This window comes from Methylobacillus rhizosphaerae (assembly GCF_900187985.1).
GTDB lineage: Bacteria > Pseudomonadota > Gammaproteobacteria > Burkholderiales > Methylophilaceae > Methylobacillus > Methylobacillus rhizosphaerae.
The window spans coordinates 57672-115342 of the sequence record NZ_FZOA01000001.1 but is presented as its reverse complement, the minus strand read 5'-3'; the positions used below and the strand labels follow the sequence as shown (position 1 = coordinate 115342).

The window sequence follows — 57671 nt, the reverse complement described above, 5'->3', positions numbered from 1 at the left end:
TACCAACCCGGTCTGTTGCTGCCAGGTCTGCAATGGTGCGAGCAACCTTCAGTATCCGCTGGTAAGAGCGCGCTGAAAGATCAAGTCGACTGATGGCTTGCTTCAGCAATGCCTTGCCCGCCTCATCCGGCTGACATAACGCATCAACCTGATCACTGCTCAGTGCGTGATTATGCATCTGCTGACGTTGTTGCTGGATATCACGCGCCTTTGTCACCCGCATGCGTATGGTTTCACTGGCTTCGCCACTGGCTGCCGTCATCAGTTCATCCTCTGTCAATGCAGGCACCTCGACATGTAGATCTATCCGATCAAGCAATGGCCCCGAGAGACGCCCACGATAACGTGCAATCTGGTCGGGGGTACAGCGGCACTTACCATTGAAATGGCCAAAATATCCGCAAGGACAAGGATTCATCGCTGCAATCAATTGAAACTGCGCCGGGTAATCGGCCTGCCTTGCTGCGCGTGAAATGGTCACATGCCCGCTCTCCAAAGGTTCCCGCAAGACTTCCAGCACTTTGCGGTCAAACTCCGGTAGCTCATCGAGGAACAGGACACCATGATGTGCCAGTGAAATTTCTCCCGGACGAGGCATGCTTCCGCCACCTACCAGCGCTACACTGGATGCAGTATGATGCGGCGCCCGATAGGGACGTTTTCCCCATTCGCTGGCTTCAAATGTCTTGCTCAACGACTGGATGGCAGCCGCTTCCAATGCTTCTGCCTCACTCATTGCCGGCAGCAAGCCCGCAAACCGTGAAGCCAGCATGGACTTGCCTGTCCCGGGCGGCCCGGACAACAGCACACTGTGCCCACCGGCTGCCGCCACCTCCAGCGCGCGCTTGGCCTGCAGCTGCCCCTTGACCTCGGCAAAATCTGCATACGCAGTATACGCACGCTCAACAGTATTAACCTGGGGCAACAAGCGCTCACGACCTGCCAGGTGTGCACAAACCTGCAGCAGGCTATCTGCAGGAAACACTGTCGCACCACGCACCAATGCCGCTTCAACCGCACTCTTATGGGGCAGGATAAATGCACGCCCACTATCCCGTACCTGATGCGTCATGGCCAATGCACCGCGAATCGGGCGCAACTCGCCTGTCAGGGCAAGTTCACCAGCCACTTCATACTGATCCAGCTCCTGCGCTGGAATCTGGCCTGAAGCTGCCAGTATCCCCAGTGCGATCGGCAAGTCGTAACGACCACTCTCCTTGGGCAGGTCCGCAGGTGCCAGGTTGACCGTGATACGGCGCGCCGGAAATTCAAACTGTGCCGTTTGCAATGCGGCGCGCACCCTGTCTTTGCTTTCCTTGACCTCCGCCTCCGGCAGCCCCACTATCGTAAAGCTGGGCAACCCATTGGCCAGATGCACCTCCACAACGACCTCAGGCGCATCCATGCCTGCAAGAGCGCGACTATGCAATACTGCAAGTGCCATCGCTACTCGCTTTTTTCCAAACTTGCCTCCAGTACTGCCACCTGCGCTTCCAGTTCAACCAGGCGCTCGCGAGTCTTGCGCAGGATTTCTGCCTGCACATCAAACTCCTCTCGCGAAACAAGCTCCAGTTTGGTGAACGCGCCCTGCAACAGTGCATGCAAATTCCCGTCCATTTCACCAGTGGGCAGAGAAGAATACATCTCTTTGATTTTATTTGATAATTCATCAATCAATTGAGTGCTCATCATTTAACCTCTCTTCAAAACAATGGCAGTTTATCAGGTTTCCCCACGCAAAAATCCTGATTAAACATAGTTAACTCAGTGACTTATACCAACAATCCATAGAAAAACTTGTTTTACAGGCCCAATCCAGAAACAAATATTACATAACCCATTGTTTTATATTGATGTTGCATTGATGGCACAGGTGTTGCTTATTACCCAGTGAAGCATCTCTGTTGCTGTTTTTTATTTTTACATATTGAAAGGGTACAACATCATGCGTCACTCTCTGCTACTTGCATCCATCCTTGGCACATTCGCAGTACCCGCCGCTGTCATGGCTGAAGAAGAGACCTCTACCGCTGACTCAACTTCTCCGCATACTGTCACTTACAATATCGGACTGACCAGCAACTATATTTTCCGCGGCACCAGTCAATCCGGCGATCGTCCTGCTGTGCAAGGAGGTGTGGATTATTCACACGCCAGCGGTTTCTACATTGGCACATGGGCGTCCAGCATCAGCTGGCTGGCTGATACCGGCGCATCAGGTGCAGGTGGTGACCGTGCCTATAACAGTTCCAGCATGGAATGGGATATCTACGGTGGGTTCACTTCCGAAATTGGCGAAACCGGCATTACTTATGATGTGGGTGTTAACCAATATATTTACCCAGGCCGCCGTAACTCTGTCAGTGGCAGCTACAATGCAGATACTACCGAAATCTACGGCGGTCTTTCCTATAAATGGGTATCTGCCAAGTATTCCTGGTCTCCAAGCAAGTCTGCCTTCGGTTTTGAAGGTCGCGGTGCCAGCTATGTTGACCTGACACTGGAAGTTCCATTCGGCGAGAGTGGCTATAGCGCTATCGCGCACGTGGGTCGTCAGGAGTTTGGCAACGGCCCTAACGAGTTTGACTACACCGACTGGAAACTTGGCCTGAGCAAAGCCTGGGATAACGGTATCGTAGTAGGTGGTTACTACACCGATACCGATGCTGATCGCGGCGCATTTACTTATGGCCCAGTGTTCTCCGGCAAGGAAAACTGGACTTTCTTCGTTCAAAAGACTTTCTAATTCAATCATCATTATGAGGCAAGGCTTACCGTCTTGCCTTGATGTTTCATCAAGAGGAGACAATCATGAAACTTGTATCCGCGATCATCAAGCCATTCAAGCTTGACGAAGTCCGCGAAGCACTTTCCTCCATTGGAGTGCAGGGCATTACCGTCACAGAAGTCAAAGGCTTTGGTCGCCAGAAGGGCCATACTGAGCTCTATCGTGGCGCCGAGTACGTCGTTGACTTTCTTCCCAAGGTCAAACTGGAAGTAGCCATTACGGATGAATTACTTGACCAGGTCATAGAAGTTATCGAAAAATCTGCGACTACTGGCAAAATCGGTGATGGCAAGATTTTTGTCTTCGAACTAGAGCAGGTCTATCGTATCCGCACCGGTGAAACCGGGGCCGATGCGCTTTAAGGGGGTGATGCTATGAAAAAGATTCTTTCCATGATTGCACTAGTTGGCGCACTCGGCTTTGCCGGTTTCGCGCTGGCTGAAGAAAATGCTGTAGAAGCCGTAATTGATGCAGCGCCTGTGGCTGCAGAAGTCGCAGCTGATGCAGCACAAGCCGTCCCTACATTAAGTGCAGGTGATACCGCATGGATGGTTGTCGCGACTGTGCTGGTGCTGGCCATGATCATTCCTGGCGTAGCCCTGTTCTACGGCGGCCTGGTGCGTACCAAGAATATGGTATCCGTCCTGACCCAGGTCTTTGTATCCACGGCACTCATGTCTGTCATCTGGGTGGTGTACGGTTACAGCCTGGCCTTTACTGACGGCGGCAGCCTGAATGCCTATATTGGCGGATTCAGCAAGGCATTCCTCGCGGGTATCACACCAGATTCCCTGCTTGATGGCGGCACGATTCCCGAGTATGTATTCGTAACATTCCAGCTGACCTTTGCAGCTATTACGCCTGCACTGATCGTAGGTGGTTTCGCGGAGCGCATGAAATTTCCGGCAGTATTGGCTTTCCTGGCTCTCTGGGTAACTTTCGTCTATATCCCGATTGCGCACATGGTATGGGGTGGTGGCTTCCTGGGTGAACTGGGTGCTGCTGACTTTGCAGGTGGTACCGTCGTTCACATGAATGCAGGTATTGCCGCACTGGTAGGTGCCATCGTGGTTGGCAAGCGCCTGGGTTATGGCCGTGAAGCCATGCCTCCACACAGCATCACACTGACCATGGTCGGGGCTTGCATGCTGTGGGTAGGCTGGTTTGGCTTCAACGTCGGCAGCGAATTGGCAGCAGATGGTATTGCCGGCCTGGCAATGATCAATACACAAGTCGCCACAGGTGCCGCAGTACTGGGCTGGATCTTTGCGGAATGGCTGTTCAAGGGTAAGCCTTCCCTGTTGGGTGCCGTATCCGGCGCGGTCGCAGGCCTGGTTGCCATTACTCCGGCATGTGGCTTCCTTGGCCCTATGGGTTCCATCGTGCTCGGTTTTGTAGCCAGCATCATTGCTTTCTGGGCAGTCACCAGCCTTAAGGCCAAGCTTGGTTACGATGACTCCCTGGACGTTTTTGGCATACACGGCGTAGCTGGCTTGATCGGTGCAATCGGTACCGGCATCCTGATGAGTGCTGATTTCGGAGGTGTTGGTTACGAAGAAGGCACTACCATGGCCAGCCAGTTATATGCACAAGCTGTCGCCATCGGCGTCACCATTGTCTGGGGTGGCATCGGCAGCTACATCCTGTTCAAGATCGTAGACCTGTTCATCGGCCTGCGTGCCAGCGAAGAAGCTGAACGTGAAGGTCTGGACACTGCGGAACATGGCGAACGAGCCTACCACTATTAACACTGACCAGCGTTAAGTAAACAACGGGCACTTTACGTGCCCGTTTTTTTGCCTCCCACTCCCCCATAACAATACGGCCTTGCGCACTCAATCAGGGCAAGATTGCACCACTTCATCACAATATTGGCAGTACTTCTTCCCAAAACCCCAGCAACAGCCCTCATCCCCACCTGGCACGCCTATTGCTTACCATACAAGCAAGCGTAATGTGAACTTTACGTCGCAAGACTGGAACATCTTACTGCCTAGTTTTATGCATTATCTCCTCCTCCTTGGGGCGCTTATGGCGCCCCTTTTTTTCACCTTCACGCATGCTTTAGGCTAAAATCAGCGGCTACTCTTTATGGCTTAACAGGTGCCTTCATGATGGTTCCCCACCTTACCACGGCTCTTACCGGCCCATTGCTTACACTGGAAAAGCGCATGCTGGAAAGCATGCCGCGTATAGAACACTGGTTTCGCAGCCAATGGCAGGAATACGGTGCTCCTTTCTATGCATCCGTGGATCTGCGTAATGCCGGTTTCAAGCTGGCACCTGTGGATACCAATTTATTTCCTGGCGGATTCAATAATCTCAACCCGGACTTCCTGCCCTTGTGCATCCAGGCAACGATGGTCGCTGTAGAAAAAATCTGCCCTGATGCCCGCCGGCTATTATTGATTCCCGAGAATCACACCCGCAATACTTTCTACCTGCGCAATATTTACGCACTCACCCACATCCTGCGCCAGGCAGGCCTGGAGGTACGCATAGGCAGTATCTCGCCAGAAATTACCGAGCCCACATTCCTGGAAACCCATGATGGGCATTCCATCCTGCTGGAACCGGTGCAGCGCAAGGGCAACCGTCTGGTGCTGGATAACTTTGACAGTTGTGCCATTCTGCTCAATAACGATCTCTCAGGTGGCATTCCCGACATATTGCAGAATCTGGAACAGGCATTAATCCCGCCTTTACACGCGGGCTGGGCCACGCGCCGGAAATCACATCATTTCAGTGCCTATAATCGCGTGGTAGAAGAATTCTCGCAGATCCTGGATATTGATCCCTGGCTACTCAATCCATATTTCGATACCTGCGACCAGCTGGATTTTCATGCCCGTGTTGGTGAGGACCAACTGGCGGAAAAAGTAGATGCCTTACTGGAAAAAATCCGCATCAAATATGCCGAATATGGCGTGACCCAGGAACCATTTGTCATTATCAAGGCCGATGCCGGCACTTATGGCATGGGCATCATGACCGTCAAGCATGCAGATGACGTGCGTGACCTCAATCGCAAACAACGCAATAAAATGTCTGTGGTAAAAGAAGGCCTGAAAGTCAGCGAGGTCATCCTGCAGGAGGGCGTCTATACATTTGAAATGTTGCACGACGGTGTGGCAGAGCCTGTGGTCTATATGATGGACCACTTCGTGGTCGGCGGTTTCTATCGTGTGCATACCTCGCGCGGCATTGATGAAAACCTCAATGCGCCAGGCATGCACTTTGAACCCCTGGCGTTTGAAACGCCATGTTCCACCCCTGATTGCGCAGGCGCGCCAGACGCGCCCCCCAACCGCTTCTATGCCTATGGCGTTGTCGCGCGGCTGGCATTGCTTGCCGCCACAATCGAGTTACAGGAAACCGATCCTGACTATCAGGAATAACCCATGCGCATTGTCTTCATCATTGACCCTCTGGACAGCCTCAAGCCCTATAAGGACACCAGCCTTGCCATCATGCGCGAGGCAGCAGCCCGAGGAGACGAGTTGTTTGTGGCAGGCCAGCACGACCTGTTCCTGCGCCATCATGAAGCCAGGCTGAAAGTGCAATCCTTCCAATTCAGCAATGGCAACACATCGTGGTACACGCTGGGCGATGCATTCGAGGCGGCGCCTCATGCTTTCGACGCCATTCTGATGCGCAAGGACCCGCCTTTCGATAACGAGTACCTGTACAGCACTTACCTGCTGGAACAAGCTGCCAGGCAAGGTGCGCGCATTTACAATAACCCGGCTGCCATCCGCGACTGGAACGAAAAACTGGCAGTACTCAATTTTCCCCAGTTTGCACCCACTTTCCTGGTCAGTAGTGAGCAATCACTGATACGCGCTTTCCTGGCCGAACACCGGGATATTGTAGTCAAACCCCTGGACGGCATGGGCGGCAGTGGCGTATTCCGCCTCAGGCATGATGACCCGAATCTAGGCGTCATCCTGGAAACCGTCACCAGCCATGGCCAACAGACCATCATGGCACAACGCTATCTTCCTGCCATTGTGCATGGTGACAAACGCATCATCATCATTGATGGAGAGCCCCTGCCTTATGCCCTGGCCCGAATTCCACAACATGGGGAAACACGCGGCAACCTGGCTGCAGGTGGCAAGGGTGTGGCACAGCCACTCACAGCGCGTGATGTTGAGATTGCAAGCATCGTGGGGCCTGTCCTCAAGCAAAAAGGGTTGTTTCTGGTGGGCCTGGATGTCATTGGCGACTACCTCACGGAGATCAATGTCACCAGCCCGACCGGCATGGTGGAAATAGCTGCACAAACTGATTGCAGTCCAGCTTCCATCCTGGTGTCGAAACTGCATCACAGCATCTCCCACTCCTAGCACTGTCACAAACTCTTGCTCCTGCATATCCATGCATGCTTAAGGTTTGACCGGGCCAGGCTGCTTGGGTAGACTCAGGGGTTGTTCGTTTACCATATGTTCAAAGGATATTTTGATGTCAAAAATCATTTTCAAGGCTGGTGAAGCCACGATTTTCAGTGAAGGCAAGGATGTAACCGCTGCCATGCCGGAGATTCTGATCGGTGCTGTTGATGGCCCGGTTGGCCAGGCATTTGCCAACATGATGGCACAGAGCAAGGGGCACTCCGCCATGTTCGCCGTGCGTGACATCAACCAATTGGTACGTCCAGCGACCATGATGGTGCCAAAGGTAACCCTGAAAGACTCCATCAACATCGAACTGTTCGGTGGCGTAGTACAGGCTGCGACTGCTGATGCGATTCTGGACTGTGTCATTGAGGGCATCATCCCCAAGGATCAGGTCAATGACCTGGCCATCATCTCCCTGGTCTGGATCGATCCAGGCTGTGGCCCGCTGGCCAAGGAAGGCAAGCTGGACAAGGCTGACATGTACAAGAACAACTATGAAGCCACCAAGCTGGCGATCAAACGCGCGCTGAACGATGAGCCATCCATTGACGAGCTCATCGCCAACCGTCACAAGATCAAGCACTGCATGTGGGAAGAAAGCTGGGGCGACATCTAAACTAGCCCATAGATCTAGAAATAAAAAGCCCGCATCAGCGGGCTTTTTATTTCACTGATTACACAATGTCAGATTCATAGAGAGCAGCAGATGCTTACCAATAGTATGTGGCACTCGCAATGACCTGCCTTCTTGGACCCAACCAGCAATCGCCGCGGGAAATACAAGTGGAGACATACTCTTTATCGAACAGATTGCTGGCATTGAGGGTATAACGCCACGATCCATGATCCAGTCCCAGCATTGCATCAACCAATGTCACATCAGGGGCCTTGATCTGCTCGTAAGTATCCTGCGAACTGCCAATATAACGCACCCCAAGCCCAGCGCGGAACCCTTGCACATCCCCCAGGGAAAACTGCTGCACTGCCCATGCAGAAGCCAGATGCTTGGGAATGGTTTCAACCTGGTTACCGCTTTCGGCTGGATTATTGGTCTTGCTGTAACGCGCATCCAGATAGCTATAACTTGCGATCAGGTTCAGATGGCTGGTCAGAGAGCTGGTCGCTTCCAATTCAACACCTCTTGAATGAACCTCTCCCCTTTGTATTGAATAATTGGGGTTAACCGGATCCGGCGTTTGCCGATTCTGATCCCGGATATCGAATACCGCGACAGTAAAGCGTGTGCGTGAACCAGGTGGTTCATATTTCACGCCTAACTCCCATTGCTTGCCACGTTGTGGTTTGAACATACCACCCAGCCTGTCTGTTCCGGCAACAGGCAAAAAGGATTCTGCATAACTGATATAAGGCGCCCAGCCATTCTCTGCCACATAGGTCAGACCATAGCGCTCAGTAGTTGCATAATCCCGCTGGGTCTCCATGCCCTGAACCTCGTTCTTGGCCTCATCACGGCGTACGCCTGCTGTCAGCACCCATTGTTTATAGCGCACCTGATCCTGCAGGTATATGCCAGTTTGCAGGAGGCGCGAGAATGATGAAGACCACATCACACCAGAAGTATCTACGGGAGCATAGACTGGATCATAAACATCAATCGGGTTATTGGTGCCATCATCGTATCCCGCTATCTTGGCCTGGCGGAAACGTCCATAATCCAGCCCTAGCAAAAGCGTATGTGAGAAATCTCCAGTCTTGAAACTTGCTTCCAGATGGTTATCAAGATTCACGGTCTTGGAATTCGTCTTTGACACATCCACATAACGGTTCAACACCCGCTGGTTGATATCAATATAAGGGTTGGCACTGAAACTGTCAGGATAGAGGCTGCGATAATCATTCGTGCTGCTGGTGTAACGAGCGTTCTGCCTGAGTTTCAGGTGATCATTGAATGCATGCTCCAGCGACCATCCCAGATGAATCGATTCCGAGACATAGCGGTCGAAGCCAGGATCACCAAGATAAGTATCAAAGGGGATCTTACCGTTCGGATTAGGCCTCAGCACACCCGACCAAGGCAGGAATTGTGGCGTAGGGCGGCCATCATTGCGCTGGTATTGGGCTAACAGGGTGACACTGGTGCGTTCACTCGGTTTCCAGGTTAGCGAGGGCGCAATCAGGGTACGTTCATCACCCGCATATTTGACCTGGCTTTCACTGTCACGCCCCAGCAGTACCAAACGATAGAATAAATTATCGGTATCTGCGACCGGCCCGGTGAAATCAGCCTGTAATTGCTTGCGCTGGTAGTTGCCCAGAAGAATGCTCATCTCGCGTTTGGTTTCCGTTTGTGGGCGCTTGGATACCAGGTTGACCACACCTCCGACACCGCCCGCACCATACAGCATGGAAGAAGGTCCCCGCAACACTTCGATACGCTCCATGGCATAGGGGTCTGGGCGTATGGTCTCGGAATAAAAAGTGTTGATCTGACGCAAGCCATTCAGGTACTGCGTGGCATCCATGCCGCGGATAGCATAGGAGTCCGACCGCGAATCCAGCCCATACTGGTCAGAGACAACCCCGGCACTATAGCGCAAGACTTCCTGTATTGATTGCGCGCGCTGTTCTTCAATCTGGTCTGCCGTAATCACAGAAATGGATTGAGGAGTTTCCAGGATACTGCTGTCCGTTTTGGTCGCAGTCGCGCTTCGCTTTGCGGTATAGCCGCGAACCACACTTGTAGGTGTTTCTTTTTCCAGTTGGCTGTTGACCTGGACTTCGTCCAATATCTCTTCCGCCGCATGGGCCTGAAGAGCCATCAAACATAACAACCAACCATATAAACGAGAATTCAAGAAATTCATGGTATTCCTATGTTGACTCAATAACCCCGGACAAATGCCGACCTGCCCCAGGCTATAAAGGGAGTTAACTGGTTGCATACCTGATAGTCAGGTAGGATGATGCCAGCGCAGCCAAGTAGAGTTTCGATCAAAATATCACGCGCAAAACTATTACACCCGAATATTTCAAATGCAAATCATTCTCCTTATTATATAAAATATCACTTACTTTCTCTACCCTCACAATATTATTTGATTTCCAATGCGCAAATACCTGGTTCTCACCCATCGCTGGTTTGGCCTGTTGATGGCTACTTTCCTCTTCATCGCCGGACTGACTGGTGCCGTCATTTCGTGGGATCATGAGCTGGATGAATGGTTGAACCCGCAACTATTCCATGCAGCCGGCACTGGCAATACCCAAACACCATTGGCGCTTGCCAACCAGCTGGAGCAGCAATATCCGCAGCTGATGGTGACTTATCTACCATTGCATATTGAATCAGGACACACCCTGAATGCCGGCGTCGCCGCCAGACTGGATGAAAAATCTGGCAAGGCATATGAGCTGGATTTCAACCAGGTGGCACTGAACCCGGTGAGTGGCGAGATACAGGGCCAGCGCGAATGGGGGGCTGTGTCTCTCAGCCGTGAGAACCTGCTACCCTTTCTTTACAAGCTGCACTACAGCATGCATATTCCCGACGCCTGGGGCCTGGAGCTGGGTGTGTTATTCATGGGTATCATTGCCATGATCTGGGTTGTCGATAATTTCATTGCCCTCTGGCTTTCCTTTCCCAATCGCAAATCATGGAAAAAGTCTTTTATATTCCGCTGGCAGCAGGGAGGGTACAAACTGAACTTCGACCTGCATCGTTCCGGGGGCGTGTGGGTCTGGTTACTGCTATTGCTCCTGGCAGTGACATCCGTATCCATGAATCTCAATTTCCAGGTAATGCGTCCCATCGTGGAAACTTTTTCCACCCTGACACCCAGTCCGTTTGCTTCACGCATACCACAACCTGAGGACCAGCCATTAATCCCTGGCATCAGCCGTGAACAGGTGCTAGACATTGCTCGCGTCGAGGCAACAAAGCATGGCTGGCATGCTCAGGCAGGCGCTGTATTCTATTCACCTTCCTTCGGATTATATGGGGTCGGTTTCTTTGAACCCGGCAATGATCATGGCGACGGAGGCCTGGGCAATCCCTGGCTGTATTTTGACGGTCAAGATGGCAGATCTGTGGGCACATCCATTCCTGGTACAGGCAGTGCTGGTGATATCTTCATGCAAGCCCAGTTCCCGCTACATTCAGGCCGCATCCTGGGGATCCCTGGACGTATCCTGATCTCACTCATGGGCGCAGTAGTCGCCATGCTCAGCCTGACAGGCATCATCATCTGGCTACGCAAGCGTCAAGCGCGCCTGGCGCCAGCCAGAACAAGCTGACTTGCTATATCAAGGCCAACTGCCCTTGATGCGCGTTGGATACAACGTGGTGCTGCTTTGCCAGCACCTGCAATATCTTGCGTACCGGCACCGGCAAGGCAGCATGGATAGCCTCATCCAGCGACATCCACTGCCATCTCGGCTCCTGCGCTTGCAACGGTAAGACTGGTACGGTTAAGCGCTGTGCGGAGATATGCAACCTGAAGTGAGTAAATACATGCGTCAGCTGTACCAATGGCTCCGCCCCACTGGACGGCATACTCAATGCCTGCATGGCCCATGCCGCACCATCCTGCTCCAGTCCCAGCTCAGGCAGACTCCACAAACCACCCCAGATACCACTCTCAGGCCGTTTCTCCAGCAACACCTTGTCTGCATGGCACAGCACCAGCATTTGCACCGTTCTTTCCGGTACCGCCTTGCGGGGCTTGGATGCAGGCAGCTCTTTCACCCTATTTGCTGCCCAGGCACCGCAATCCTCCTGTAATGGACAAATATCACAGCGTGGACGGGTACGCGTGCACAAGGTAGCGCCCATATCCATCAGCCCCTGAGCATACACGCCCATTTCACTCTCCGGCTGCATGGCCTCAGCCAGTTGCCACAGGGTTTTTTCCACACGAGGCAAGCCGGGCCAATCCTCAATCAGGAAATACCGGGCAAACACGCGTTTGACGTTGCCGTCCAGGATAGGTTGCGACAACCCAAAGGCAAAGGATGAAATCGCTGCCGCCGTGGAACGGCCTATGCCAGGCAATGCCTGTATCGCCTCGAAATCCTGCGGAAAATTACCACCATGTTGCTGCATGATGATTTGTGCAGCCTTGTGTAAATTACGTGCCCGTGAGTAATATCCAAGCCCGCTCCAGTATTGCAACACATCCTCCTGGCTCGCTGACGCCAGGCTGGCAATATCGGGAAAACGTTGCATGAATTTGAGATAGTAAGTGATTACTGCGGCCACCTGGGTCTGCTGCAACATGATCTCGGATACCCAGATGGCATAAGGATCTGTTGTATTCTGCCAGGGCAGGTCATGTCGACCATGCTGTTTCTGCCAGGCGATCAACCGCTCGGCGATAGGAGCAAACGGCTTGGGTTCCATTTAACGCCCGAGCAGATTCTGCAATTTCTGCTTGGCCTTGTCTTTCGAGGTAGCTGCCGGAGCTTCACCTTCTGTTGCCTTTTTATCACTGGATTTGTTTAGCAGGGATTTGACGGCATCTTCGCGGTTACCTTCCAGCAGATTCTTCACCGCCTCTCCTTTCGCTCCGCCTGCACCTTCCAGCAATTTATTCTTGGCAACTGCTGCAGCCAGGCCGGCAAAATCAATCGCGTATGCAGGCTTGCTGAAAGTGCCACTCAACTTGATAGGAACAGTCAGGCCGTTGAGTTCCTGCAAGTCAGCACCGCCCTGACCCTTGAGCGAGGCGACAACGGTAGGCTGCGCGAGATAATCAAGAGATTCATTGGCAATATCGATATCGCCTTTACCGGTGATACGGAACAATGGCGCCTTCATATCCAGGTCATCATTGTGCGCCACGCCGTTCTTGATATTGAAGCTGGCAGACATTTCGCTGAAATCTGTCTGCTTAGTCTTGTCCCCTGCCACACTGGTACTGCCTTTGAGCGCATTAAGCTTGTCCTTGGCACCACGCAAGGTACCGGCAATATCGATACCCTTGACCGCACCATCCTTGAGATTGAGTGCAGCCTTGCCGTTCAACCCTTTTTTCAGGGTATTCACGGTATTGCCGCTGGTAGTGATATCCAGGTTCAAGCTGCCCTTGCCATTCAGCATGTCATTGTTGATGGCATCCGTCAGTAAAGGCCCGATGGCAATACCCTTCATATCCTGCTTGATGGCAATATTCGGCGTGGTACGGGCGTCAACCTTCAGGGCGCCATTCATGGAGCCCTCATAAAGGTTCGCGGAAAAAGGGGAAAGTTCGGCCACCCCCGAGTCCGCTTTTAACTTAATACGCACGTTAGTACTTTTGACATTGGCCACCTTGAGCGCGCCGATACGCAACTCACCGTCTGCATTCAACTGGCGCAACGCGCTCAGGTCAATGGGAGCATCATCTGCAGGTTTGCTGGCAGGCGTTGCCGCAGGCTGTGACTTCGCCTCGGAATCCGTGATGTAGCGATCAGCATCAAGTTTGTCGATGTCGACATCAAAATGATAAATCGGCTTTTCGAAGCGGCTGATACCAAACTTGCCCTTGACGCTGGTTTCATCCAGCTTGACATTGAATGGGCTGACATTCAGCGTCTTGCCATCCGCCTTGATCCCCAGAGCCAGTCCCGTCAGCCGGAACTTGTCATAGATAATACTGCCGATATTGATATTACCCTGCAGTAACAAGTCCTTCAATGCCGACAAATCCTGCGCACCGGAATCGGTTGCAGGTTTGGCCGCTGCCTTCTCTGCCGGTTTGCTCTGGGCTGTGTTGCTGCCCAGTAATTTGTTCAGGTCCAGCTTATCTCCGCTGAGATTGAAGCGAATATCCGGCTTGCCGAACCCTGCGACCGCAACATCTCCCTTGAGTTTAGTGTCTTCAACATCCAGGTTGAAATCACTGTTGACCTTCTCCTGCTTGGCATCGGCAAACAGTTTGAAAGTGAACTCACCCTGCGCTGCGCCTTTGGGCAGGGCTTTATCCTTGATATCAATCTTGCCAGCCAACTTGGGCAATTCGAATATCAATGCTTCCAGGTTGCCCTTGAAAGGAGAAGAAAACTTGCTCTCCACACTCCTGTCCTGCTGTTTCAGGCTGAACTGGCCACTGACACCGCTGCTCTCAATTTCTCTTGGCGATCCTTTGACATCAGCCAGCACCAGTTGGGCCTTGATATCCGCACCTGCTTTCTCCTGGCTGAAAGCCAGCTCTGCCTTATCTCCCGATACCTCATCGTTTTTCACGGTCAATTTGGGAGCCACTATATCCGCAGTCAATTTGGCATCATTAAGCTTGCCACTCATCGCCAGTTTGAGGCTATCCACCAGAAATTCCATTGTTTCCGGCCTGGCATCGACATCACCACTGAGCCGGACATCGGCATCCTGCAGGTCTGCCAACTGCCCCTGCACTGCTGCATCCAGTTTGCTGACCGCAAAATGACCGGCATCCAGGTCGGCCATAAAGTTACCTTGCAGCCTGACTGCTGCTTCCACCTTGGGAGCCGTCGCACTGACTGCGAAATTACTTTCCAGGTCAAATGGCGTGCCAAGTGCCACCCGGCCGGTCTTGAGATTGAACTGCTTGATTGCATAAGTACTATTGGCGGCTTCATCCGTAAAGCTGACGGCAGAGTTGCTGACATTGATGCTGGAAATATCAAATACAATTTCCTGCGATGACTCTTCCTTATCCTCGCTCAACAGATCATCAAAATTGGTACTGCCATCCGCATGCCGCACAATATTGGCGCGTGCGCCATCAACATACACGGCATCCACCACCAGCTCTTTTTTCAATAAGGGCAATAAGGCTACAGATACCTTGAGCCCATCAACGGCCGCAAATTCCTTGTCATTATTGTGCTCAGACAGGGAAATTCTGCCCAGGTCCGCACCCAGTTTGGGCCAGAAAGCCAGCTTGATATCGCCATCAATATTCAAGGTGCGCTGCTTTTTATCCTTGACCAGCTGCACGATCATGGGCTTGTAATCATTCGGGTTGAACGTCGCGGCAAATATCGCCACGATAATGATCAGCACAAGAATGATACCGCTTAGGCCGAACAAGGAATATTTGAGTATCTTATTCATTCATCTATCCTGTTTTTTTGATTGGGCGCCATGCCGGAAAGTGTAGCGTCAGCAGTCGGACCATTACGTCTACTGCCATTACCAGTAGTACACCAGTACGATGATACCAAGCACAATGCGATAGTATGCAAATCCCTTGAAATCATGATTGGCAACATAACGGATCAGGGTCTTGATCGCAACCAGTGCGGCAAGAAACGCCGTGATGAACCCGACAGCAAACATGCCCAGATCCTCCAGCACAAACAAGCCGAAATTCTTGTAGACATCATAAAACGTCGCTGCCAACATCACCGGGATTGCCAGAAAAAATGAAAACTCAGTCGCCGTCTTGCGATCCAGCCCGAATATCATGCCACCGAGTATGGTAGCTCCAGAACGTGACACTCCGGGCATGATGGCCAAGGACTGCGCGCACCCGACTTTCAACGCCTGCCATGGGCTAATCTCATTGAGACTGGCTGTTTTCCTAACGTCTGACGTTTTATGAGGAGCATAGAAGTGCTCTACCAGCAGGATCACCAGGCCACCAATAATCAGCGCACAAGCCACGGTAACAGAGGAGAACAGGTGGGCCTTGATGAACCCGTGCAACAACAAACCCAGCACCGCTGCCGGCAGGAAGGCAATAAACAAGTTGAGGATAAAACGCTGCGATGTTGCCGTGTGCAGAGTGCTTGCCACTGAGGTCAGGCGTGCACGGTATTCCCAGCATACGGCAAGAATCGCTCCCAGCTGAATGACGATCTCAAATACCTTACCTTTTTCATCATTAAAGTTGAGTAAATCGCCAATGATGATCAGGTGTCCCGTGCTGCTGATGGGAAGAAATTCCGTGGCACCTTCCACAATACCGAGCAGCAACGCTTTGAGTAACAATAAAAAATCCATGCCTGTGCAATCTTGGATATTGATGAAGACGGCAATCACCCGCCAGATGTAAGGTGCTCCGGAATGACAGCTTCCCGGCAGGGAAGATAACTACTCCTTGAGCAGGGAAAAGGCACGTGCCATCAACTCGGCCTGGCTGGATGGCAACTCGCCTTCAGGACTCAGTTTATCAATAGCTTGTGGCAAATACTCCGCCAGCTTAGCAGCAAGGTCTTCAGGAGAAAGCGAGAGCTTCGCTGCCAGAGGTTGGAGAAGCGCAGAGCCAAACACTTGCAAGACCTGAGACAAAGACAATGGCAGATTGCTTCCGGAACCCAGCCACGACTCCACTTCCGCACCCAGTCCGCTTTCCCGCAATTTTTCCAAGATGCCCTGAGGGCCGCCACATTTGTTCATGAGCTCCAGTCCGGCCTGCAGCATCGGGTTATCACTATTTCCCGCGATTTTTCCTATGACTGAACCTGCAATACTGTCAAACAATCCCATCATCAACCTCCTTCAATTTATTCTTGTATTCATGCAGTTGCCATGATTGCAATGCGCAAACATGGCAACATACACACCCTAGAAACGCTCTCCTTGACGCAAATAGCGCCAGGTTCCCACTGGCAACTTGCCCAGCGTCACACTGCCGATACGCACGCGCTTGAGGCCAACTACCGTCAGGCCAACCAATTCACACATGCGACGAATCTGGCGTTTGCGCCCTTCACGCAATACAAAGCGCAACTGATCCTCATTCTGCCATGAAACCTTGGCAGGCTTGAGCTTGACCCCATCCAGGCTCAGCCCATGGTTGAGTTTCTTCAATCCATCATCACTGAGCGTGCCGGTAACCCTTACCAGATATTCTTTTTCTGTTGTCGAATCTTCCCCGATCAACTGACGCGCCACGCGACCATCCTGGGTCAATACCAGCAAACCTGTGGAATCGATATCCAGACGCCCGGCCGGTGCCAGGCCACGCAGATGTCCCCGCTTGAATATTGTCTGGCTGGGGTCTTCGCCCCACTGGTTATCTGGGTGCACCAGCACCACAGCAGGTTGATATCCATCCTCGGCCTGCCCCGACACATAACCCACTGGCTTATGCAGCAAGATAGTCACGATTTCTGTCTGGTGCTTCTGCGCTTCCTTGCTCACCTTGATATCAGCATCAAGAGACACCCGCGTGCCAAGAACATCCACCACCTGGCCGTTGACTGTCACCCAGCCATTAGCAATGAACTCATCTGCTTCTCGGCGTGAGCATAAACCCAGTTCGGCCATACGCTTGGAAAGTCGCGGCAGTTCCGGCTGACTGGCAACCGGTTTGGGCGTAAACCTGGGGTTGGTATTTCTGTCCTGGTTGAAATCGCCTGGCTCAAATCCATCACGCAACTTGCCGCCACGACGGGGCGTATCCCTGTCCGCAAACTTGCCTCCTGTCCTCTGCGTATCCCGGCCAGAGGCAACGGGCCTTTCGCGTGACGGCCTCGCAGCCTTGCCGGTTGCACGTGCCTCTACCTCATCCTTGGTTGTACGATTCTCCATCTGAGGCTTCTGTGCCAGATGCGCTGGTACAGATGTGCGGGAACGTTTGGCAGGGTCTGCCCGGCGCAACGGGGCCTTCTCCGGATTGGCAGCAGCTGCAGCACCGGGTTTCAGTTTAAGCGTAGTCATGCCGCGATTCTAACATAGCGCTCGTATATCATTCTCAACCACATCAGCACTCACAAAACCAGGATCAACGCACCGCATGACACTGATCCCGCACTTCTCCTGCCTGGCCTTGATCATCTGCGAACAAGGTCGCCTCACTGCCTTTCGTCCACCACTCCAGCGCCTCATCACGATAACGTGCACCGCTGGCAGAGATCACCCGTTGCATGTGATGAGTTGCCCCCTGGTATTGCAGCACGGCCTGCTCCCCGTCATAAGTGACCTGCGCCTTGCCCCCGCTATCACAGTCATAATGCCAGGTTTCCGCATGGCTGCATGCGACGAGCAAGACAAATAACACCCAGGCAATGCTGACCTTCATCCCTGACTCCTTCAAAGCCTGTCGAATACCGAACCAATGTCCGGACTGAATAAGCGGTGATACAAGCGTGTCGCATACACATCCGTCATGCTGGCAAGATAATCGCAGATCACGCGTTGCGGCTGTGGACTAGCGTGTAGCTGATTGAGATAGGCGGAAGGTAGCAAGCGCTGCGGGTTTTCCCGCAAAGTGGCGAACAGGCGTACTACCATTTGCTGCCCCTTGAACTCCAGAGCTTGCACCTGTGGCCGGCGAATCACTTCTTCCAGAACAAATTTCTTGAGTATGTCCAGCAATTGCCGCGCTTCATGCTGCATTTCTGCCTGCAGACGCAGCAATGGTGCCGCAAATTCCGGTTGCTCGCTAATCCGGATATTGCTGACCAGATAATGCACGAGCTTGCTGATTGCATGTTTACGATCCCGGTCACTGCCGGAGAAGAGTTTGTTGTGATAAAAATCTGCTTCCCGGCACAGGGGACTGTCCGGCATGGCCTCAACCTGGGCCATGACCAGGCTTTTCCACTGCCGCTCAGTAATCAATTCCAGTGCCAGCGCATCTTCAAGGTCGTGTACCCCATAGGCAATATCATCTGCCAGTTCCATGATGGAGGTATCAAACCCCTTGAATAATGCCTTGGAATGCCGGCCGGTAACGGCTTTTACCGTGCGAAAGCGCGACCTGTCCTCTGCAGTGAATGGTTCCAGTACCCAGTCCAGGATTTCTGCCTCGTCGTCATGAAGACACTTGGGCGGTCGTGCATAATCAATATTGGATGATGTGCCCGCCGCCTCAAGCTCATAATGTGCAACCTCCCGGTGCAGCACAGGGTATTTCAGCAAGCCCAGCATTGTGCGCCGCGTCAGGTCCAGGCCGTGCTCCGGAGAGTATTCCCCCAACCTGCCTATGATGCGCATGGTCTGCCCATTGCCCTCGAAACCGCCATGCGCATGCATGACCGTGTTGAGTGCGACTTCTCCCCCATGTCCAAATGGAGGATGACCGAGGTCATGCCCGAGGCAGACAGCTTCTATCAGGCTGAGGGAAGGTATCCATGCAGAATACTCCGCATTATCCAGATAGCGCTGACGCAGCTGCTCACAGATACCCGATCCGATTTGCGCCACCTCAAGGGAATGGGTCAGGCGCGTACGGTAGAAATCACTGTCACCTATGCTGAAAATCTGGGTCTTGGACTGCAGCCGGCGAAATGAAGCTGAATGAATGATGCGCGCACGATCACGCTGGTATTCACTATCTGCGGCATCTGAATTGAAAGAGTTCCCGGTGTAGCCGGCTGCGTAGCGCCGTCTATCCATGCAGACGGAATTCCACTGTTCTTGATTAATTTCCATGGCGCCATATTGCCATGAAAACATGGATGCAGCCTATTTGTAAGTAATTACTCCACAATTTGCTCAAGCTGCCATTGCTTGTGGCCATAGATATCCATCAATGTCCTGCCTGCCAGCGTGTAGTGGATTTCGGTCCCGGCAGGCACCAGCAATGTTTCCAGTACCGGCCTTAGAGTGGTGCGTACCTGGTCCAGGTTGGTCGTGATAATGTCGATGCGTTGATATCTCACATACTGCGCGCCATCCGGGTCAGCATCGCTGAAAGACTGCCCCCAACCGATGACATCCCCAATGCGATTCTCCTGCAACAGCCGTGACAATTCATTCTCACGTTGATGGAATGGATCAGGTTTAGCATGCAGCTTGACCGGGATCTTGACATAGACGAACTGAGACTGGGCCTTGTGATCAAACAAGGTACTGTTATCATCATTATTAGAATGAGTACTCATGATTGCAATTCCCATACTGAGGCCATGGTGTATTAACGGCAGCCAACCCATACGCGTTGACACCAGGCATGTCCACACGCAGTCACGGACAACATTTACTCGGGCATGGCCGACTTCCACAACTGGGCATATTCCTGCCACACCGCGCGCGGCGCGGTATTTTTTCCAGGATTGACCGGTGTTCCCAGATTCAACAACCCTATCATCCTGTCTTGCGGATCAAAGGCCATGACCTGGTGCAGCAAGGCATCCAATGGAGCTGGTGTGCTGCTCCAAAAACCGCTGTATCCCAGCACATGAGCGGCATTCAGCATATTCATCACCGCAGCGCCGGCCGCCAGTAACTGTTCAAACTCCGGGGCCTTGGGGTGAGGCGTTATCCGCGCGGCCAATACAATAACCACGGGCGCAGTGGTGAGCTTGAGGGCATATTTTCCATGCAGGGCGCGCACCTGCTCCGTCTGCGCATCCGCATGCTGCAATACCTGTTGCAACAGAGCCTGGCGATCCTCCCCCTGCACCACCTTAAAATGCCATGGACGCAAACCCGCATGGTCAGGTGCCACTGCTGCCGCCTGCAAGATAGTTTCCAGCTCTCCTGCACTTGGCGCTGGGGCAGCAAGCGGCCAGGCTGAACGACGTGCCAGCATAGTTTCCAGAATCTGGGGGATAGCAACAGACATTATTACCTTTCAATCATCATCAATTCACATTGCTTTATACAACCAACGCCGGTTCGCCTGGCTTACTCCAGCTCAAGCACAACCGGCGTGTGATCAGAAGGCCGCTCCAGCTTGCGCGGCCCCTGGTCTATCCAGCAACGCCGGCATTGTGATTTCAGCGCATCACTGACCAGGATATGGTCAATACGCAGGCCAAGGTTACGGCGGAAACCTGCCATGCGGTAATCCCACCAGCTGAAACTGGCTTCTTCCTGCTCAAACAAGCGGAAACTGTCATGCAGGCCCAGGCTAGTGAATGCATTGAATGCCTTGCGTTCAGGCTCGCTCACCAGCACCTGCCCTACCCAGGCAGCAGGATCGTGCACATCCCGGTCTTCCGGTGCGATATTGTAATCACCGAGCAACGCCAACTTAGGATGTTGCTGCAACTCTTGCTGCAAGTAGCCAATGAGCGCTTCCAGCCAACGCAATTTGTATTGGTACTTATCGCAATCCAGGCTTTGTCCGTTTGGAATGTAAGCGCACACTATTCTTACACCATTAATAGTCGCAGTCACCAAACGCTTCTGCTCATCATCCAACCCTGGAATGCCAAATGTGACGTTTTCAATCGCGTGCGGGCTGAGAATCGCGACACCGTTATAGGTTTTCTGCCCGCTATGCACGGCGTTATAGCCAGCCTCCTGCAAGGCAGCATAAGGAAACTTGCTGTCTTCCTGCTTGGTTTCCTGCAGGCACAGCACATCCGGCTTTTCCGCGGCAATCCAGTCGAGGACATGCGGCAGGCGGACGTTAAGGGAGTTGACGTTCCAGGTAGCGAGTTTCATGCATCCAGCTTTTCTGTTTCAGGAAACAGCAGTGTATCACTCCTGCAGCGGTGATTTCCCGGCATATGTCTCCATGGGCCTGCGTTTACACCATGCCTGTTGCTGGCGATCATTCATGAATGTCCAGGCGACAAACCGGCTCTTTTTCTGGCCCTGCGCCATTTCCACCGTCCTGACCTGCACAGCAGGTACTCTTTTCAAGGCTCGATATACTGCTGGCAGGCTGGCCTCGCGCGAAACCAGCGAGGTGAACCATAAACATTGCCCGCTGATTGCCTGGCTTTCCTCCACCATCCGGCTGATGAAGGCAACTTCGCCACCTTCGCAATACAGCTCAGCAGCCTGACCGCCAAAATTTAACTTACCCTTGTCCGACAACGCTTTCGATGCCGCTTGTCGGCCTCGTGCCAGCCCATGCCATTTCCGGCGGGTTCCAGCCTCCGCATCTTCCTGCGAAGCATGGAATGGCGGATTGCACATGGTCAGGTCAAAGCGGTCTGCATCATGTACCACATGGCGGAAAATTGCAGCTGCATCCTTTTGCTGGCGCAAGGTGATTGCAGCGTCCAATCCATTGGCCTTGATAATCTGCTGCGCATTCTCCAGCGCCTGCGTACTGACATCTGCACCAACAAAATGCCAGCCATATTCGCGCTGTCCGAGCAGGGGATAAATCAGATTGGCTCCCACACCGATATCCAGCACGCGCACTCCAGCACCTTCTGGCACGTTCCCGGCATGATGCGGCGTCAACAAATCGGCCAGGTAATGAATATAGTCAGCGCGTCCAGGAATAGGCGGACAAAGAAAACGGGCAGGAATATCCCAGTCATCAATGGCGTAATACTGCTTGAGCAACGCCTGGTTCAAGGCCCTCACCGCAGCGGGATCAGAAAAATCAATCGAGGCATCTTCATGTGCGTTCCTCCGCACAAACCTGCCCAAGGGAGAATACACCTGCACCAATAAAGCAAAATCGTAACGTCCCCTGTGCCTGTTACGTGGGTGCAATGCTGTTTTTTCAGTCGAACCTGTCACCATACTGCTCACTCATTACCTATGCGTCCGGCTCCATCACCGTCAACGCCTCCAGGGATCTTTCAAAAAATAACGATGGCTGTCATCCTGTCATACTTACGCTATGCACGAAAGGAAAACCTCATGACACTCGCCTCCCCCGTCACTGACTTACTCAACGCCCGGGATATTCCGTTCAGCATCATTGAAATCCCGCTCAGCGAAGACAAAAAACCTATTCGCAACCTAGAGGAGCTACTGCAACAACAAGGCCTGGATCCACATTCCGTGGTACGCAGCGTACTATTCCGCACCGGATCGGAGCAATTCATCCTGCTGGCGGTTGCCGGTGGAGGCCGCGCCGACTGGGCAACCCTACGTAGCCACCTCAATGAACGAAAACTACGTATGGCGGAATATGATGAAGTGCCGGAAGCCACGGGTTATGTTGTCGGAGCCGTCCCTCCCATCGCGCTCCCAGATGGTCTCAAAATCATGGTGGATAACAGCGTGCAGCATTACGAAACCGTTATTATCGGCAGCGGTGTCCTCGGCTATGCGCTGGCACTCAAAGGCACGGATCTTCTGTCCATTCTGGCGGATGCAGAGCAAGGAAACTTTGCTAAAACATGACCCGACTGTTTCATTGGCAGCAGGCTGGATCCATTATATCGGGAGAGCGCGGCAACAATATTTCATCAGGTTGTTGCCCGCATCACTTCCATTTTTCACGGACAATTTCAACACTGCGCTCAGCGTCACTCATCCATAGCTGGCCATCCTGGATGGTGCACTGCAATTGCATGGTACGCTGTGCCAGCACCGCAAGATCCCGGGTCTGTTCCTGTGGCAGGTTATAGACGCTCAAATTCTTCAGGCGTGCAAATGCGGAGCTGTTCTGTTCGAACCACATTTCCGCTGTGCGGCCACCATAGGCATACACCACCATTTCATCCGCCCGGTTAGATGCCTTGCGCACCAGTTTTTCATCCGGCAACCCGACATCAATCCACTGCTCGATGCTACCGGTAAGATCCTTGCGCCAGATATCGGCTTCTTCGTCATCCGTCATGCCTTGCCCGAAGGCCAGCAACTCATGCGCATGTAACGCGAAAGCCAATAAACGCACCATCATCCGCTCATCTGTTTCCGACGGATGACGCGCCAATGTCAGCACATGATCCTGATAATAATGCCGCTCCATATCCGCAATCTGCAGAGTAGCCTTGAATACAGTGGATTTGAGCGCCATGGTATGCCTGGATGGAATCAATGAAGGGGCAGAGCTTAACGCATATCTCCGGGAAACTGCTACAAAATCCTGTAATAGCACAATGATGTGCACCGGATCGCGTCAGTAGCTTACTTGCTGATGCTGATTCTTGTTAATGCTGGGAAAATTTTTGACCTACCATCCTGCAATATGCCTTTAAACCACTAGCAGGAGATAGCAATGAACCCTTCCAGTTCCAGCGTTAACCATCCTAGTGCAATGACACACCCGAGCTACCCTGTACAGAAAACGGGTTCGCTTTACAACCGGGTTGGAGGTGAAACAGGGCTACGCAAGCTGATCGAGACGTTCTACGACATCATTGAATTCGAACCCCAGGGACGCATGCTTCACCTACTGCACCTGAAAGGCCATGGTGTCGCGCATTCACGCATCGAACAATTCAACTTCCTGTCGGGATTTCTCGGTGGGCCGCAGTTGTATATAGAAAAATACCGGCACTCCAACGTGCGCGATATGCATGTCCATGTGGAAATTGACGCCGCAGCACGTGACTCATGGCTGGAATGCATGCTGGTTGCCATTGATCGTGTCGGTTTGCCAACAGACGTGAAAGACGACCTAATGAGCAACCTCACTCGCGTCGCCTTCCAATTACAAAACAAGGACTAAGGCAGAATAGGGATTCGCATCTGCGCAACCACTATCATGCCGTAAACATGCGCGCCCTTCAGGGCTGAGACAAGATTGACCTGAAAAAGCCAACGCTGGCAGTCAAGGCGCAATATTCCAGATATTGCGCCTCATCATCTCAAGCCGTCATGCCGTTATGCCTTAACAAGGCATCAATGCTCGGCTCTCTGCCGCGGAACGCGATGAAGGATTCCAGCGCAGGACGAGAACCACCTTGGGCCAATATCTCTTTCCAGAAGCGCTTCCCTGTTTCCGCGGAAAGCACGCCGTTTTCCTCGAACATGCTGTAGGCATCGGCAGAAAGCACTTCCGCCCATTTGTAGCTATAGTAGCCCGCCGCATAACCGCCCGCAAAGATGTGCGAGAAGTTGTTGGGGAAGCGGTTCCACTCGGGTGGGCGTACCACGGCGACTTCGTCGCGGATGGCTTCGATGAGCTTGAGCGCGGTGCCGGTGTCATACTCGCTGAAATCGGAATGCAGGCGCATGTCGAACAGGGAAAACTCGATCTGGCGCACGGTCTGCATGCCGGCCTGGAAGTTCTTGGCGGCAACCATTTTGTCGAAGAGTTCTTTCGGCAGATGTTCGCCAGTATCGACGTGCCTGGTCATATGGCGCAGCACATCCCATTCCCAGCAGAAGTTTTCCATGAACTGGCTGGGCAGTTCCACGGCATCCCATTCCACGCCCTTAATACCGGACACACCATAATCCTCAACGCGGGTCAGCATGTGGTGCAGGCCGTGGCCGAATTCGTGGAACATGGTGATGACTTCGTCATGCGTGAACAGCGCAGGCTTGCCGCCTACTGGTGCAGAAAAGTTGCAGGTGAGGTAGGCCACAGGGATTTCGACGCCGTGGTTTTTCCGGCGACGGGTGATGGCTTCATCCATCCAGGCGCCACCGCGCTTGTTATTGCGCGCGTAGAGGTCGAGGTAGAACTGGCCGACCGGCTCACCCGACGGGGTAGTGATTTCATAGAAGCTAACGTCCTTGTGCCAGACCGGCGCTTCCTTCTTGCGTACCTGCAGGCCGAAGATGGTCTCGGTGACCTTGAACAAGCCTTGCAGCACTTGTTGCTCAGGGAAATATTGCTTCACTTCCTGGTCGGAGAAGGCGTATTTGTCCTCACGCAGCTTTTCCGAAACGTAAGCAATGTCCCAAGCCAGCAATTCTGTCATGCCCAGCTTCTCTGCGGCATATTGCCTGAGTTCTACAATATCGCGTTCGGCAAAGGGCTTGGCGCGTTGCGCGAGGTTGTTGAGAAACTCTTCCACCTGGTCCGGGGTTTCCGCCATCTTGGTGGCCAACGAGGTTTCGGCGTAATTCTTATAGCCGAGCAGGACTGCCGCTTCGTGGCGCAAGGTGAGGATGTTACGGATGATCTCGGTATTGTCCCACTCGGACTTGCCGAATTCAGAGGCACGGGTGGCGTAGGCACGGTACAGCGTTTCGCGCAGTTCGCGGTTGTCGCCGTATTGCAGCACCGGCATATAGGAAGGGAAATGCAGGGTGAATTTCCAGCCTGCCTTCTCATCAGCCTTGGCGGCTTCGGCGGCGGCCTGCAAGGCATCTTCCGGGATGCCTTGCAACTGGGCTTCATCCTCGACGAACAAGGCATAATCGTTAGTGGTATCGAGCAGGTTTTCCTCGAACCTGGCCGCCTGGGTGGAAAGCTCTTCCTGGATCGCCTTGAAACGTGCTTTTTTATCTTCCGGCAATTCCGCTCCACCGAGGCGGAAATCACGCAACTCGTTATCGACAATCTTGCGCTGGGCGGTGTTGAGCTTGTCGTAATCCGCGCTGGCGCGTAAGGCACGGAATTTGGCGTACAGCCGCTCGTCCTGCGAGAAATCAGCGTAGAAGGCCGTCAGCTTGGGCAGGTTCTCGTTATAGGCTTCGCGCAGTTCCGGGCTATTGACCACGGCATTGAGGTGGCCGACCTGTGACCAGGCACGGGAAATCTGCTCCTCAAAATCCTCCATCGGGCGCACGAAATTTTCCCAGGTAGGTAGCGCGGAGGCTGCTACCAACACTTCCACCAGCGCCTTGCCCTCTTCCAGCAAATGATCCACGGCAGGAGTAACATGTTCGGCCTTGACCTGGTCGAACTGGGGCAGGCCGGAAAAGTCCAGCAAGGGGTTGTTGGTAATACTCACGTGAAATCCTTAACTAATCAATCGCAATGTAAATGGGTAACGATATTCCTCGCCGTTGCTGGCAGCGATGGCGGCCAATATGCAAAAAACAATATTGGCAACCCAGAGGATGCCGGCCAGCATGAAACCGATGAGGATATACATCAATATGGAGCTGATGACATAACCTATCAAGAGCGTGATCTGGAAATTCAACGCTTCCCTGGCATGTTCACCGACAAACGGACTGTTATCTTTTTTCAACATCCAGACGATCAGGGCAGGAAACACGCTGAACAGCGTTCCGCCAAGGTGGGTAAGCACAGCAATATTCTTTTCATCCGCATTTGGCACAGTAATAAGGTCGCTCATGATGGAATCCCTTTATGTTGGTCAGCCGGAACATACCAGCCCTGGTTTGCTGTTGAAACCTGATTATTACCTAATAATCTGTTTGAAGTCCGGCTATTGATTAAGTTTATCGAGCAAGGGGTCTATCTTGTCGATTTCATAAGTATTCATGATCTTGCGTGCCAGCGGCAGCACGGCCTGCAATTCGGTCTGCAACACCTGGCGCTTGATGGTAAGCACCTGTGCCGGATGCATGGAAAACTGGCGCAGGCCCATGCTCAGCAGCAACCGGGTAAAACGGATATCTCCTGCCATCTCGCCACAGACAGAAACCGGCTTCTCCAGTTTATTGGCAGCCTTGATGGTCATTTCGATCAGTTTCAGCACTGCCGGGTGTGAGGGTTTATACAAATAGGAAACCGTATCATCCGTGCGGTCAATTGCCAGTGAATATTGAATCAGATCATTGGTACCGATGGAAAGAAAATCCAGCTCACGCGCGAATGCCTCTGCATTGATTGCAGCTGCCGGAATCTCGATCATGCCACCCAGCTTGATGGCCTCATCAAAGGGAATATTTTCCACACGCAGGCTTTCCTTGGCACGCTCCAGCAATGTCACTGTCTGGCGCAGCTCCAGCAGCGAAGAAAGCATGGGAATCAGAATCTTGATCCGGCCATAATGCGAGGCACGCAAGATAGCTCGCAACTGGATATGGAATATATGAGGCTCAGCCAGGCATAGTCGTATGGCACGCAGACCCAGTGCCGGATTGGTACACACCCTGACAGTATCCGGATTCACGTGTTTGTCCGCGCCAAGGTCCAGCGTCCTGATCGTAACCGGCATGCCTTTCATGGTTTCAGCGACAGTGCGGTAGGCCGTGAATTGCTCGTCTTCATCCGGCATTTCACGTCGGTTCATGAAGAGAAATTCTGTGCGATACAATCCTACTCCCGTTGCACCAACAGACTTGGCCTTGGCAACATCCGCGGGCACCTCGATATTGGCATGCAGCTCAATCTCATGACCATCCAGAGTCACGGCCCTGGTCTGTTTCAGGCGCTTGAGCTTCTGTTGCTCCAGCTCCCATTGTTCCTGCCGCAGGCGGTATTCTGCCAGCGTATCCTTATCCGGATTGACAATGACAATCCCATCATTGCCATCAACAATGATCAGTTCGCCATCGCGTATCAGGTCGCGCGCGCGATGCAATGCAACAATGGACGGAATGCTCAGACTACGCGCCAGGATGGCTGTATGTGATGTAGCGCCGCCCACATCCGTGATAAAAGCGGCAAACTGGTGATGCTTGAACTGAATGGCATCTGCCGGAGAAATATCATAGGCCACCAGGATCATTGCACTTTCGTCAGTACGGATGGCCCCACTCGGGTGTCCCAGCAACACCTTGATCACCCGCTCGACGACCTGCACCACATCCTGCTTGCGTTCACGCAGGTATTCATCCTCGATCAGCTCAAACTGGGCCACCAGCTCATTCATCTGCTGCTTCAAGGCCCATTCGGCATTGCATTGTTCCTGCTCAATGATAGCCTTGGGAACCTCTGATAATTGCTTATCCGCTAGAAGCATGAGGTGCGTGTTGATGAACGCCGCCAATTCAGCGGGTGCATTGGCGGGCAATTGCTCACGAATTGCCTCCAGATCAAGGCACACGTGTTGCACTGCACTCTCAAAACGCAGGATTTCTTCCGCTACTGCTTTTCTCGGAACCTGATAATGCGCCACCTCGACCAGGGCATTGGTCACAATTCGGGCATTGCCAATGGCAATCCCGGCGGAAACACCAACCCCATGCATGGAGAAACTGATCTTGGAACTTTGGGCCATGATGTTTTATTCCTGTGGAGAAAAAGCAAGCACCATCAGTTGAAATTACTCAGGCTCACCAAAACGGCTGTTGATAAGCTTGACCAGAGCATTCATCGCCGCTTCCTCATCACTGCCATTGGTCTCGAGTGTCACCTTGCTGCCCTTGCTGGCGGCCAGCATCATCACGCCCATGATACTTTTGGCATTGACGCGACGACCATTACGCTCTATCCAGATTTCACAGGCATGCTGGCTGGCAGTCTGCGTCAGTTTGGTTGATGCGCGCGCATGCAATCCGAGTTTATTAATAATTTCTATTTCTTGTTTAATCATGATGCTTACATGCGTCCTTGGAAAAATGCACTACGCCATCGCGTCCGCCACTGATAGCCTTCTCGACCAGCGCCATAATATTATTGCCCTCACGGTAAGTCAGCGCTCTCACCAGCATCGGCAGGTTGACACCTGCCACACCCTCTACATGCCCCGGAATCAGCAGCCGAGTCACCAGGTTACAAGGCGTCGCGCCGTAGACATCAGAAAGAATCAATACCCCCTGGCCTTCGTCCAGCTCCCGTATCATCTGCTGGGCCTGTGGTAGCAAGGTTGCGGGGTCGTCATGCGTACCTACACCGAGCTGCCTGAGTAAAGGAGGACGTGACCCCATGACATGACTGCCACAGTGAATAAGGCTTTCACCCAGTGTTCCATGGGCAATAATGAGTATGCCTATCATGTTTTGCTATCCTGTTTGCTTAACCGTTCTCTGGCACACCACCGCATGCTAGCCCTTCTCCAGGGTGCGATGCCGCACCAATACCTTGTGCTGCTGCTTGCCAAAATATGCCGCCAGCCGCTCTGCCAGGTAGACAGAACGATGCTGCCCTCCGGTACAACCGATTGCCACTGTCAGATAACTGCGATTATCGGCAATGAAACTGGGCAGCCAGCGTTCAATGAAACCACGAATATCTTCATACATCAGATGCACGCTCTCATGCTGATTCAGGTAATCGCAAATCACGGCATCCCGCCCGTTGAAAGGGCGCAGCTCTTTATCGTAATAAGGATTAGGCAGACAGCGTACATCAAACACATAATCTGCATCCAGTGGGATGCCATACTTGAAACCGAATGAGGAAAACAGCAATGTCAGCTCACCGTTCTTCTGGGTGACAAATTCCTTGACCCAGTTCCGTAAGGCATTGGCGCTGAGGCTGCTGGTATCTACACGCAAGCCCAGATCAACCAGACGCTCCAGCAAATGACGCTCATGACTGATACTCTCAGCCAGTGTACTGGTGTCATTGCTCAATGGATGACGGCGGCGAGTCTCGCTGTAGCGCTTCACCAAGGTTTCAGTGTTGGCTTCGAGAAACAGCAACTGCACCTCGATACCTTCATCCTTAAGCTTGCGGATATTGCCTGGCAACACATCCAGCGATGCGCTGCGTGTATCGATACTGATGGCCACGCGCTCATGCTGTGCCTGGTTCAGGTGTTCGGAAATTTGCGGCAACAACGTAGCGGGCAGGTTATCGATACAGTAATACCCGCTATCTTCCAGCATCTTCAGTACTATACTTTTACCAGAACCAGAAAGACCAGTGACGATAACGAGTTGCATAAATCACTCCGCCTGTTGTTTGAGCTTTCTTGCCGTACGCGCCATTTCGCGGTGCTGGCGCTGCATGAACTGCTTGGTGCCGTTGATACCGCGTAACAGCAGCATGTGGTTCCGCACTGCGACTTCGACCAAGACAGCAATGTTGCGCCCGGCAGCTACCGGAATCACCACTTTGGGTACTCTGACATCCAGGATGGTTTCATGCTGGGATTTAATCTTGAGCCGGTCAAGTGGCACCATGGTATCCGCCATTTCCAGCTGCACGATCAGGTCCAGGGGCTTGGTCGGCTTGACTGCATTATCACCAAACAAGGCGCGGATATTCAGCACTCCCAGGCCCCGTACTTCCAGAAAGTCCTGTAGCAAGGCCGGGCAACGGCCTTCCAGCCGATCTGGTGCAATACGATAAAAATCCACAATATCATCGGCCACAAGCCGATGTCCGCGCGAAATCAGCTCCAGCGCCAGCTCACTCTTGCCAATCGCAGGATTACCCTTCACCATGAGGCCAAACCCCTGTACCTCAAGAAACACGCCATGCTGGCTTTCGGATACGGCAACCGCCTGAGCCAAGTAATGGCTCAATACGTCCATCAACTCGGGACTACGTAGAGGTGAAGCAAATAAAGGTGTGTTGTACTCTTCCGAGGCTACAACCAGCTGCTCTGGAGCCTCCTCACCATTAGCCACGATAATGGCAGCCAGATCCGCGGAGAACAAATTCTTGGTCGCCTGCTGCAACTCCTGCGCCTTGAGGCTACGCAGATAATCCATCTCCGCACATCCCAATACCTGTACCCGGTTGGGATGCACAAAATTCAAATGGCCAATCAATGCCAGTGAAGGCTTGGTCACCGTCTCACTGTTCAACGGGTTATCACCCCCTGCCAGACCGGCAACCCATTTCAACTTGAGCTTGCGACGTGTGTCCTTGTACAGCTGGGTAACACTGATTTCAGCCATGTGCGCTTGATACCTTGGGAATAAAAATCAGGAGAAAAGACAGATTGCCCGGATGCCGATCATGTGTTCATTCATTAGGCATTCCGGGCAATTTATTCAGCGTTATTCAACAGCTTGATGCTTGAGTCCACCGGCAGCCTGATTGTGGCTGCCTGTTTTCTCCTTGTGTTTCAATATCTGGCGGTCAAGCTTGTCAGCCAGAGTATCAATGGCACCATACATGCTTTCTGCCCCACATTCCGCATGCAGGTCATTACCCGGCACATGCAATGTGGCTTCCGCCTTTTGCACCAATTTCTCCACACTCAGTGTTACCTTGAGGTCAATCACATGATCAAAGTGATTACTGAGTCGGGCCAACTTACTCTGCACATACTCACGCAAAGCTGGAGTAACCTCTAGATGATGTCCGTTCAGGTGCAAATTCATAACGCTCTCCTTACTAAAAAACGCACAAATCAAAGCGACTTGCGCTGGTTGGCCGCAGAAATCTGTAAAGACTCGCGGTATTTTGCAATGGTTCTTCTTGCCACCACAATGCCCTGTTTACCGAGAATATCCGCAATCTGGTTATCAGAAAGTGGCTTCTTCGGATTTTCCTCACTCACCATTTGCTTGATCAATGCGCGAATTGCCGTTGCTGAACAAGCGCCACCAGACTCAGTGGCAACATGGCTGCCAAAGAAATATTTCAATTCATATACACCACGCGGTGTAAGCATATACTTACGCGTTGTCACCCGTGACACCGTGGATTCATGCAAGCCAAGCTCATCGGCAATCTCCCGCAGAACCAGGGGGCGCATCGCCACTTCCCCATGTTCAAAGAAATGGCGCTGCCTATCCACAATGGCCTGTGATACCCGCAATATGGTGGAGAAACGCTGCTGAATATTCTTGATCATCCATTTGGCTTCCTGCATCTGGCTGGTCAGGTACTGCCCCGAGCTATCCCGGTTGCGTTTCAGGATATCCGCATACAGCTGGTTGATCCTGAGCTTGGGTACAACCTCATCATTGAGGCTGGCCAGCCAGACGCCCTTGACCTTTTTCACTACAATTTCATGCTGGATATAATGGTCTGACGCAATATGGCTGAATCCCGAACCTGGGCGCGGATTGAGCTGAACAACCAATTGCTGTACCAGCTTCAATACATCATCATCGCAATGCAGTAATTTGCGCAAACGGCCGTAGTCCCGGCTCGCCAGCAAAGGCAAGTGATGCTCAGCCACCTTGATCGCCAGACCAACATGTGGCGTTTCCCCAGGCAGTGCTTTCAGTTGCAGAACCAGGCACTCCGCCAGATCGCGCGCGCCTATACCAGGCGGATCAAGGTTCTGGATATGTTTCAGAGTGGTTTCCAGTTCGAGCAATTCGATCTCAAGCTCTTCCGGCAACAATTCCGCAAGATCTTCCAGTGATTGCTCGAGATAGCCATCATCATTAATGGCATCCACCAGCACCATTGCCAGGGTCTGATCACGCTCGGACAATGGCAGCAACTTGACCTGGCTTAACAGGTGCTCGCGCAGGGTAAAACTGACAGCTTCCTGAAAGGTGAAATCGTTATCGTCATCATTGTTTGAGTTTCCCTCCTCCCAACGATTACTGCCCTGAAAAGACTCATAATAATCATCGCCGCCACTGAATTCCTCCATGCGCGGCAATTCCTCGCTGGCAGGCTCAGGTGCCTCACTGGTCGCACTCGTTGCCTCGGATACAGGCGCATAGTTTTCCGGAACATCCCCACCCACTCCATCGGGCCCATCCACACGCTCCAGCAAGGGATTGGCCTGCAGTAAAGATTCGAGTTCCTGATTGAGTTCCTGTGAAGATAATTGCAGCAACTTGATTGACTGCTGCAACTGCGGCGTCAATGCAAGGTTCTGAGAAAATTTTAGTTGTAAACTATGCTTCATCGTTCTAATCGGTCAATACTACAGACGGAAGTCCTTGCCGAGATAAACTTCTCTGACGCTATCATTGTGAATAATCTCACTGGGCTTACCTGCGGCAAATACGCGGCCCTCATTCACAATATAGGCACGGTCGCAAATCCCCAGTGTTTCACGTACGTTATGATCCGTAATCAGGACTCCAATGTTACGTTCCGTGAGAAAACGTACAATTTTCTGGATATCCAGTACCGCAATCGGGTCAATTCCTGCAAATGGCTCATCCAACAGGATAAAACTTGGATTGGTAGCCAGGCATCTCGCAATTTCGACGCGCCGACGTTCACCACCAGACAGGCTCACCGCCATGCTATTGCGGATATGCGTGATATGAAGCTCATTGAGCAGAGACTCAAGCTGTTCCTCACGCTGCGCATCTGTCAAAGGCTGCAACTCCAGAATCGCCTGGATATTTTCCGTCACTGTCATCTTGCGGAAAATAGACGGCTCCTGCGGCAGGTATGCCAACCCCATGCGAGCACGTTGATGTATAGGCATGCGGCTGAGATCCTTGCCATCCAGCAGGATACGGCCGCCATCCAGTGATACCAACCCGACCATCATATAAAAACTGGTCGTCTTTCCTGCTCCATTGGGCCCCAGCAAACCGACCACTTCACCACTATTGAGCTGCAAGGAGATATCCTGCACCACAGTACGTGACTTATACTTTTTACGCAGACCTTCTACGATTAATGCACTCATTTACACCACAATCCAGATAATCCAGTCATTGAGACGGAGCATAACTTCAGGGAGTTTCTACTGCAGGCGTTGCACCATCAGATGGTTTTTTCTTAGGCTGAATCACAGCACGTACACGCCCTCCAGGTGTTTCAGGGGTAGCTGCCTGTGAACCGCCACTGATGACTTCCGCATATTCGGCATTGGCGTCATACATGATGTAGTCACCATGCACGATATCTTCACCACGCTTGACCCAGGCCTTGGTATACAGCTGCACCTTGTCCATGCGTCCATCATACTCTATACGCTGGGCGCTGCCTTCCATGTACTCATTCTTGCCATCCCGTTTCTGCTTGAAGGTAGTTGGATTTCCATAGGAAGTACTATGCTGGAACCCTTCCTTGTCCTCACGCACCACCAGTTTATCTCCACGAATCATCAATGTTCCCTGGGTCAGGATGACATTGCCCGTATAAGTACTGGTTTTCTTGGCATCATTGACCTGCACGGCATCCGCCTCAAGCTCAATCGGCTTTTCCCGATCTGCTTTTTCTGCATATGCTGTACTGACCAGCATACACCCCAGCATGGTTAACAAAAAGGAATAACGCAGGATGCGCATATAGTCTCCGCTGAAGATTTTCGTTTTACTTGGTTTTAGCTGGCAGCTTAGCATTTTTGCTACTCACAGGCTTGGTTTTAGTCTGCTTGGCTGCCTTGTTCGTCACTGTTCCTGCCCGACTCGCCGGCTGCGCTTTTCTTGCAGGCGCCGGACGCTCGTAATGGCTGCGTATACGCTTGTTCAACTGTATCGTCTGGTTTTTCTTGTCGTAGTACATTCCCACTGCACGCACAACACTCTTAGGCCCCTGGGTAATAACCACAGGCTTGTCAGTGGATGCGACGTCATTGTCAGGCTCCACCTTTAAGTAATCTGTTGTCAATGTCATTTCCGGACGATCACCAAACGCCTGCCGAACGACGCGCACATCATCATAGAACTCCACGACATCCGCCTTGCTGGAAACAGTGCCACGCTTGCTTTCAATCGTTGTCACCGGTTGTCCTATTCCTTGCTGGGTCAGGTAAGGCTTTTCCAGCTGCGTAGTATCATCGTCCGGATAGTGCCGCATCTCGGAAGCCTTGAGAATATGGCTGATATTACCGTTGGCATCCGTTCTGGTAGTCACAAAATTGTTCAGGATGTAATCGGGATCATGGCGTGCGTTACCGTCCACCCTGGGCTCGGGTGCCTGCACTGTCCGGTCTATCCACAAAGTGATCAATGCCAGCAAACCCAGCACGGCAAGTGGAAACAATATAGTATTAGTGCGTCCCAGCATATCCGACTTACTTCAGGTAAGGTGCCATTTGCGCATCGAATGTACCCTGCGCTTTCATGAGCATTTCACATACTTCACGCACGGCCCCGAATCCCGCCTGGCGCTCAGTCGTATAATGGGCATATTCCTTGACCAGTGGCATCGCATGCGGCACGGTAATCGCCAATCCGGCACGGCGCATTGGTGGAATATCAATCACATCATCTCCCATAAACAGGCACTCTTCTGCAGATACGTCCTGTTGTTCCAGCAGGTCATTGAATGCTGCCAACTTGTCATCCACGCCCTGGTACAGGATATGCACGCCGGTATTTTCTGCACGCTTGACGACCACATTCGATTTCCTCCCTGTGATATAGGCCAGGCGTACACCCGTGTTGCTGAGCATTTTCATCCCCAGGCCATCCTGCGAATGAAATATCTTGTACTCCAGGCCATCATCACCCAGCATTAATCCACCATTGGTCAAAATACCGTCAACATCAAATACTGCCACCTTGATACGCTTTGCACGCGCTTCCAGAGAAATCACCTTCTAAACCACCTTTGCCATAAGTAGATCGTGCATATTCAGCGCCCCGACCAGATTGTCCTGCTGGTCCACGACCAGCAGGCTACTAATTGAATACTGCTCCATCAAGGCTACGGCATCAACTGCCAGCTGTTCCGGAGTAATAGTTTGCGGTTGCCTGTGCATCACATCACGCATCAGGGTGGCATGAATATCGATTCCCGACTCGAATGCACGACGCAAGTCGCCATCCGTGAAAATACCCGCTGCGCGCCCATGCTCATCCAGCACAGCCGTCATCCCCAGGCCTTTACGCGACATTTCCAGCAAGCCATCCTTGAGGCTGCGACTGGCTTCGATGACAGGAATCGCATCACCTTGCCGCATGACATCTTCCACATGTACCAGCAGGCGTCGCCCCAGGGAACCTCCCGGATGCGCCAGGGCAAAATCCTCTTTTGAGAATCCACGTTGTTCAAGCAAGGTCACCGCCAACGCATCTCCCAGCGCCAATGCCGCAGTGGTACTGGCTGTAGGCGCCAGTCCCAGGGGACAAGCTTCTTGCGACACATGAGCATCCAGAAACACTGTCGCCGCACGTGACAGCGTGGAGGCACGGTTACCAGAAATACTGATGATGGGTGCGCCAATCCGTTTGAGTGGCGGCAGGATAGCCAGCAACTCATCGGCCTCGCCTGAGTTGGACAGCGCAATCACGACATCCCCCTGCGTGATCATCCCCAGATCGCCATGGCTTGCCTCCGCTGGGTGCATGAAAAAAGCAGGCGTTCCGGTGCTGGCCAATGTCGCAGCAATTTTATGACCGATGTGCCCTGATTTTCCGATCCCGGTCACGACAACTCGACCACGACATTGTAAAATAAGCTCAACTGCGTTGACGAAGTTTTCATCCAGGCGCTCGGCCAATGCCTGCACTTCGCGCGCCTCTATCATCAAGACTTCGCGCGCAAGCTGCAATGGCGCTGTTGCGCTGTCGCTTGTCTTTAACTTGGAATTTCCCATATCTGCCAAGTATAAAAGGGAACGTTCCCTGAATAAAGGATATGCCGTCAAAGTCGGCATAATTTTTGCGTGAATAATTTGCCAAGCCCTGAAAGTCGTTTCATTCAGCCTCCCCGGAACTCCCAGCCATGAGCCTGCACGTATTGATTGCAGGTGGCGGCATTGTCGGCTGCCTCACTGCCATGGAACTGGTATCGCGTGGTTGTAAAGTCACCATTGTCGAGCGCAACCAGATTGCCAGCCAGACCTCGGGAGAATCCTCGTGGGCAGGAGCAGGCATCATGTTCCCCCTGCTTCCCTGGATGTATTCCGATCATGTCAATACCTTGACCAACCATGGTTCTGCCTTGTACAACGATATTTGCGCGCGCCTGTTCAGGGAAACCGGCATAGATCCGCAACTGCTTCACTCAGGTTTTCTATTGCTCCCGAGTTTTGATCGAGAGGCAGCGCTGTCCTGGTGCGAGCGCTACCGTATGACAGTGGAGGAAGTGGAAGCCTCCCGATTCGGGGTGCAATCTTCCAGGGGGGAAAATGCCTTGTATCTGCCTGACGTCAAGCAGATACGTCCTCCGTGCATCATGCATGCATTGCGTGCCTGGCTGGAATCGCACGATGTAAGGTTATTGGAGCATACTGAACTCGTGCCCCTGGCTACCGGCGAATCCAAGCTGACTTCATGGCGCACCACCAATGGTGAAACCCTGCAGGCAGATCGGTTCATCGTGACTTCCGGCGCCTGGAGTTTTGACCTGTTGAAAGAAGTGGCAGACAAGCTGCAGATCAAACCCATGCGTGGACAGATTGTGCTTTATAAGCCGGAACGTGTTCCAGACACCGTGATTTATCGGGAAGGTTTTTACCTGGTACCCCGGCGCGATGGCTACTTGCTGGCTGGCAGCACACTGGAAGATGTAGGTTTTGATGCATCCACGACCGGCACGGTACGCGAGGAAATCTGCGTCAAGGCAGAAGCCCTGATGCCAGAGCTCCACCAGCTTCCCGTCATCAAGCACTGGAGCGGGCTGCGGCCTGGCACACCAGAGAATATGCCCGTCATCGGCCCGCATCCGCAAGTAGAAAACTTGTTCCTCAATACAGGCCACTTCCGCTATGGCCTGACCATGGGCCCTGCCAGCGCCAGCCTGATTGCTGCATTGGTATGTGGCGACAAGCCCTGGACCGATCCCACCCCATTCGCCCTGCCCTGATATCTCCCAAGTGCCTGTCTACGGACAGGCATGTTCTGACTGCATTCGAGAATGATTTGCGCTACCTCAGCATTTTTTCTCTTATGGCAAAATGCCTGCCAATTTCTTGCAACCAAATATGAAAAGGAATAAGCATGGCTCATCAACTTCCTCCGCTCCCTTATGCCAAGGATGCCCTGGAACCCGTCATTTCTGCTGAAACCATCGACTTTCACTATGGCAAGCACCATCAGGCTTATGTGACTAACCTAAACAACCTGACCCAAGGAACTGAGTTTGAAAATGCCTCTCTGGAAGAGATCATCAAGCAATCTTCCGGCGGTATCTTCAATAACGCTGCCCAGGTCTGGAACCATACTTTCTACTGGAATTGCTTCAAGCCAAACGGTGGTGGCGAACCTACAGGCGTACTGGCTGATGCCATCAACAAGACTTTTGGTTCTTTTGAAGAGTTCAAGAAGCAATTCACCCAGAAGGCCATCACCACGTTTGGCGCCGGCTGGGCATGGCTGGTAAAGAATGCTGATGGCAGCCTTGGCCTGGAAAGCACCAGCAATGCAGAAACACCGCTGACCAAAGGACAAACTCCATTGTTGACCATTGATGTATGGGAACACGCCTACTACGTGGATTATCGCAATGCACGCCCCAAGTATGCGGAAGAATTCTGGAATATCATCAATTGGGATTTTGTGGCTGCCAATTTCACAGCCTAAAACCTCAAGCGCAGCTATCCACCATAGCTGCCCTCCAGCGTACGGTCAGGATCATTCATCTCCTGACCGTTTCTTTTTTCGGCTCACCCTGCTAGAATGCAACTATGTTGCGAAAATATCTGCATGCCTATGTGCTATCCCTATTGCTGCTGTTCAGCCAGCAAGCGGTTGCCACGCATGCAATTTCGCATATTGAGGATCAGCACACCCAAACCAAGGCGCCGCACTCTACATTCTGTGAGCAATGCTTGCACTTCAGCAGCATGGGCAGTGCGATCCCGGTCACACCGCATGTGCTCCATGCTGCCACTGCATACGAACACACCTTCACACCGCCTGTTTCCCGGCAAAGCATAGATTTTCCTGCCAGTTACACTTGCCGCGCGCCACCCCTGACACTCGTTTCAACGTCATAACTCAAGATCCGGGATGTTGCTATCCCTAAGTGTTACCAGCATCGCACCCATCTGCAGCATGCCTGGCACACCAGTTAACCATTGATACGAGAAGAATATGCAGCATTACAGCATGGCGCCTGCGCCAAAGAAAATCCTGCTTGCCATCAGCGTTGCATTTGGCAGCACCTTATCCATCCCACTGGCCAAGGCCGCGGACAACATTGAACTGCCGACGATTGCCGTCACAGCCAACCCTCTGGGAGTCGCCTCTGATGAAATGGTAACCCCGGTTTCCACGTTGAGCGGCCGGGAGCTCTCACTCCAGCGTGAAAGCACGCTGGGAGAAACCTTGAAATCCATTCCAGGCGTATCCTCGACTTATTTCGGCCCGAATGCCTCCCGCCCTGTCATCCGCGGACTGGATGGGGAGCGCGTGCGCATGATGCAGAATGGCGTTGGTATCCTGGATGCTTCCAGCCTGAGTTTTGATCATGCAATTGCACTGGATCCACTAGTCATCGAGCAGATTGACGTAGTCCGCGGCCCTGCTGCCTTGCTCTATGGTGGCAGTGCAGTAGGCGGCGTGGTGAATGCCATTGACCACCGCATCCCCAAAGAAGCCATTGATGGCATCACAGGCCGTAGCGAGGTCCGGTTCGGTGGTGCAGAAAACCAGAAAAATGGTGCCATTGTGCTGGATGCAGGCAATGGTGTGCTGACCATTCATGCTGATGCATACAAGCGCAAGACCGATGACCTGGATATCCCGGGTTACGCCATGTCCCGCCGCAAGAGTGAAGCCACAGGTGAATCCCGCGAACACAAGGGCAGACTGGTCAATAGTGGTTCAGATGCAGATGGCGGCGCCATCGGCGCATCCATCGCCCTGGAAAATGGCTATGTCGGCATGTCCTATTCCACCTTCAACAATAAATACGGTACCGTCGCCGAGCCCGATGTCACGATTGACATGAAAAGTGACCGTTGGGATTTTGCTTCGGAGTTACGTGACCTCGGCACCATTATCAGCAAGGTCAAGGTACGCATGGCCTATACCGATTATAAACACCGTGAGCTGGAAGATGGCGAGGTAGGCACAACCTTCAAGAATCGCGGGGTGGAAGGCTCTATCGAAGCCACACATGGCAACATTGGTCCATTATCTGGCGTCGTTGGCGTGCAGTTCCACAACTCCCGCTTTGAAGCGTTGGGCGAAGAGGCCTTTGTCCCAGCAAACCGCACCAGCACACAAGCCGTGTACCTCTATGAAGAGCTCCCCCTGGACACAGTGAAGCTCACATTTGGCGGACGCGTAGAACATGCAAAGATAGAATCCAGGGGCGGGGCGGATTTCGGCCCCAGCGAATCACGTTCGTTCACACCCTACAGCCTGGCAACCGGTGCCCTGTTCACTCTCAACGACCAGTGGTCGCTGACTACCAACCTGTCGCACAATGAACGCGCTCCCAGCTATTTTGAGCTATATGCCGATGGCGTGCATGTCGCTACCGACCAATACGAAATTGGTTCCAGTAATCTGGACAAGGAACGTTCCAATGGCATAGATGCGCAACTACGCTGGAAACAGGATCACAATAGTTTCAGTATCGGGGCTTATTACACCCGCTTCAGCAACTTCATCGGCCTGTTCAACAGTGGCAATCTCGTCAATGAGGAAGGCGAAGCAGGCCAGGCGGATTCCGATATCGCAGAAGCTGAATTCAAGGGTGCCAGAGCAGTATTCAAGGGTATTGAGGCAGAAGGCAAGTTCCGCGTTTATGACAGAACCGGTTCGCTGGACCTCAACCTGCGGGGAGATTATGTGCGCGCCACCAACCGCGACACCGGCGGCTCCCTGCCGCGCATCTCCCCACTCAAACTCGGCTTCGGACTGGACTATCGCTACAACCGCTTCGGCTCCAGGCTCGACGTATTACATGCATTCAAGCAGAACCGTACCGATGAGAATGAGCTGACGACTGATGGCTACACGCTGGTCAATGCAACATTGACCTATAAGCTGCCCAGTCCCCAGCCCTTCCAACTGGAAGCTTTCGCCAAAGCCTATAACCTGCTTGACCAGACCATACGTGATCATACTTCCATCCTCAAGGACATTGCCCCCATGGGTGGCCGTTCCCTGTTGGTCGGCCTGCGCGGCGAGTTCTAGACACAGGCAACAAGCTGCAGGCTATCGCACCAGCCTGCAGCTTGCGTTATGATATGGCTCTTCTTCACGCAACTTTCTGAGCTGGATCATGGCACGCACTGTTTTTTGTATCAAATTGGGCCGCAACGCGGACGGACTGGACTTTCCACCATATCCTGGCGAGCTGGGCAAACGTATTTACGAACATGTTTCCAAGGAAGCCTGGGCAGGATGGCTGAAACAACAGACCATGCTGGTCAATGAAAACCGCCTGAGTCTTGCTGATGCGTCCGCACGCCAGTACCTCACCCAACAAACCGAAGCCTATTTCTTCGGAGATGGTGCTGACACGGCTTCAGGCTATGTCCCACCCAACAGTTGATCAGTTTTCATTAAATTGTCATATTACGGGCATAGAGTAAGGTTTTTATATCATGTTGCCCGTTAAATTGAATCCCGAATACTTTATCAATCGCGAACTCGGCATTCTAGCCTTCAATCGCCGCGTGCTGGCGCAAGCAGAGGATGAACGGGTTCCCCTATTGGAACGCCTGAAGTTTCTCTGCATTTTCAGCAGCAACATGGATGAGTTTTTCGAGGTGCGCGTTGCCGGTCTCAAAAACCAGATCAAGTACAACTCTCCACACATAGGCCCAGATGGCCTCCTGCCCAAGCAGGCACTGGCAACAGTCAGCAGCATGGCGCACGAGATGGTCGAGCTCCAGTACAAAATCCTCAACGATGTGGTGCTGCCGCAACTGGCGGCAGAAGAAATCCGCTTTATCCGCCGTGGGGACTGGAACGATACTCAGCGCGAATGGATTGCCGCCTATTTTTTCCGCGAGCTGATGCCTATCCTCACGCCTATCGGCCTGGACCCAGCACATCCATTTCCGCGCGTACTCAACAAGAGCCTCAATTTCGCCGTTGAACTGGAAGGCAAGGATGCTTTCGGGCGTAATTCCGGCGTAGCCATTGTGCAGGCACCTCGCGCCTTACCGCGCGTCATCCGCCTGCCACGCGAGATTGCCGGCTGTGACCATGGTTTTGTATTCCTGTCCTCCATCCTGCATGCCCATGTCAGCGAATTATTCTCCGGCATGACGGTGAAGGGTTGCTACCAATTCCGTGTCACGCGCGACACTGACCTGATTCTGGATGATGAAGACACCACCGACCTCAGGTTGGCTTTGCAGGGTGAACTGGCTCATCGCCAGTACGGCGACGCGGTACGCCTGGAAGTAGCAGATAACTGCCCGGCAGAGATGTCCTCCTTCCTGCTCGGCCAATTTGGGTTGACACAGGAAGACCTGTATCAAGTAAACGGCCTGGTCAACCTGGTACGCCTGATGCAGATTCCGGACAGCGTTGACCGCCCTGACCTCAAGTTTGCACACTACACACCGAGTCTGCCGAAAGAACTGCTCAAGGAAGCGGATATCTTCAAGGCAATCCGCAAACAGGATATTCTGCTGCATCATCCGTTCCAGTCATTCAATCCTGTGATTGAATTCATCAAACAGGCGGCAGAAGACCCTCAGGTTCTGGCAATCAAGCAGACGTTCTATCGTACCAGCGCAGACTCAACGCTGATGAAATCATTGATTGAAGCAGCGCAGCGCGGCAAAGAAGTCACAGTGGTGGTGGAACTGCTGGCGCGCTTCGATGAAGAAGCCAATATTAATTGGGCCGCCAAGCTTGAGAATGCCGGTGCCCATGTAGTCTACGGTGTCGTCGGCCACAAGACACACGCCAAGATGGCCATGGTCGTGCGCCGCGAAGAAGATAAGCTGCGTCGCTATGTACATATCGCCACAGGCAATTACCACCAGCGGACAGCACGGCTGTATACCGATTTCGGGGTACTGACCTGCCAGGAGGAGATCAGTGAGGACGTCAATGATGTATTCGCGCAGCTGACCGGACTTGGCCGCGCCAGCAAACTGCGCCATCTCTGGCAATCCCCGTTCACCTTGCATCAACGCATGGTCAAGGCCATTCAGAATGAAGCTGACATTGCCCGCTCCGGCAAAAAAGCCCGTATTATCGCCAAGATGAATGCGCTGCTGGATCCTGACGTGATCCGTGCCCTTTACGATGCATCCACGGCCGGTGTGCAAATCGACCTCATCGTGCGTGGCGTCTGTGCATTGCGCCCCGGCATTCCCGGCGTCTCGGAAAATATCAGGGTGCGCTCCATCGTCGGCCGTTTTCTCGAGCACACCCGCATTTTCTATTTCTATGACAATGGGGCAGAACACATCCATCTTTCCAGTGCAGACTGGATGTACCGCAACTTTTTCCGCCGTATCGAGATCTGCTTCCCGCTACTGGATGCGAAAGCGAAGCGACGTGTATTCAAGGAAGGGCTGGAACCTTACCTTAAGGACAATACCAACGCCTGGGAGATGCAGCAGGATGGCAGTTATGCGCTCAAGCCAAACCGCAGGGCCAGTTTCACTGCACAGCAGTTCCTGATGCAGGAACATGGACAGGAAATATTGCCGGACGTTTGAGCCAATCCAGCGTTATCCACAAAAAAGGCCGATACGACTATCGGCCTTTTTCATGCGGGACTGCCCAATGCCTCAAACGCCCAGTTCCAGGGTCAGCCCGATTTCTTTCCAATATGTCACTTCGTTCAACAGCTCCGCTTCCGTCAAGGGATTTTCCTTGAGCCAGTCAGCCTCGATATTGAGCTGGTAACCAGACTTTGTGATCAATAATTCAGGCTGTGGATAATGGTCTGGCTGGCGATTGCGGTGGAATAACACTGCCAGCCGCAGGATCAGAACCAACAGCAAACGATCATGACTCCCTATCAGGCTGGCTTCCAGTTTGCCTAGGGATCGCCGATGCGCCTTGACCAGCAAGCCCAGCGTTTCCTGCTCAATATTGGAGAACCCAGGCATATCAGCGTTTTCGACGATATAAGCTGAATGTTTATGATAGCCTGCATGTGCAATAGAGATGCCAATCTCATGCAGGCTTGCTGCCCAGGTCAGGTATTGCGCTGCAGTGTCTGCATCCATATGCTGCAATCTGGACCTGGACTGGGCCAGGAGATCCAGTGCCAGTTCCCGCACACGTTCGGCCTGGTCAGGCTCCACATGATAACGCCGCATAAAGCTTGATACTGTCGTCTCCCGGACATCCTGGTCATGCAAACGTCCCAGCAACTCATACAGCACTCCCTCGCGCAAAGCGCTATTGGCTGCTGTCATACGTTCTATCTTGAGTGCATCGAATGCGGCCATCATAACCGCCACCCCTCCAGGCAACACCGCCGCCCGGTCTGCACTGATTCCTGGCAGGTTAATTTTCCTGATACTGCCTGCTTGCAATATTTGCTGGGAAATGAATTCCAGCCCGTCACGGGTAATTTCACCCTCACCCAGCCCACTCAAGCGGGAAATCTCCCCCAACGCCTTGGCTGTTCCTGATGATCCAACCGCTTCGTCCCAGCCCTCAGAGAGAAAATGCTTGCGTATCCCCTGGATTTCAGCCGCCGCAGCAATCCGCGCGCGCCGCATGCCTGCCTCGGTAATTTTCCCGTCAGGAAAATAACGCAGGCTATAGCTGACACAACCCATGTACAGGCTTTCCATGGCGATGGGTTCCAGGCTTTGTCCAATGATGAACTCTGTGGAACCGCCGCCGATATCGATCACCAGGCGTTTATGTGTCGCAGGAGGCAGACTATGGCTGACACCGACAAAAATCATGCGCGCCTCTTCGCGACCAGCAATGATTTCTATCGGGAAACCCAGTGCCTCCTGGGCTTCCCTCATGAAATTGGGAGCATTGCGGGCCACCCGGAAAGTATTAGTGGCCACTGCACGGACAGCTTGCGGCGGTAATCCCCTCAAGCGCTCGCCAAAACGCTTCAGGCAATCGATTGCCCGTTGCTGCGCCTCAGTGCTCAGGTTGTTTTTCTCATCCAACCCGGCGCCAAGACGCACCGTCTCACGCAGGGAATCATGGAAAAGCAGGTGTCCGTCTGTCACTCGTGCAAGCTGCAGACGGAAACTATTGGAACCCAGATCGACAGCAGCGATCTCTGGAAACTCCGATGGTCTTGTAGCCAAATTCAACCTTCTATTGAATCGATGGAACTCTGTGCCAACCCGGTCATGGTTCCTGCGCTTCGCGCTCCATCTCCTGCACCGTGGTATGGCGTACGTCCTTGCCTTTTACCATGTAGATGACATATTCGGCAATATTCTTGGCATGATCGCCGATACGTTCAATGGCCTTGGCAACGAACAGGACTTCCAGCGACATGGAAATAGTACGCGGATCTTCCAGCATAAACGTAATCAGCTGGCGCATCGCGGCACGGAACTGTTCATCAACCTGCTCGTCCTGACGTGCCACATCCACGGTTTTGGTAACGTCCAGACGCGCAAAGGCATCCAGGGCTGTGCGCAACATTTCACGCACATGTCCCACCATGGTTTTGATTTCATTGAAACGTGGCGTGTACAGACGGCCGGACTCAGACACCTTTTGCGCAACACGCGCAATCTTGGTGGCCTCATCGCCAATGCGCTCCAAATCCGTGATGGTCTTGACCACCATCATGATCATGCGCAAATCCCCTGCTGCCGGCTGACGACGTGCAATGATATGACTGCAATCCTCATCAATCTGGACTTCCAGTGCATTCACCCTGTGATCATTAGCAATCACTTTGTCAGACAAGGTGAGATTGACATTGATCAGAGCGTCCAAAGCATTGACGATTTGCTGCTCAACCAAACCGCCCATTTCCAGCACTTTGGCACGGACTGATTCCAGCTCGGCATCATACTGCTTGGATGTATGTTCTAATTGCATAACGCGATCCCTTCCGTGAATAAATCCAGCCGAGATAGCCCCGACTGGAGTGACTGAGTCAACGTTGTAGTCTAATTGCCGATTATGACAATTTCATGTTGAGCTGGTACGCGCCTGTTACTTTGCAGTCAGGGTTCTAACGCCATCCGCAGTCGCCAGCAATAATACATTGGCCGGACGCGCTGCAAACAGGCCATTGGTCACTACACCCACGATTTCATTCACCCGTGCCTCAAACGCCACAGGGTCAGTAATAGTCAGGCCGTGTACATCCAGGATCAGGTTGCCGTTGTCAGTGGTGAAATCACGCAGCTTGGGCTGTCCACCCAGCTTGACCAGCTCACGCGCCACATATGCCTGGGCCATGGGGATCACTTCCACTGGCAAAGGGAACTTGCCCAGTACAGGCACGAGTTTGCTCTGGTCACAGATACAGATGAAATCTCTGGCACAGGCAGCTACGATCTTTTCGCGCGTTAACGCGCCACCGCCACCCTTGAGCATATGCATCTGCTCGGTGATTTCGTCTGCACCATCCACATAGATCTCCATACCATCAACATCGTTGAGATCAAATACTTGGATACCATGTCCGCGCAAGCGCTGGGCTGTGGCTTCAGAACTCGCCACAGCACCTTCAATACGATCCTTGACCTTGGCCAGTTCATCGATAAAGAAATTGGCAGTGGATCCAGTACCCACGCCGATAATGCCGCCTTTTACATACTCTACTGCTGCCTTGGCAACCTGTTGCTTCAATTCGTCTTGTGTAGCCATTTATCTAAAACCTTTTATTTGCTTGTGACCTTCTCAGGCGTTTACATATACTGTACAAATGCTGATGACAGCATTTTGCAGACCCTGCGTTTTCTTTATAATTCAGATTCTTTCGAATCAAGCCCCTTAATCATACACTGCACCGCGCAGCCCTGGACAGCGTCCCAATGAAAATCGATTACCTGCAGAAGATCAAATCCGCCCGCGTTTATGACGTCGCAAGCAAAACCCCACTGGACTTGCTCTCCAATATTTCCGGGCGATTCAATAACCAGATCCTGCTCAAGCGTGAAGATATGCAGCCTGTGTTCTCGTTTAAGTTACGTGGGGCCTACAACAAAATGGCCCAGCTTTCGACTGAGGCACTGGCACACGGAGTCATTACTGCTTCTGCAGGCAATCATGCCCAGGGTGTAGCGCTGGCCGCCAAGAATGCCGGTTGCCGTGCAGTTATTGTCATGCCTGTCACAACACCGTCCATCAAGATCGACGCTGTGCGCAGCCGTGGCGGCGAAGTGGTGCTGGCAGGTGAATCCTATACCGATGCCTACAACCACGCCTTGAAGCTGATGGAAGAGCAACAACTGACTTTTGTTCACCCGTTCGATGACCCCGATGTCATTGCCGGGCAAGGCACTGTCGCTGTGGAAATCCTGCAGGATCATCCAGAACCCATTGAGGCCATTTTCTGTCCCGTCGGTGGCGGTGGCCTGATTGCAGGAGTTGCGGCATACATCAAGGCAGTACGCCCTGAAATCAAGGTTATTGGCGTTGAAGTCAATGATGCCAATGCCATGACCTTATCCCTGCAACAGGGTGCACGCGTCACACTGGACCAGGTAGGGCTATTTGCCGATGGCAAAGCCGTCAAACTGGTAGGAGAAGAAACTTTCCGGCTCTGCCAGCAATATGTGGACGACATGATCTTGGTGGATAACGATGCCATCTGTGCCGCCATCAAGGATGTATTCGAAGATACACGCGCCATTCTGGAACCTACAGGTGCACTGGCATTGGCTGGCCTGAAAGCCTATGTGCAGCAGAACGGCCTACAAGGCAAGAACCTGGTTGCCATCGCCTCAGGCGCCAATATGAGTTTTGACCGCCTACGTTTTGTAGTGGAACGTTCTGAAATCGGTGAAAAACGCGAAGCCGTGCTCGCAGTCACCATTCCGGAAACCCCGGGATCATTCAAGAAATTCTGCCGCCTGATTGGCAATCGCAATATTACAGAATTCAATTATCGCTATGCAGATGCCCATGAAGCGCACATTTATGTTGGTGTTGCGGTCCATGAACCAGCCGAGTCCAACAGATTGGTCGAACAATTACAGCAACACGGGTTGCCTGCACTGGATCTGAGCGATAACGAAGTCGGAAAATTGCATTTGCGCTATATGGTGGGAGGTCACGCCCCGCAGGCAGAGCATGAACAGGTGTTCCGCTTTGAATTCCCTGAAAGACCGGGAGCGTTGATGAATTTCCTGGACAGCATGCGCCACGATTGGAACATCAGCTTGTTCCATTACCGCAACCACGGTGCAGACTTTGGCAGGGTGCTGGTTGGTATGCAGGTGCCGCCGGGCGAAGAGGAAGAATTCACCCAGTTCCTGCAGAATCTCGGCTATCCATACTGGAGAGAGAGCGACAACCCGGCGTACCAACTGTTCCTGGGTTAATTGCGATGCCAGCTCCAGGCTGGCATCGCAATATCAATTAACCCTTGTCGGCCAGTGGGGTACCGTAGGCAGTAATATCGTAATCGGTCAGTTCGTAACCCAGATCACGCACGATCTTCTTGAGCCTGTCCTCGATACCCAGGTCATAAAATTCGCGCACTTCACCGGTACTGGTGCTCACCAGGTGTCCATGGTGCTCTTCACCGTCATTCAGCTCATACACAGCCTTGTTGTTTCCCAGCTGGCTTTTCTTCAGCAAGCCGGTTTGCTCAAACTGTGCCAGTACACGGTAAACAGTGGCCAGACCAAACTCTGAATGTTCGGTAATCAAAATACGATAAACATCTTCAGCCGCCAGGTGGCGCTGTTCGCTGTTGCGGAAGATATCCAGCACCTTGAGGCGTGGCAAGGTAATTTTCAGGCCACTGTTTCTCAAATCCTGGTGTGGATCCACCACGCCTTCTTCTTTTTTTGCTACCACTATTTTCTCCTTAATGAATTGGTGCATGACCTTGCAATAGCATATCACGCATATCAATACAACCAAGCCTGATCAATTCAGCAAGCCCATAATAAATTCCCAATCCTGCGGATCGACCGGTGTAATCGACAAACGATTGCCGCGTTGCAGGATACGCAGGTTCTGCAATTCCGGCGTTTCCCGCATCTCTTGCAAGCTCAACAGCCGGGTCTTGCGCACCAGCTTGACATCCACATTAAACCAGCGCGGACTCTCTGGTGTCGCCTTGGGATCGTAATATTTATGACCTTCGATAAACTGCAGGCGATCAGGGTAAGCCAGCTTGCTGACTTCAGCGATGCCAACGATACCAGGCTCTGCGCAATTGGAGTGGTAAAACAGCACCCCATCACCAAGTTGCATCTGGTCACGCATGAAATTACGCGCCTGATAGTTGCGCACGCCATACCAATCCACCGATTGCCCGGGAAATGACGCCAGGTCATCAATGGACACATCAGATGGTTCAGACTTCATCAACCAGTACCGCATGAAACTCTCACGTTAATGCAAACGCATATCATACCCTGAGTTTGCATGAATGCCAGTACTGCCCAGTCAAAGCCATTCTGCTTACCTGGCATGAGTGCGCTGGGCGTGTCACATAATGAACAACATTGAATTGCCGGCCCGAAGAAAGGCCGTGGTAAGAAGTCCCTGCAGATGCTATCCAGACCGGCATCCTGAACCTGACGGTTCAAGTGGTAACGACCTTAAGCTACGTTAGGTACACCCACATCGGAGCGCGCACACTGTTACTTAACAGACCGAAACCAGGGCCCAAATTTATGGTTCAAGGAATCTATGATCCAGACAGCACTGCAGGGAACAAAGGGAAGAAGCGATCAATCATCGCTTCTTGAGAAACTTGGAGAACCTATCCTGCCTAGAAAAGCTGAGGTGACTCTCCCAGAACCACATCAATCTGCTCCTGCATGGAACTGATTGTACGCTTGATATCACCAATGTCAAAACCACCACCATCCGTGGTCAACAATTCGTGTGTAATGTTCAGGGCAGCCATAAGGGCAATCTTTTCTGTGCCGACCACTTTTCCTGTGTCACGGATTTCGCACATCTTCCTGTCAAGATAGTTGACCGAACGCAGCAAGGATTCACGCTCCTCATCCGCACATGCTATCGTCAGCTCACGTCCCATGATGCTGACACTCACTCCTCGCACATTACTCATATTGCCCCCTCTGGAAGACGATCTATCAGGGCCAGCAACTTATGCTTTGCAAGCTCCATATTCTCCTGCAACTGTTGATTGTCATCCTGTGAACGTACAAGCGCTTGACGAAGCTCAAGATTCTCCGCACGCAGCAATTGATATAAGGCTATCAGCTGAGAAAGCTTTTCTTCCAATGTGATCAAATCGGCATTCATGGCGCCACTATAATTGCAAAATCTGCACATGGTCAACCATGCATGCAGCATTTTTATCTTGTTTACAATATCTTATATCAAAAACTTATTTAATCGCGTCAAGTACCAATCATTTATAATCACGCCCTACGTTTTACGGTGTCCTTGAGTCAGTTCCTGACTCCAAGGGTGAAACTGGGAAACAGGTGCGCCAGACGACTCTCTGTCCAATCTGGCAATGCCTGTGCTGCCCCCGCAACGGTAAGCAAGACAGACACATCAAATGCCACTGTGCCAATCACTGCATGGGAAGGCGATATGTCGCTCAACACATCTTGCAAGCCCGGAGACCGGCCTTAAAACTAAACGGCAATGTTGCGGGGAGGCAGCAGACCAGTCACTGCCTCATTCCGAGGCCAGCAACCGTCACTTCAACTCCGTACATGCATACAACATCAGCCTGCGGGGTAGCAGGCGTATTGCGGAGTCTTTTTAATATGTTGCGTATTGCTTCGGGCAGTCTTGCCCTTTCTTTCATTGTCTCCAGCCCGGCCATGTCAGCTGATATCACCATGGATGACACCATCGTCACAGCCTCTCGCACAGAGCAAAAAGCCAGCGAAGTACTGGGTGATGTTTCCATCATTACCGAGGAGCAGATCCAGAAAGCAGGACAATCAAGCCTGCTCGAGTTATTAAGCCTGCAACCCGGCATCGAGATCACCAGTAATGGCGGCACTGGCAAAAATGCCGATATTTTCATGCGTGGCGCCAATGCCACTCACACCTTGGTCTTGGTGGATGGCGTCAGAATCAATTCTGCCACCACTGGCACTACGGCCATCCAGCACATTCCACTGAGCCAGATAGAGCGAGTGGAAATCCTGCGTGGTCCGGCCAGTAGTCTGTATGGCGCAGATGCCATTGGTGGCGTCATCCAGATTTTCACCAAACAGGGTCAGGGTACTCCCAGACTCAATGCTGCCATCGGCCTGGGTACCTATGGCACTGCCATAGGAGAAGTGGGTGTCAGTGGTCGTATTGGAGATACCAGTTACAGCCTGCAAGGTGGCATGACACATGTGCATGGCATCAGTGCGCTACGTAACAAGCAATCATCCGGCTACAACCCTGATGCTGACAGCTACCGCAACCAGAATATCTCCGCCAGCATCGTGCAGCATATTGGCGATCAGCATGAGATCGGCTTCAATATCCTGATCAGTGATGCGCGCAATTTCAATGACGGCACCAGCGCCACTTCTGCCAAGTACGATCAATATCTCGATCAGACGTTGTCCACCTATAGCGTGCATAGCAAGAACCGCTTCACTGAAAACTGGACCAGCCTGGTGACCATGTCACGAGGTATTGATGACTTGACTTCCTATTCAAAACAACCCACAAAGACCACCAGCAACTCCATCAAGACCATTCAGGATCAATACCTCTGGCAGAACACGCTGAATTCCGCATGGGGAACATTCAATTTGGGTGTGGAGCGCCGGGAACAGCGGGTAGAGACCAGCCCCAGCCCATTGCCGGAAGATCATCGAAACATCCAGTCCTATCTTGCTGGATGGTACAAAACTTTTGACAAACACAGTGTGCAGATCAATCTGCGCAATGATGACAACTCACAGTTTGGCAGCAAGACGACCGGCAGCCTGGCGTACGCCTATGCCATCACGCCACAGTGGAAAGCCAATATCGCATATGGCACGGCATTTGCCGCCCCTACTTTCAACCAGCTCTACTATCCCAATTTCGGCAACCCGGACCTCAAACCGGAAGAATCCCGTAACCGGGAAATCGGCGTGAAATATGACAGTGGCGGCCATCATGTCACGGCGAGCTATTATTACAATGATGTTGATAACCTGATCGTCAACCCGCGAACCGGCCATAATTTCACGAATGTGGCACAGAACGTCAATCGAGCAAGGCTGTCCGGCCTGACCTTGGGCTACCAAGGCATGGCAGCTGGTTTCAATCTCCGCGCCAGTGCTGATTTCCAGCGCCCGGAAGATGCTGACAATGGTAATTTGTTACCAAAACGGGCAAAGGAACATGGTGTCTTCGCCATCAGCAAGCGCCTGCAGAATCTGGAAATAGGCAGCGAAATCGAAAGCAGCTCCCATCGCTACAACGACACTGCCAATACAACCAGGTTGGCAGGTTACACACTGGTCAATCTCTATACCAATTATCAGCTCAACGACGACTGGTCCGTGAATACACGCATCAACAACCTGTTTGACCGAAAATATGAACTGGCCAAGGGTTACAGTACATTTGGCGCCAACCTGTTCGTATCACTGCGCTACGCACCCGGGTTCTGATGCCTTGCAGCAGATGCAACAAAGCAGAAACCGGCTGGGAATTTCAGTTAAAATCCAGCGTTATTCAATCACGACCCAGCTCAAGGAATAGAACATGCTGACACTCAACAAGAATCACCAGATCCTGATAGGCATTGTGCTGACCGCCCTGCTCATCCTGACACGCGGTCATCACTTTGCAACCATCAATCATCTGCCCAGCGCATCCTGGGCAGTATTCTTCCTTGCCGGTGTTTACCTGCGTCCCATCTGGGTATTTCCCGCCCTGCTGGCTGTCGCCGCCGGCCTGGACTTTGCCGCTGTCACCTGGGGTGGCGTGGACGGTTTCTGCACTTCCCCGGCCTACGGTTTCCTGCTTCCCGCTTACGGTAGCCTGTGGCTGGGTGGACGCTGGTTCGCGAAGCACTATCAGTTTGCCTTCAAAAGCATTGCCACGCTGGCTGCCAGCGTTGTTGCCAGCAGCTTTATCTGCCACCTGTTTTCCAGTGGCGGCTTCTACTTTTTCTCCGGCCGTTATGCCGACCCGGCACTAGCCGAATTTCTGCCACGCATTGCCAAATACTATCCATCCTACCTGGGTACCCTGGCATTCTATGTGGCGATTGCTGCCATCATCCATATTGTGGTGAAGGCGCTCCACGCCCAACATAAACGAACCGCATGACAGACCAGAAAACCCCAGACCTTAACCAGCGCCATGCCAACCGGATGGCGCGTAAAAAAACCATCGTTGATGCCAAGATAGAGGCTGCGCGTATTGAGCGCGGCCTGTTCCTGGTCAATACCGGCAACGGCAAGGGCAAATCCACTGCCGCTTTCGGCCTTCTCGCCCGCGCCCTCGGCCATGGCATGAAAGCCGTGGTAGTGCAATTCGTCAAAGGCCGTTCCGACACTGGCGAAGAAGCCTTTTTCCGTAACCAGCCCAATGTGACATGGCATGTCATGGGCGAAGGCTTCACCTGGGAAACCCAGGACCGCGACCGCGATATCGCCGCCGCCCAACAAGGCTGGCAGGCTGCGCAGGCGGCACTCAAGGATGAGAGTGTCGGCGTTGTCATCCTCGACGAGCTCAACATTGTCCTCAAATACCATTACCTGGACCTGCAGGAAGTACTCACTGACATTGCAGCCCGCCCCGCCATGCAGCATGTGGTCGTCACTGGTCGTGCCGCCCAGCCAGAACTGGTCGAGCAGGCCGACACCGTCACCGATATGACCATGGTCAAGCATGCCTTCAAGAATGGCGTTCAGGCCATGTCCGGCATTGAATGGTAGGCTGATGACAACAAGTTGCCCGACCCTACTGCTCTCCGCACCGGCCTCAAACCAGGGAAAAACACTGGTATCTGCCGCACTGGCACGTGCCTGGCGTAATCAAGGGCTGACAGTCCAGGCATTCAAGTGCGGGCCGGATTTTCTAGACCCCATGATTCTGCAAGCCGCGACAGGCAGGCCGGTTTACAACATCGACCTTGCCATGTGTGGCGCAGATGACATTGCCACCAGGCTTTATTGGGCGGCGCAGCAAGCTGATGTCATCCTGGTGGAAGGCGTGATGGGCTTGTATGACGGTAACCCGAGCAGCGCAGATATCGCGACACGCTTTCAACTGCCTGTCGCATTGACCATCGATGCCAGCGGCATGGCACAAACATTTGGCGCATTGGCTTCCGGACTGTTTGTACACCAGCCCGGACTGATTCCGGCAGGCGTAATTGCCAACCGTACCGGCAGCGCCGGGCATGGTGAATTGCTGCGTACCAGCCTGACGCCGGATATCCCCTGGCTGGGCGCATTGCAGAGGCAGGAAACGCTTGCGTTGCCGGAACGGCACCTGGGCCTGTTCCGCGCCGATGAAATCGATGATCTTGAGCAACGTATCGCGCAAGCCGCAGCATTGCTTGCGGAGTCAGGCCCATTGCCCTTGCCGCCTGCCACCACATTTTTACCTGTGCCTGCCAACGACGTACCCAAATTGCTCGCAGGCAGAACCATCGCCATCGCACGTGACGAAGCCTTTTGTTTCATCTATCCCGCAAACCTCGATTGCCTGCATGCGCTGGGAGCAAACACCGTATTCTTCTCACCGCTGCATGACAGGGTATTGCCAACAGGCATAGACGCCATCTGGCTGCCCGGTGGCTATCCCGAATTGCACATTGCAACACTGGGTGGCAACCATGCCATGCGCGTCGCTCTGCAACAGGCATGGCAGCAAGGCCTGCCAATATTGGCGGAATGTGGTGGCATGATGGCCGTGGCAGACAATATCAACCAACAGCCCGGCTTTGGCCTTTTGCCCGGCGATTGCAGCATGCAGCCTCGCTTCCAGGGACTAGGCGTGCAATTCGCCGAATTACCGGAAGGCAGGTTGCATGCGCATACCTTCCATTACTCACGCTTCGAGACAACATTGCCGGCATACGCGCAGACAAGTACCCAGCGCGGCAAGCCGGGCGAAGCCATTTACCGCCACGGTAGTCTCACTGCAAGCTACCTGCATTTTTATTTCCCTTCCAACCCTGCGGCAATTGCCCGGTTATTTACCTCATGAAATTTTTGTTTTCCGTCTTGTTCGGCATTTTTCTTGTCATCAGCGTAGAAGTCGCGCAGGCGGCTACCCTCTTCGGCGTAGTGTCCGATCGCACTGCACCTGCTGCTGCCCAGGCAGCACAGCAGGCATTGCAGCAATCCGGCAAACAGGACCGTATCATCCTGCGCACGCAATCCCAGGTGCTGGCCGCCAACAGCAAGACATTGCAGCGCTGGCTGCGCGATGCCGACACGGTATTCGCCGTGGCAGTATATGGCGAAGCCTCGCAACAACTGCAAAGTCAGATGCAGCAGCTTGACATGAAGAAGCCGCGCAACTTCATCGCCTTCAACGGCGAAAGCACCCTGTCATTGCAAAGCCGTTGGCAAGGAGAAGCCGTCAGCAGCTTCCCGGAAGCCAAACGCCTGACCCTGACGCAGAACAATCTGCCGCAAGAAGTCGCCGATCTCGCGCAGCAGCACATTGCCGCACGGCAATGGCTGGGCCTGCACAATCTCTGGCAAGCAGGTGGCAACAGCAACCTCAGCGCCTTCATGCGTCACCTGCTGCATCCATCAACCAGTTTGCCTGCTATACAGCCTGAGCCGCTGGTGCGCCTGCGTCAGGGTGGCAAGGAAGTCAGCCAACCTCAACTATCGGAAAACAATACATCCGTACTTGCAGTGCTCGACCTCAGCACCAGCGACCCGCAACCCGTGGATGCGATCTGTGCCGCGAGCGAGAAGCAGGGCCAACCCTGCATCGCCATCATGGCGCGTTGGGGCGAGGCGTCGCGCGATGCCATCGCCAACTTGAAGAGTCTGCTTGCGCCTGCCGCTCCCAGCGGATTGGTAGTGTTGCAGGATTTTGTCGTCGGCGCAGCCGAGGGTCGCGAAGCCGTGACCGAACTGCTGGGCCAGCTCGACGTACCGGTGTACAAGGCCATCCGGCTTACCGACCGCAGTGCCAATGCCTGGCAGCTTTCGGAAGACGGCCTGCCGATCAATTCGGTGCAATACCGCGTCGCCATGCCGGAAATCCAGGGTAGCTCGCAGCCTTTGGTGGTGGCCGCTGCTGGGCCTGCCAGCATAGACAAGCTCACCGGCGTCGAGCTGAAACTGCCGCAGATCCTGCCTGCCGAGGTGCAATCGCTGATCAGACGCAGCCTCAATTGGCAGCACCTGCGCAACACGCCAAATGCCGAGAAGAGAGTCGCGCTGATCTACTACAACCACCCCCCCGGCCGCCAGAACATCGGCGCAGATAATCTTGATGTACCCGCTTCTCTGTTCGAGATACTGCACGCATTGAAACGTGCAGGCTACAACACAGGCGAGCTGCCGGCTTCGCCAGAGGCGCTGCTCGATCTCATGCAAGAATACGGCGTTAACCTGCCTGAAGACCAGGCCGCGCTAGCCGAGATGAGCCAACATGTGAACAAGCTCGACAATGCCGCCTATCTCAATTGGCTCGGCACCCTGCCTGCGCAAGTGAGCAGCGAGATGGAGGAAGGCCCGCTGGGCAAGCTGCATGCAGACCTGGTGGCGGCACAACGCGCCGGGGAAATCGACATTGCACGCAACCGCCTGGACAAAGCCATGCACGAACTGCGCCACTTGCTTGAAGGCGCAGACCACCCGCAGCGCGACAATGCGCTCAGGCAGATAACCACGCTCAACAACAGCTATTTGCAGTGCTTGGAAAAGCACACCGATTGCAACACGCTGGCCTTGCAGAAAACCCGGCTTGCAGGTTTGGGCATAGAAGGCATGCGCGGCTGGGGCCCCGCTCCGGGGAAGATCATGGTGCACGACCGCCAAATACTGGTTCCCGGCATACGGTTCGGTAATATCTTTATCGGCCCGCAGCCACCGCGCGGCTGGGAAGTGGACGAGGAACTGCTGCATGCCAACACCACCATCCCACCACCACACCAATACCTGGGCTACTACCATTGGCTGCGCAGCGTATTCAAGGCTGACGCCTTGGTGCATATCGGCCGGCACTCCACCTATGAGTTCCTGCCCGGCAAGGCGGTTGGGTTGGCAGCAAGCGATTACTCACGCCTGATCGCGGGCGACCTGCCCGGCATCTATCCCTATATCGTCGACGGCGTGGGTGAAGGTACGCAATCCAAGCGCCGTGGCCTTGCCGTAATGGTGGACCATCTCACGCCGCCGCTCACCTCCACGCCGCTCTACGACCGCCTGTTGGAACTGCGCCAGGTGGTGGAAAGCTATGAGTCTTCCAGCTCCGAGACCATGAAGGTCGAGGCCGCGCGCGAGATGCGCCGACTGGTGGAAGCCCT

General features: G+C 53.0%; 57 protein-coding genes and 1 riboswitch (2 of these 58 cut by a window edge). Of the genes, 21 read left to right on the top strand and 36 right to left on the bottom strand.

Annotation, left to right across the window (positions count from 1 at the left end; genetic code table 11):
• Together CHB59_RS00550 and CHB59_RS00545 are read right to left on the bottom strand one after the other, a co-directional pair.
• Positions 1 to 1444, bottom strand: the 5' portion of a protein-coding gene (locus CHB59_RS00550; protein ID WP_089374279.1) for a YifB family Mg chelatase-like AAA ATPase. 47 nt of this gene lie to the left of the window's left edge; the window shows 1444 of its 1491 coding nt (coding positions 1-1444); it begins with the start codon at positions 1442 to 1444; its stop codon lies off the left edge, out of view.
• Between the two features lie 2 nt (positions 1445 to 1446).
• A complete protein-coding gene (locus tag CHB59_RS00545) occupies positions 1447 to 1692 on the bottom strand; it encodes an accessory factor UbiK family protein (RefSeq protein WP_245834987.1) in 246 nt (81 codons plus the stop codon).
• A 253-nt stretch (positions 1693 to 1945) separates the two neighbouring features.
• Here CHB59_RS00545 and CHB59_RS00540 point away from each other — a divergent pair, with 253 nt between their 5' ends.
• From CHB59_RS00540 to fae, 6 genes are all read left to right on the top strand, one after another.
• Positions 1946 to 2746 carry a TorF family putative porin gene (locus tag CHB59_RS00540; RefSeq protein ID WP_089374277.1) on the top strand — a complete coding sequence of 267 codons (801 nt, stop codon included), beginning with the start codon at positions 1946 to 1948 and terminating at the stop codon, positions 2744 to 2746.
• Positions 2747 to 2811: 65 nt separating this feature from the next.
• Positions 2812 to 3150 (top strand): P-II family nitrogen regulator, encoded by a 339-nt coding sequence (gene glnK, locus CHB59_RS00535; protein ID WP_089374592.1) that lies wholly within the window; start codon positions 2812 to 2814, stop codon positions 3148 to 3150.
• Positions 3151 to 3162: 12 nt separating this feature from the next.
• Entirely contained in the window at positions 3163 to 4536 is a 1374-nt protein-coding gene (locus tag CHB59_RS00530; RefSeq protein WP_089374276.1) for an ammonium transporter, read from the top strand.
• A 366-nt stretch (positions 4537 to 4902) separates the two neighbouring features.
• The gene (gene gshA / locus CHB59_RS00525; RefSeq protein WP_089374591.1) at positions 4903 to 6186 is read left to right on the top strand and encodes a glutamate--cysteine ligase; all 1284 of its coding nucleotides are present in this window, start codon (positions 4903 to 4905) and stop codon (positions 6184 to 6186) included.
• Between the two features lie 3 nt (positions 6187 to 6189).
• On the top strand, positions 6190 to 7137 hold the full coding sequence (gshB, locus tag CHB59_RS00520) for a glutathione synthase (RefSeq protein ID WP_089374275.1): 948 nt from the start codon (positions 6190 to 6192) through the stop codon (positions 7135 to 7137).
• Between the two features lie 115 nt (positions 7138 to 7252).
• On the top strand, positions 7253 to 7804 hold the full coding sequence (gene fae / locus CHB59_RS00515) for a formaldehyde-activating enzyme (RefSeq protein ID WP_089374274.1): 552 nt from the start codon (positions 7253 to 7255) through the stop codon (positions 7802 to 7804).
• A 94-nt stretch (positions 7805 to 7898) separates the two neighbouring features.
• Here fae and CHB59_RS00510 read toward each other — a convergent pair whose 3' ends face one another.
• Positions 7899 to 9968, bottom strand: a complete 2070-nt coding sequence (locus CHB59_RS00510; protein ID WP_245834985.1) for a TonB-dependent siderophore receptor — start codon at positions 9966 to 9968, stop codon at positions 7899 to 7901.
• Positions 9969 to 10254: 286 nt separating this feature from the next.
• Between CHB59_RS00510 and CHB59_RS00505 the strand changes: the two genes are divergently transcribed.
• A complete protein-coding gene (locus CHB59_RS00505) occupies positions 10255 to 11442 on the top strand; it encodes a PepSY-associated TM helix domain-containing protein (RefSeq protein ID WP_089374272.1) in 1188 nt (395 codons plus the stop codon).
• Positions 11443 to 11446: 4 nt separating this feature from the next.
• Here CHB59_RS00505 and mutY read toward each other — a convergent pair whose 3' ends face one another.
• The 11 genes from mutY to rlmF form a co-directional block, all read right to left on the bottom strand.
• A complete protein-coding gene (gene mutY, locus CHB59_RS00500; protein ID WP_089374271.1) occupies positions 11447 to 12547 on the bottom strand; it encodes an A/G-specific adenine glycosylase in 1101 nt (366 codons plus the stop codon).
• The gene (locus CHB59_RS00495) at positions 12548 to 15220 is read right to left on the bottom strand and encodes an AsmA family protein (protein WP_089374270.1); all 2673 of its coding nucleotides are present in this window, start codon (positions 15218 to 15220) and stop codon (positions 12548 to 12550) included.
• Between the two features lie 78 nt (positions 15221 to 15298).
• On the bottom strand, positions 15299 to 16111 hold the full coding sequence (locus CHB59_RS00490; protein ID WP_089374590.1) for an undecaprenyl-diphosphate phosphatase: 813 nt from the start codon (positions 16109 to 16111) through the stop codon (positions 15299 to 15301).
• 90 nt (positions 16112 to 16201) lie between these two features.
• Entirely contained in the window at positions 16202 to 16600 is a 399-nt protein-coding gene (locus CHB59_RS00485) for a YidB family protein (protein WP_143738674.1), read from the bottom strand.
• 75 nt (positions 16601 to 16675) lie between these two features.
• Positions 16676 to 17773 (bottom strand): pseudouridine synthase, encoded by a 1098-nt coding sequence (locus CHB59_RS00480; protein ID WP_089374268.1) that lies wholly within the window; start codon positions 17771 to 17773, stop codon positions 16676 to 16678.
• 64 nt (positions 17774 to 17837) lie between these two features.
• Positions 17838 to 18134, bottom strand: a complete 297-nt coding sequence (locus tag CHB59_RS00475; protein WP_089374267.1) for an MliC family protein — start codon at positions 18132 to 18134, stop codon at positions 17838 to 17840.
• An 11-nt stretch (positions 18135 to 18145) separates the two neighbouring features.
• Positions 18146 to 19489, bottom strand: a complete 1344-nt coding sequence (locus CHB59_RS00470) for an anti-phage deoxyguanosine triphosphatase (RefSeq protein ID WP_179212021.1) — start codon at positions 19487 to 19489, stop codon at positions 18146 to 18148.
• 47 nt (positions 19490 to 19536) lie between these two features.
• Positions 19537 to 19941 carry a hypothetical protein gene (locus CHB59_RS00465; protein WP_143738673.1) on the bottom strand — a complete coding sequence of 135 codons (405 nt, stop codon included), beginning with the start codon at positions 19939 to 19941 and terminating at the stop codon, positions 19537 to 19539.
• 95 nt (positions 19942 to 20036) lie between these two features.
• Entirely contained in the window at positions 20037 to 20624 is a 588-nt protein-coding gene (locus tag CHB59_RS00460; RefSeq protein WP_089374265.1) for a nitroreductase family protein, read from the bottom strand.
• A gap of 62 nt (positions 20625 to 20686) precedes the next feature.
• Complete coding sequence (gene xth, locus CHB59_RS00455; RefSeq protein ID WP_089374264.1) at positions 20687 to 21451, bottom strand: exodeoxyribonuclease III; 765 nt, start codon at positions 21449 to 21451, stop codon at positions 20687 to 20689.
• A 36-nt stretch (positions 21452 to 21487) separates the two neighbouring features.
• Entirely contained in the window at positions 21488 to 22492 is a 1005-nt protein-coding gene (rlmF, locus tag CHB59_RS00450; RefSeq protein ID WP_089374263.1) for a 23S rRNA (adenine(1618)-N(6))-methyltransferase RlmF, read from the bottom strand.
• Positions 22493 to 22612: 120 nt separating this feature from the next.
• Between rlmF and CHB59_RS00445 the strand changes: the two genes are divergently transcribed.
• Positions 22613 to 23101 carry an aminoacyl-tRNA deacylase gene (locus CHB59_RS00445; protein ID WP_089374588.1) on the top strand — a complete coding sequence of 163 codons (489 nt, stop codon included), beginning with the start codon at positions 22613 to 22615 and terminating at the stop codon, positions 23099 to 23101.
• 82 nt (positions 23102 to 23183) lie between these two features.
• Here the strand turns inward: CHB59_RS00445 and CHB59_RS00440 are convergent, their stop codons facing one another.
• Entirely contained in the window at positions 23184 to 23720 is a 537-nt protein-coding gene (locus CHB59_RS00440; RefSeq protein ID WP_089374262.1) for a YaeQ family protein, read from the bottom strand.
• Positions 23721 to 23921: 201 nt separating this feature from the next.
• On the opposite strand from CHB59_RS00440, the gene CHB59_RS00435 reads away from it, so the two are divergent.
• Entirely contained in the window at positions 23922 to 24374 is a 453-nt protein-coding gene (locus tag CHB59_RS00435) for a group II truncated hemoglobin (RefSeq protein WP_245834984.1), read from the top strand.
• Positions 24375 to 24513: 139 nt separating this feature from the next.
• Here the strand turns inward: CHB59_RS00435 and CHB59_RS00430 are convergent, their stop codons facing one another.
• The 14 genes from CHB59_RS00430 to CHB59_RS00365 all read right to left on the bottom strand — a co-directional run bounded on the left by CHB59_RS00430 (position 24514) and on the right by CHB59_RS00365 (position 36831).
• Positions 24514 to 26553 carry a M3 family metallopeptidase gene (locus CHB59_RS00430; RefSeq protein ID WP_245834983.1) on the bottom strand — a complete coding sequence of 680 codons (2040 nt, stop codon included), beginning with the start codon at positions 26551 to 26553 and terminating at the stop codon, positions 24514 to 24516.
• A 9-nt stretch (positions 26554 to 26562) separates the two neighbouring features.
• Positions 26563 to 26904 carry a DUF4870 domain-containing protein gene (locus CHB59_RS00425; protein ID WP_089374261.1) on the bottom strand — a complete coding sequence of 114 codons (342 nt, stop codon included), beginning with the start codon at positions 26902 to 26904 and terminating at the stop codon, positions 26563 to 26565.
• Between the two features lie 93 nt (positions 26905 to 26997).
• Complete coding sequence (gene ptsP, locus CHB59_RS00420; RefSeq protein WP_089374260.1) at positions 26998 to 28737, bottom strand: phosphoenolpyruvate--protein phosphotransferase; 1740 nt, start codon at positions 28735 to 28737, stop codon at positions 26998 to 27000.
• 45 nt (positions 28738 to 28782) lie between these two features.
• Positions 28783 to 29052, bottom strand: coding sequence for an HPr family phosphocarrier protein (locus tag CHB59_RS00415; protein ID WP_089374259.1), 270 nt, complete (start codon positions 29050 to 29052; stop codon positions 28783 to 28785).
• Positions 29045 to 29455 (bottom strand): PTS sugar transporter subunit IIA, encoded by a 411-nt coding sequence (locus tag CHB59_RS00410; RefSeq protein ID WP_089374258.1) that lies wholly within the window; start codon positions 29453 to 29455, stop codon positions 29045 to 29047. The genes CHB59_RS00415 and CHB59_RS00410 overlap by 8 nt, the downstream gene beginning before the upstream one ends.
• A gap of 48 nt (positions 29456 to 29503) precedes the next feature.
• Positions 29504 to 30346 carry an RNase adapter RapZ gene (rapZ, locus tag CHB59_RS00405; RefSeq protein WP_089374257.1) on the bottom strand — a complete coding sequence of 281 codons (843 nt, stop codon included), beginning with the start codon at positions 30344 to 30346 and terminating at the stop codon, positions 29504 to 29506.
• Between the two features lie 3 nt (positions 30347 to 30349).
• Entirely contained in the window at positions 30350 to 31309 is a 960-nt protein-coding gene (gene hprK / locus CHB59_RS00400; protein WP_089374256.1) for an HPr(Ser) kinase/phosphatase, read from the bottom strand.
• Between the two features lie 102 nt (positions 31310 to 31411).
• On the bottom strand, positions 31412 to 31738 hold the full coding sequence (gene hpf / locus CHB59_RS00395) for a ribosome hibernation-promoting factor, HPF/YfiA family (RefSeq protein WP_089374255.1): 327 nt from the start codon (positions 31736 to 31738) through the stop codon (positions 31412 to 31414).
• 29 nt (positions 31739 to 31767) lie between these two features.
• On the bottom strand, positions 31768 to 33231 hold the full coding sequence (locus CHB59_RS00390; protein WP_089374254.1) for an RNA polymerase factor sigma-54: 1464 nt from the start codon (positions 33229 to 33231) through the stop codon (positions 31768 to 31770).
• A gap of 18 nt (positions 33232 to 33249) precedes the next feature.
• Positions 33250 to 33972: an LPS export ABC transporter ATP-binding protein gene (gene lptB / locus CHB59_RS00385; RefSeq protein WP_089374253.1), complete on the bottom strand. Its 723-nt coding sequence runs from the start codon at positions 33970 to 33972 to the stop codon at positions 33250 to 33252.
• A gap of 46 nt (positions 33973 to 34018) precedes the next feature.
• Complete coding sequence (gene lptA / locus CHB59_RS00380) at positions 34019 to 34543, bottom strand: lipopolysaccharide transport periplasmic protein LptA (RefSeq protein ID WP_089374585.1); 525 nt, start codon at positions 34541 to 34543, stop codon at positions 34019 to 34021.
• Between the two features lie 58 nt (positions 34544 to 34601).
• A complete protein-coding gene (gene lptC / locus CHB59_RS00375) occupies positions 34602 to 35297 on the bottom strand; it encodes an LPS export ABC transporter periplasmic protein LptC (protein WP_089374252.1) in 696 nt (231 codons plus the stop codon).
• Positions 35298 to 35304: 7 nt separating this feature from the next.
• The gene (locus CHB59_RS00370) at positions 35305 to 35829 is read right to left on the bottom strand and encodes a KdsC family phosphatase (protein ID WP_089374251.1); all 525 of its coding nucleotides are present in this window, start codon (positions 35827 to 35829) and stop codon (positions 35305 to 35307) included.
• 3 nt (positions 35830 to 35832) lie between these two features.
• Positions 35833 to 36831 (bottom strand): KpsF/GutQ family sugar-phosphate isomerase, encoded by a 999-nt coding sequence (locus CHB59_RS00365; RefSeq protein ID WP_089374584.1) that lies wholly within the window; start codon positions 36829 to 36831, stop codon positions 35833 to 35835.
• Positions 36832 to 36959: 128 nt separating this feature from the next.
• Between CHB59_RS00365 and CHB59_RS00360 the strand changes: the two genes are divergently transcribed.
• The 6 genes from CHB59_RS00360 (at position 36960) to ppk1 (ending at position 43821) form a co-directional block, all read left to right on the top strand.
• Positions 36960 to 38042, top strand: a complete 1083-nt coding sequence (locus tag CHB59_RS00360; protein WP_089374250.1) for an NAD(P)/FAD-dependent oxidoreductase — start codon at positions 36960 to 36962, stop codon at positions 38040 to 38042.
• 134 nt (positions 38043 to 38176) lie between these two features.
• Positions 38177 to 38758: a superoxide dismutase gene (locus tag CHB59_RS00355; protein WP_089374249.1), complete on the top strand. Its 582-nt coding sequence runs from the start codon at positions 38177 to 38179 to the stop codon at positions 38756 to 38758.
• Between the two features lie 104 nt (positions 38759 to 38862).
• Positions 38863 to 39174, top strand: coding sequence for a hypothetical protein (locus CHB59_RS00350; RefSeq protein ID WP_089374248.1), 312 nt, complete (start codon positions 38863 to 38865; stop codon positions 39172 to 39174).
• Positions 39175 to 39286: 112 nt separating this feature from the next.
• On the top strand, positions 39287 to 41326 hold the full coding sequence (locus CHB59_RS00345; RefSeq protein WP_245834979.1) for a TonB-dependent receptor: 2040 nt from the start codon (positions 39287 to 39289) through the stop codon (positions 41324 to 41326).
• 88 nt (positions 41327 to 41414) lie between these two features.
• Complete coding sequence (locus CHB59_RS00340) at positions 41415 to 41687, top strand: oxidative damage protection protein (protein ID WP_089374246.1); 273 nt, start codon at positions 41415 to 41417, stop codon at positions 41685 to 41687.
• A 52-nt stretch (positions 41688 to 41739) separates the two neighbouring features.
• Complete coding sequence (gene ppk1 / locus CHB59_RS00335) at positions 41740 to 43821, top strand: polyphosphate kinase 1 (RefSeq protein WP_089374245.1); 2082 nt, start codon at positions 41740 to 41742, stop codon at positions 43819 to 43821.
• Between the two features lie 72 nt (positions 43822 to 43893).
• Here the strand turns inward: ppk1 and ppx are convergent, their stop codons facing one another.
• The 3 genes from ppx to rpiA form a co-directional block, all read right to left on the bottom strand.
• On the bottom strand, positions 43894 to 45393 hold the full coding sequence (gene ppx / locus CHB59_RS00330; protein ID WP_089374583.1) for an exopolyphosphatase: 1500 nt from the start codon (positions 45391 to 45393) through the stop codon (positions 43894 to 43896).
• Positions 45394 to 45436: 43 nt separating this feature from the next.
• Positions 45437 to 46144 (bottom strand): phosphate signaling complex protein PhoU, encoded by a 708-nt coding sequence (gene phoU, locus CHB59_RS00325; protein ID WP_089374244.1) that lies wholly within the window; start codon positions 46142 to 46144, stop codon positions 45437 to 45439.
• Positions 46145 to 46261: 117 nt separating this feature from the next.
• On the bottom strand, positions 46262 to 46921 hold the full coding sequence (rpiA, locus tag CHB59_RS00320) for a ribose-5-phosphate isomerase RpiA (protein WP_089374243.1): 660 nt from the start codon (positions 46919 to 46921) through the stop codon (positions 46262 to 46264).
• 152 nt (positions 46922 to 47073) lie between these two features.
• On the opposite strand from rpiA, the gene ilvA reads away from it, so the two are divergent.
• Positions 47074 to 48600, top strand: coding sequence for a threonine ammonia-lyase, biosynthetic (ilvA, locus tag CHB59_RS00315; RefSeq protein ID WP_281252000.1), 1527 nt, complete (start codon positions 47074 to 47076; stop codon positions 48598 to 48600).
• A gap of 37 nt (positions 48601 to 48637) precedes the next feature.
• Here ilvA and CHB59_RS00310 read toward each other — a convergent pair whose 3' ends face one another.
• The 4 genes from CHB59_RS00310 to CHB59_RS00295 form a co-directional block, all read right to left on the bottom strand.
• Complete coding sequence (locus tag CHB59_RS00310; RefSeq protein WP_218816182.1) at positions 48638 to 49081, bottom strand: ferric uptake regulation protein; 444 nt, start codon at positions 49079 to 49081, stop codon at positions 48638 to 48640.
• Positions 49082 to 49153: 72 nt separating this feature from the next.
• A complete protein-coding gene (locus CHB59_RS00305) occupies positions 49154 to 49612 on the bottom strand; it encodes an EVE domain-containing protein (RefSeq protein WP_089374241.1) in 459 nt (152 codons plus the stop codon).
• A gap of 394 nt (positions 49613 to 50006) precedes the next feature.
• Complete coding sequence (locus CHB59_RS00300; RefSeq protein ID WP_089374240.1) at positions 50007 to 50312, bottom strand: cell division protein ZapA; 306 nt, start codon at positions 50310 to 50312, stop codon at positions 50007 to 50009.
• Entirely contained in the window at positions 50309 to 50509 is a 201-nt protein-coding gene (locus tag CHB59_RS00295) for a hypothetical protein (protein WP_089374581.1), read from the bottom strand. The genes CHB59_RS00300 and CHB59_RS00295 overlap by 4 nt, the downstream gene beginning before the upstream one ends.
• A gap of 119 nt (positions 50510 to 50628) precedes the next feature.
• Positions 50629 to 50861: riboswitch (cobalamin riboswitch) on the top strand.
• A 124-nt stretch (positions 50862 to 50985) separates the two neighbouring features.
• On the opposite strand from CHB59_RS00295, the gene CHB59_RS00290 reads away from it, so the two are divergent.
• The 5 genes from CHB59_RS00290 to CHB59_RS00270 form a co-directional block, all read left to right on the top strand.
• A complete protein-coding gene (locus CHB59_RS00290) occupies positions 50986 to 52830 on the top strand; it encodes a TonB-dependent receptor domain-containing protein (RefSeq protein ID WP_089374239.1) in 1845 nt (614 codons plus the stop codon).
• Between the two features lie 94 nt (positions 52831 to 52924).
• Positions 52925 to 53494 carry a hypothetical protein gene (locus CHB59_RS00285; protein ID WP_089374238.1) on the top strand — a complete coding sequence of 190 codons (570 nt, stop codon included), beginning with the start codon at positions 52925 to 52927 and terminating at the stop codon, positions 53492 to 53494.
• A complete protein-coding gene (gene cobO, locus CHB59_RS00280; protein WP_089374237.1) occupies positions 53491 to 54105 on the top strand; it encodes a cob(I)yrinic acid a,c-diamide adenosyltransferase in 615 nt (204 codons plus the stop codon). The genes CHB59_RS00285 and cobO overlap by 4 nt, the downstream gene beginning before the upstream one ends.
• A 4-nt stretch (positions 54106 to 54109) precedes the next feature.
• On the top strand, positions 54110 to 55384 hold the full coding sequence (locus CHB59_RS00275; protein WP_179212020.1) for a cobyrinic acid a,c-diamide synthase CobB: 1275 nt from the start codon (positions 54110 to 54112) through the stop codon (positions 55382 to 55384).
• A protein-coding gene (locus CHB59_RS00270; RefSeq protein ID WP_089374236.1) for a cobaltochelatase subunit CobN crosses the window boundary here: on the top strand, positions 55381 to 57671 show its 5' portion. Its footprint extends 2044 nt past the window's final position; the window shows 2291 of its 4335 coding nt (coding positions 1-2291); the start codon lies at positions 55381 to 55383; its stop codon lies off the right edge, out of view. The genes CHB59_RS00275 and CHB59_RS00270 overlap by 4 nt, the downstream gene beginning before the upstream one ends.

What these genes read in the sequence shown, in the direction of transcription:
- CHB59_RS00465 (WP_143738673.1), bottom strand. Translation starts at nt 19,941, where the DNA reads ATGAGTACTCATTCTAATAATGATGATAACAGTACCTTGTTTGATCAC.
- phoU (WP_089374244.1), bottom strand. Translation starts at nt 46,144, where the DNA reads ATGCAATTAGAACATACATCCAAGCAGTATGATGCCGAGCTGGAATCA.
- lptA (WP_089374585.1), bottom strand. Translation starts at nt 34,543, where the DNA reads ATGCTGGGGTGTATGCTGGTCAGTACAGCATATGCAGAAAAAGCAGAT.
- hpf (WP_089374255.1), bottom strand. Translation starts at nt 31,738, where the DNA reads ATGAATTTGCACCTGAACGGACATCATCTAGAGGTTACTCCAGCTTTG.
- CHB59_RS00305 (WP_089374241.1), bottom strand. Translation starts at nt 49,612, where the DNA reads ATGCGGTACTGGTTGATGAAGTCTGAACCATCTGATGTGTCCATTGAT.
- CHB59_RS00340 (WP_089374246.1), top strand. Translation starts at nt 41,415, where the DNA reads ATGGCACGCACTGTTTTTTGTATCAAATTGGGCCGCAACGCGGACGGA.
- CHB59_RS00295 (WP_089374581.1), bottom strand. Translation starts at nt 50,509, where the DNA reads ATGAATGCCGATTTGATCACATTGGAAGAAAAGCTTTCTCAGCTGATA.
- CHB59_RS00435 (WP_245834984.1), top strand. Translation starts at nt 23,922, where the DNA reads ATGAACCCTTCCAGTTCCAGCGTTAACCATCCTAGTGCAATGACACAC.
- CHB59_RS00440 (WP_089374262.1), bottom strand. Translation starts at nt 23,720, where the DNA reads ATGGCGCTCAAATCCACTGTATTCAAGGCTACTCTGCAGATTGCGGAT.
- CHB59_RS00445 (WP_089374588.1), top strand. Translation starts at nt 22,613, where the DNA reads ATGACACTCGCCTCCCCCGTCACTGACTTACTCAACGCCCGGGATATT.
- mutY (WP_089374271.1), bottom strand. Translation starts at nt 12,547, where the DNA reads ATGGAACCCAAGCCGTTTGCTCCTATCGCCGAGCGGTTGATCGCCTGG.
- CHB59_RS00345 (WP_245834979.1), top strand. Translation starts at nt 39,287, where the DNA reads ATGGCGCCTGCGCCAAAGAAAATCCTGCTTGCCATCAGCGTTGCATTT.
- lptB (WP_089374253.1), bottom strand. Translation starts at nt 33,972, where the DNA reads ATGAGTGCATTAATCGTAGAAGGTCTGCGTAAAAAGTATAAGTCACGT.
- CHB59_RS00460 (WP_089374265.1), bottom strand. Translation starts at nt 20,624, where the DNA reads ATGTCTGTTGCTATCCCCCAGATTCTGGAAACTATGCTGGCACGTCGT.
- CHB59_RS00360 (WP_089374250.1), top strand. Translation starts at nt 36,960, where the DNA reads ATGAGCCTGCACGTATTGATTGCAGGTGGCGGCATTGTCGGCTGCCTC.
- hprK (WP_089374256.1), bottom strand. Translation starts at nt 31,309, where the DNA reads ATGGCTGAAATCAGTGTTACCCAGCTGTACAAGGACACACGTCGCAAG.
- gshB (WP_089374275.1), top strand. Translation starts at nt 6,190, where the DNA reads ATGCGCATTGTCTTCATCATTGACCCTCTGGACAGCCTCAAGCCCTAT.
- cobO (WP_089374237.1), top strand. Translation starts at nt 53,491, where the DNA reads ATGACAGACCAGAAAACCCCAGACCTTAACCAGCGCCATGCCAACCGG.
- glnK (WP_089374592.1), top strand. Translation starts at nt 2,812, where the DNA reads ATGAAACTTGTATCCGCGATCATCAAGCCATTCAAGCTTGACGAAGTC.
- CHB59_RS00470 (WP_179212021.1), bottom strand. Translation starts at nt 19,489, where the DNA reads ATGGAAATTAATCAAGAACAGTGGAATTCCGTCTGCATGGATAGACGG.
- rpiA (WP_089374243.1), bottom strand. Translation starts at nt 46,921, where the DNA reads ATGGCTACACAAGACGAATTGAAGCAACAGGTTGCCAAGGCAGCAGTA.
- CHB59_RS00475 (WP_089374267.1), bottom strand. Translation starts at nt 18,134, where the DNA reads ATGAAGGTCAGCATTGCCTGGGTGTTATTTGTCTTGCTCGTCGCATGC.
- CHB59_RS00530 (WP_089374276.1), top strand. Translation starts at nt 3,163, where the DNA reads ATGAAAAAGATTCTTTCCATGATTGCACTAGTTGGCGCACTCGGCTTT.
- gshA (WP_089374591.1), top strand. Translation starts at nt 4,903, where the DNA reads ATGGTTCCCCACCTTACCACGGCTCTTACCGGCCCATTGCTTACACTG.
- CHB59_RS00285 (WP_089374238.1), top strand. Translation starts at nt 52,925, where the DNA reads ATGCTGACACTCAACAAGAATCACCAGATCCTGATAGGCATTGTGCTG.
- CHB59_RS00490 (WP_089374590.1), bottom strand. Translation starts at nt 16,111, where the DNA reads ATGGATTTTTTATTGTTACTCAAAGCGTTGCTGCTCGGTATTGTGGAA.
- xth (WP_089374264.1), bottom strand. Translation starts at nt 21,451, where the DNA reads ATGAAACTCGCTACCTGGAACGTCAACTCCCTTAACGTCCGCCTGCCG.
- CHB59_RS00510 (WP_245834985.1), bottom strand. Translation starts at nt 9,968, where the DNA reads ATGGCTCTTCAGGCCCATGCGGCGGAAGAGATATTGGACGAAGTCCAG.
- CHB59_RS00425 (WP_089374261.1), bottom strand. Translation starts at nt 26,904, where the DNA reads ATGAGCGACCTTATTACTGTGCCAAATGCGGATGAAAAGAATATTGCT.
- CHB59_RS00300 (WP_089374240.1), bottom strand. Translation starts at nt 50,312, where the DNA reads ATGAGTAATGTGCGAGGAGTGAGTGTCAGCATCATGGGACGTGAGCTG.
- rlmF (WP_089374263.1), bottom strand. Translation starts at nt 22,492, where the DNA reads ATGGTGACAGGTTCGACTGAAAAAACAGCATTGCACCCACGTAACAGG.
- CHB59_RS00485 (WP_143738674.1), bottom strand. Translation starts at nt 16,600, where the DNA reads ATGATGGGATTGTTTGACAGTATTGCAGGTTCAGTCATAGGAAAAATC.
- CHB59_RS00480 (WP_089374268.1), bottom strand. Translation starts at nt 17,773, where the DNA reads ATGACTACGCTTAAACTGAAACCCGGTGCTGCAGCTGCTGCCAATCCG.
- CHB59_RS00505 (WP_089374272.1), top strand. Translation starts at nt 10,255, where the DNA reads ATGCGCAAATACCTGGTTCTCACCCATCGCTGGTTTGGCCTGTTGATG.
- fae (WP_089374274.1), top strand. Translation starts at nt 7,253, where the DNA reads ATGTCAAAAATCATTTTCAAGGCTGGTGAAGCCACGATTTTCAGTGAA.
- CHB59_RS00290 (WP_089374239.1), top strand. Translation starts at nt 50,986, where the DNA reads ATGTTGCGTATTGCTTCGGGCAGTCTTGCCCTTTCTTTCATTGTCTCC.
- CHB59_RS00365 (WP_089374584.1), bottom strand. Translation starts at nt 36,831, where the DNA reads ATGGGAAATTCCAAGTTAAAGACAAGCGACAGCGCAACAGCGCCATTG.
- CHB59_RS00355 (WP_089374249.1), top strand. Translation starts at nt 38,177, where the DNA reads ATGGCTCATCAACTTCCTCCGCTCCCTTATGCCAAGGATGCCCTGGAA.
- CHB59_RS00545 (WP_245834987.1), bottom strand. Translation starts at nt 1,692, where the DNA reads ATGATGAGCACTCAATTGATTGATGAATTATCAAATAAAATCAAAGAG.
- CHB59_RS00350 (WP_089374248.1), top strand. Translation starts at nt 38,863, where the DNA reads ATGTTGCGAAAATATCTGCATGCCTATGTGCTATCCCTATTGCTGCTG.
- CHB59_RS00540 (WP_089374277.1), top strand. Translation starts at nt 1,946, where the DNA reads ATGCGTCACTCTCTGCTACTTGCATCCATCCTTGGCACATTCGCAGTA.
- CHB59_RS00415 (WP_089374259.1), bottom strand. Translation starts at nt 29,052, where the DNA reads ATGATTAAACAAGAAATAGAAATTATTAATAAACTCGGATTGCATGCG.
- CHB59_RS00495 (WP_089374270.1), bottom strand. Translation starts at nt 15,220, where the DNA reads ATGAATAAGATACTCAAATATTCCTTGTTCGGCCTAAGCGGTATCATT.
- ptsP (WP_089374260.1), bottom strand. Translation starts at nt 28,737, where the DNA reads ATGGCCCAAAGTTCCAAGATCAGTTTCTCCATGCATGGGGTTGGTGTT.
- rapZ (WP_089374257.1), bottom strand. Translation starts at nt 30,346, where the DNA reads ATGCAACTCGTTATCGTCACTGGTCTTTCTGGTTCTGGTAAAAGTATA.
- CHB59_RS00275 (WP_179212020.1), top strand. Translation starts at nt 54,110, where the DNA reads ATGACAACAAGTTGCCCGACCCTACTGCTCTCCGCACCGGCCTCAAAC.
- CHB59_RS00390 (WP_089374254.1), bottom strand. Translation starts at nt 33,231, where the DNA reads ATGAAGCATAGTTTACAACTAAAATTTTCTCAGAACCTTGCATTGACG.
- CHB59_RS00410 (WP_089374258.1), bottom strand. Translation starts at nt 29,455, where the DNA reads ATGATAGGCATACTCATTATTGCCCATGGAACACTGGGTGAAAGCCTT.
- lptC (WP_089374252.1), bottom strand. Translation starts at nt 35,297, where the DNA reads ATGCTGGGACGCACTAATACTATATTGTTTCCACTTGCCGTGCTGGGT.
- ppk1 (WP_089374245.1), top strand. Translation starts at nt 41,740, where the DNA reads ATGTTGCCCGTTAAATTGAATCCCGAATACTTTATCAATCGCGAACTC.